The sequence below is a fragment of the Acinetobacter gyllenbergii CIP 110306 = MTCC 11365 genome, from assembly GCF_000413855.1.
Classification (GTDB): domain Bacteria; phylum Pseudomonadota; class Gammaproteobacteria; order Pseudomonadales; family Moraxellaceae; genus Acinetobacter; species Acinetobacter gyllenbergii.
Genome location: NZ_ATGG01000051.1, coordinates 1 through 43,699, shown reverse-complemented (window position 1 = coordinate 43,699; position 43,699 = coordinate 1). Strand labels below are relative to the sequence as shown.

Below are 43,699 nucleotides of genomic sequence, written 5' to 3'. Positions count from 1 at the left end.
CACGCCAGATTGCCTTGTGGCACCAATTCCAGTTCGATCTTGCCCGCACGGTACAGTTCATCGAAGACCCATGAATCCGACTGACGTGGGAAGGAACAGATGATTTTACGTACTGCACCTGTTTTAAGCAGTTTGGCCAAACCATAGTCGCCATTACCAGCATTATTATTGACGATGACCAAGTCCTTGATACCAAGTTCAATCAGTCCATCAATCAGTTCAGCAGGTTGTCCTGCGGTGCCAAAGCCACCAATCATGATGGTTGCGCCATCCTTGATCTGTGACAGTGCCTCGGTGAATGAGGTGCTACTCTTATCAATCATCTGACTACTTCCTGTACGATGCATCACTCGTATTTTCATCCTGAAAACCGATGAAATTAAGTCGAGTGTTTTGTTCGGATTTCTTCTATTTATTCTTGATAAATTCTGTGCTGAGTTCTAGGTTTAAAAGTGCATTTTGTTCGATGATTAATTTTTATGTTCGATGATCGAACATTATCCAAGTAAAATAGTCATCTTTCGCTTAGAATGTTTTATACAGAACCCGTTTTAGCAAGGATGTCTAAATTATGGAAAATGATCAGGAAAAGAATCCACGTTTGATTCATCATAACGAAAGTAAAAAGACCATTCGGCATGAAGACTTTATTGCAGGAATCGCTAAAGGCTTAGCAATTTTGGAATGCTTTGGGCCTGACCGTCATCGTCTCAACATGAGTACCGCAGCAGAAAAAACAGGCATGACGCGTGCTGCTGCGCGACGGCATTTATTGACGTTAGAATACTTAGGCTATTTGGATTTCGACGGACATTATTATTATTTATCGCCCAAGATTCTTAAATTCTCTGGGGCTTATTTAGATGGCTCCCCACTTCCTAAAATCTGTCAGCCTTTATTAAACCTTTTAACCAATCAAACTTCGCTGATTTATTCGGTGATGGTTTTAGATGGTTATGAAGCGATTACCATTGCCCGTAGTGCCGCTCATCAACAAACCGATCGGGTCAATCCGTACGGTTTACACTTAGGCAATCGCCTTCCTGCCCATGCAACCTCTGCCGGAAAGATTTTACTGGCTCATTTAACCCCTGAAGCACAAAAGCGATGGTTAGCAAAATACCCGTTAAAACGTCTCACCAAATATACCCATACCGAAACTGATCTATTTTTAGAATTACTGCATGAAATCAAAGAGCAAGACTGGTGCTATTCCTGTGAAGAACACGAATTGGGTGTGCATGCTGTGGCCGTACCGATTTATGATTCCAATGCAGCCGTTGTTGCTGCCTTAAATATCGTATCCCCCACTATGCGCACCACCAAAGATTATTTAATTGCCCATATTTTACCTTTACTACAAGAAACAGCTCGTGACTTACGTCAAGTGATTTAATCAAACAAAAAAAAGCCACATCTGGAAATGTGGCGAAAGGTGTATTGCTGCTACGGCTTATGTCCGTATCTTTAAATTAATCACCTTTGCTTAAATGAACATTAATTTAGTGAACATTCATTATATTTTTTACTAGTACATCGATATTTCAATTTTTCAGTACAAGCTTATGTCAGCAAAATATTAAATTCAGAAATGAAGCGACACACGTTTTAAACTAAATAATTTTTAGAAAAAACGTTTAGATCCAACCAATATTTAACACTATTCACCTTATTTGATATGTATTTCACAAAATATAAAGTTTGGCCTTAAATGTTATTTTTTGTATAAAAAAACAACATCATGTAACAAACACATTAAATTTGAAGTTTATGCATCACGCATATCCTCTTATAACAAAACAACTCATTGATATATAAATAATTTAATAAAAACAATACTTTGAAAACCTATCCATTTGTATTCGCTAGAGAAGCATAGTATTTTAAAAAAACATGAAAAATAAATAAATTCAAACCTAAAGAAAGATAGATCGAATAATAAAAGTGAGATCGAAAAATGATTGAATGGTTACAAGGCGAATTAAAACATAGTCCAGAGATTTTATTGTTCTTATCTTTGGCAATCGGTTTCTGGATTGGTCAATTTCAATTCGGAAAATTTCAGTTCGGTGGTGTAGCAGGTTCCCTACTTGTTGCAGTCGTGTTAAGTCTAATCGGTGTCCCTGTTGATAATGGGGTTAAGGCCATTCTATTTGCATTATTCATTTATGCAGTTGGTTTTGAAAGCGGTCCCCAGTTTTTTAAATCTCTCGGTCCCCAATCAATTAAAGAAATTCTGTTAGCTGTCTTTATGGCAGTCAGTGGCTTAATTACGGTATTGGTGATGGCAAAGCTGTTCCACCTTGATAAAGGCTTAGCAGCTGGGCTGGCCGCAGGTGGCATGACCCAATCTGCAATTATCGGTACTGCGGGTGATGCGATTTCCCGTCTCGACCTCCCTTTAGCTGAGATTCAAAAGCTGCAAGCCAATGTCGCCATCGGCTATGCCGTGACTTATATTTTTGGTTCACTGGGTGCCATTATTGTCTGTGTGAATATCCTGCCTAAATTTATGGGCAAAGAAATTCACGATGATGCTTTAAAAGCACAGTCTGAACGTCTCAAGGGTGCTTTTGAATTAGCGCCTGGTCAAGAACTTGCAATGCCTGAAATTGTTGGTCGCATCTATAAAGTCAAACAAGCCAATGGGCAAACAGTGGCAGAGCTTGAAGCTCAACAAAGCAGCATCACCATAGAAAGACTAAAACGTAAAGATCAGTTTGTGGATGTTGCACCCGAAGTTATTTTGCAAACCGATGATGTACTGTTATTGGTCGGACGTCGTGCCAGTGTGGTGGCTGTTTCAGACCAAATTGGTCCTGAGTTACAGTCCTCACAAGGCATGGAAATGATTATGGACACCACCGATGTGATCCTGCGAAATTCCAAATATATCAATCGTAGTTTGGGTGATATCAAAGCCAATACGCCTGCCTATTTAAAGCATGGGATTTACGTACTGGCGATTAAACGTAACGATGAAACCCAAAGCTTGAGTGATGATACCGTGCTGCAACAAGGTGATGTCATCACCGTTTATGGCACCAAAAGTGACCTTGATCGTTTAGTCAAAGAAGCAGGTACAGCACTGCCAGAAAGCTTAAAAACCGACTGGATTTTCCATGGTGCAGGTCTGGTTGTCGGCTTACTGATCGGTCTGTTTGTAATGCGTATTGGCGATGTCCCTCTAACACTGGGTGCAGGTGGCGGTGCGCTACTCTCAGGTCTTTTATTTGGTTGGTTGCGCAGTCGCAATCAGGTTCATGGCAACATGCCTTTAGCCGCATCACAACTGCTTAAAGATTTGGGTTTGGCAGGATTCGTGGCTGCGGTTGGCTTGCAATCAGGTTTACAAGCCATTCAAACCATTAAAGATAGTGGTCTGTCCCTATTTATGATTGGTGTTGTGGTTACCTTAGTTCCACTGATTCTGTCCATGCTTTTCGCACGCTACGTGCTGCGTTATGACAACGTTGCGGTTATGGCAGGTGCATTATCAGGTTCACGCAGTGCCAACCCAGCCTTTGGTGCGATTTTAGATAAAGCAGGAAATTCCATTCCCACGGTTCCATTCGCCATTACTTATGCACTGGCAAACGTATTCTTGACCTTGCTTGGCCCCCTCATCGTCGGCCTTGCCTAAAGATAATTTGTATTCAATCACTTATTGCGTCAACTATAATTAAGGAGACTTCCCATGGGGAACGTTGATTATTCAAAATACTCAAAACTCAGTCCATTCGAACTCAAGGATAATTTAATCGAACTTGCCCAAAGCAAAACAGACAGAATGATGCTGAATGCAGGACGCGGCAATCCGAACTTTTTAGCCACCATTCCACGTCGGGCATTCTTCCAATTGGGGCTATTTTCAACCACCGAATCAGAGTTTTCGTTCTCTTATATGCCAGAAGGCTTAGGCGGCTTCCCTCGCCCAGTTGGTCTGCAATCTCGCTTCGATAACTTCATTATGCACAATCGGGATAAACCTGGTGTGGTCTTTCTCGGCAAAGCCATTTCCTATGTCCGAGATCAGCTTGGCTTAGACCCAGATGCTTTTCTACTGGAAATGGTCGAGGGAATTTTAGGTTGTAACTACCCTGTTCCAGACCGAATGTTGCGCATCAGCGAATCAATTATCAAAGAATATATATTGCGTGAAATGGGCGTCCAAGGGATGCCTAAAGAGGGTTTGGACTTGTTTGCGGTCGAAGGTGGAACGGCGGCAATGGCCTATATTTTTAACTCTTTAAAAGAGAATAAAATTATTGCCAATGGCGATCGGATTGCAATTGGCAGCCCCATTTTCACGCCCTATCTAGAAATTCCAAAACTGAACGACTATCAGCTAGAAGAAGTCCTCATTGAAGCCGATCCAAACCTTGGTTGGCAATATCCTGAATCTGAACTACGAAAACTGGAAGACCCATCGATTAAAGCCTTCTTCCTTGTCAATCCAAGTAACCCTCCTTCAGTAAAGCTGAGTGATGAAGGCTTGGCAATCTTGGCTGATATCGTGAAAAAACGACCTGACCTGATTATTTTAACGGATGATGTGTACGGTACTTTTGCAGACAATTTCAAATCACTGTTTGCGATCTGCCCAGACAATACCATTTTGGTCTATTCATTCTCGAAATATTTTGGGGCAACCGGTTGGAGATTGGGCGTGATTGCGCTCTCAAACAATAATATTCTGGATCAAAAGCTAGCGGCACTGTCGAAAAAAGACAAGAAAGAACTGGAAGAACGCTATTCATCTTTAACTACCGATCCAGCCAAGATCAAATTTATTGATCGTCTGGTCGCGGATAGCCGCAATGTGGCACTCAACCACACGGCGGGTCTTTCTACACCACAGCAAGTACAAATGGTCCTGTTTGCGCTGTTCAATATGATGGATTCACAACAGAACTATAAAAAAGCAGTCAAATCCGTGGTGCGTGAACGTGATGCAGCTCTATATCGTCAATTGGGGGTTGCAGTCCCATCTGATCCAAACTCAGTCGATTACTATACTTTGGTGAATTTAGAAAATACCTCTCGAACCCTCTATGGCGATGAGTTTGCAGATTGGGTCATGAAAAATAAGAATCCGACCGAATTATTATTCCGCGTGGCTGATGAAACAGGTGTGGTGCTCTTACCTGGTTCTGGCTTTGGGGTACAGCATCCTTCTGCCCGTGCGTCATTGGCCAATCTGAATGAATACCAATATGCTGCCATTGGAGACTCGTTAAGACGTTTTGCCGAAGAAGCCTATCAAGAGTACTTAAAAACCAAGAAAGGCAAAAAATAAATCCGAATCAATGTTCATGATCAATAAAAAAAGCAGCTTCAGCTGCTTTTTTTATACTTTCAGAATCAAAATTTTAAATTAAAGATCAAGTACCAGCTTTTTACCTTTAGCCCGCGATACACAGATCATCATCGATTGCTGTGAGGCTTTTTCATCATCGCTCAGATATTGGTCAAAATGCTCAGCTTCACCTTCCAGAATCGTCGTTTCACACGTGCCACAGACTCCTTCACGGCATAAACATTCCACATCAATATTGAGCAATTCAATCGCTTGTAAAATGGTTTGATTGCCTTGCACTTCGACTTGCTGATTGGATTTTGCCAGCACCACTGTAAATGCTTCACCCTCTTCAGGCACCGTAGATGCAAACTGTTCCCAATGGATATATTCATCGCGGTAACGATGATAATTACAACGATCGATCACCGCATCAATCATTGGCTTAGGCCCACATACATAGACATGCGTACCTTTCGGTTGAGACCCAATCAGTTGGTCCAGATCCAGACATTTTCCTTCTGAGTCAACATAGCTAATAATATGTTCACTATGTTTTTGTTTGAGTTCTTCCAACAGTGCCGCATGCTCTGGTGAACGGTAGGCATAATGCAATTCATAGTCGACACCACGCGCAGCCAACTCATCCATTTGTGGTACAAACGGGGTAATCCCTATACCACCCGCAATCAGAATATGTTTCTCACCATCTGCCGCCAATGGAAACAAATTCTTCGGTTCAGAAATCAGAATTTCACAGCCTTCATTGCATTGATCATGCATATAGACTGAACCACCTTTACCTTCAATATCTTTACGGACACAGACTTGATAAGTTGATAGATCTTGAGCACAGCTCATCAGTGAATAGGCATTGGACAGCTGATCATTCATTTTCACAATGATATGACTACCACCATCGAATTGAGGGAAATTTTGTCCGTCCTGACGTTTAAATGTAAATCGTTTGATCAGTGGAGTCAGTTGCTCTACCCGTGTGACCACCGATGCAAACATTTCATAATGACTAGCCATGTCTAAATCCTCTTTACCGCATGCTGCTCATCTAAGCATTTTCTAATTTTAAGCGCATATTGCCTGTTGACCCTCGGTGAAGAGAGTCCTCACAGGCATTGTTGCTATAACCCTAAACACATATATTTAATAGTCATAAACTCTTCCAAACCATATTTAGAACCTTCCCGGCCCACACCTGATTGTTTCACCCCACCAAATGGCACCACTTCATTGGAAATCGCGGTTGAGTTCATCCCGACCATGCCATATTCCAGCTGTTCAGCGACACGCCAAATCCGTGAAATGTTTTCGCTATACACATAAGCGGCCAAACCAAAAATGGTATCGTTGGCTTGTGCAATAACATCAGCTTCCTCAGTAAAGCGGATTAACGGCGCGACTGGCCCAAAAATCTCTTCCTGAACAATCTCCATCTCACGAGACACATCAGTTAAAACTGTCGGTTCAAAGAAGGTCTGACCCAAAGAATGCTGTTGACCACCACACGCCACTTGAGCACCTTTGCCACAGGCATCATCAATCAACTGTTTTGCTTTCAACACCGCCTTGTCATTGATTAACGGCCCGATCTGTACATTCGGTTCCAAACCATTGCCGATTTTGAATTTCTGTACCTCTTGTACAAATTTCTCAGTAAAGGTCTGATAAACCTTGTCATGGACATAGATTCGATTAGCACAGACACAGGTTTGTCCTGCATTACGGAACTTGGCAAAGATCGCGCCTTGAACCGCTTTATCCAGATCCGCATCATCAAAGACAATTAGTGGTGCATTGCCACCCAGTTCCAGCGCCAACTTTTTAATGGTGCCGGAGCATTGCTGCATCAATAAACGCCCCACTGGTGTAGAACCGGTAAAGGTCAATTTTTTGACTTTTTCATGGCTGCTAAAGACCGAACCAATGTCTTGTGATTTGCCTGTCACCACATTAATGACACCCGCTGGGATACCCGCCATTTCCGCCAGTTTGGCAAGCGCAAGTGCGCAATACGGGGTTTCATTGGCAGGCTTAATTACGATGGTACAGCCCGCAGCTAACGCAGGTGCTGCTTTACGGGTAATCATCGCAATCGGGAAATTCCACGGCGTAATCGCTGCCACCACACCCACAGGTTCTTTGGTAATAATAAAACGCTGTTGGCTATTGGTGGTTGGAATCACATCGCCATAAACACGCTTGCCTTCTTCGGCAAACCATTGAATAAATGAAGCCGCATATTTCACTTCACCCAAAGCTTCCGCTAAGGGTTTACCTTGTTCAATGGTCATCATTCGCGCCAGTTCATCGGCATGTGACAAAACCAATTGATACCAAGCCAATAACAGGTCTGCACGTTTTTGTGCAGTCAAGCCTTTCCATGCAGCTAAAGCCTGATACGCCACTTCGACTGCTTCGGTGGCTTCGTCTGCCCCCATATTGGGAATGACGCCAATTTCCTCACCTGTTGCAGGGTTGGTCACAGCAATGGTGGCATCGGATTGTGCACTCACCCATTGACCATTGATCAGTCCGCGTTGTTGAAATAACGGACTTGCTTGCAAACTTGACATGTCATGTTCCTATCGATTGAAAGCAAGGTACGGCCTGATCACCGCACCTTAAATTATCTGATGCCTGAGACAGAATTACTTGTGATGTTGCGCAACCAGATTCTGGAAATAAGCAATACCGTGTTCACTGATTCCCGAACGTTGCTTGTCGGTCATGATACGCCCCTGACCACGATAACCCCGTGATTTTAAACCACGTTGTACACTTTCAACCAGTTCAAGATCTTCAGGGCGGAAGACATTGCGATACCATTCAATCAAATCTTTCTGATCTTGGGTCAACTCTTCATTGGTAAAGAAAATGTCATAGTGCTGCAAAGTAGTTTCCGCATCCATCGGGAACTCATAAATCACGGTCATGAAGTTTGCACCCGGTGGTACGTTAAACATGGTGCACGGCCACGTCCAGAAACCACTAAAGGTCGGGTCTTTAACCGATGGATCAAGCTTGAATGATTTTTCTGAAGAACGTGCATAACCATATTGCAGCGTCCAGTTTTGATGGGTGGTGTGCCAGTATTTATCCACCTGTACTGAATCAGCAAAACCCGGATGTGCTGGACCACAGTGATAACATTCTAAATAGTTATCCACGATTACTTTCCAGTTGGCAGGTGTTTCCGTGACGAAACGTGCAGCCAGTTTCAAGTCTTTGATGACTGCACAAGCTTCATTCAGTTTTTGTGCAAACTCAGGCAACTGATCTTCAACACAAGTGGCATTTTCATCCATATTAATAAAGACAAAACCGCCATATTCTTCCACTTTTAATGGCACCATGCTGGAGTTTTGCTTGTCAAAAGACTCAACATGATCACAGTTACGCGCCAATGCCAAGCTACCATCTAACTTAAAGGTCCATGCATGATACGGACAGGTAATCACGTTTTTCGCTTTACCACTACCACTTAACAACTCATGACCACGATGCGGGCAAACATTATAAAAGGCACGTAATACGCTGTCTTTACCGCGAATCACGATGATATTTTCCCCAATCACCTTACGGGTAATATAGTCATTCGCTTGGGCAACTTCACTGCCATGTGCCACGCAAATCCAGCTTTTCGCAAAAATTTCTTCTTTTTCGCGCTCAAATACCTGAGATGAGGTATAGAACACTTTTGGAAAGGTCCATGCCACATCTGGGTTTGAACAGAAATCTTCTGGTAATTTTTCAACTGCATTCATGGTTTTACTCCATTAAACTCTTTTGTCCTAACGACCGTTTTATCAAAATTGGCTGATGTTCAAATCACTTGAACATTTGCTTTAACGAACTCAGCATGTGCTGATATAAATCCTGCACCACAGGACAGTCCCGTACTAAACGTAAACTGCCATGTAGTAATCCTTTGCCGAGATAAAACTCGGCAGCAATATTGGCTTGCTTTAACTTGTCCACAAAAATACGTCCGTCATCACTTAGTGGATCGTATTCAGCCACCGCAACAAAGCTACGTGGCATATCACTGAAATCTTCTGCCAACAGTGGTGCTAAACGTGTGTCCTGCCAATCGCTTGTATTCGGTGCATATTCCTTCAGGTAATAATGCATTTCCTCGAGTGTCAATAACGGCGCATATGCATACTGCTGGCAAGACGCAGTATCAAAACTGCTGCCCAAACATGGATAAATCAAGGCCAAACCACAGGCCTGCGCACCGGTATGTTGCAACTGAACGGCCAGTGCTGCGGCTAAATTGCCACCTGCACTATCTCCTGCTAAGGCAATCTGCGTTGGATCAATGTTCCAGTCTGCGCCATGCTCACGTAACCAGTGGTAGACCGTTTCACAGTCTTTATAAGCAGCTGGAAAATGATGTTCTGGCACCAACCGATAATCCACACTCAGTACTGCAACATTCAGATCACGACATAAATAGCGAGTGATAAATTCATGTGAATCCAGATTTCCCAGCATCCAGCCACCACCGTGAATAAACAGTACGCAAGTCCAACCAGCAACAGGTGCCTCACCCAAGGGTGAATACAATCGAACATTGACGGGATGGGTGGCATGCACAACGGTTTTATCTTCAATCTTCACCGTACCATCGCGTGGCAAGGTGTAGTGCAGGCACATCGCATCATAGGCCGCACGAATTGAATCAATATCGTTATCCGCTGCTGAATAAATGCTGCTCCAATACACCAGACTTTGCATTTCTTCACTTAACGCATCGCGTGTGTTCGATTGTGCTGTCATGACAATTCCTTTTGACTGCTTTTATGTGCCAGTGCGGTTGCCGCAATATCAATCTGCATCTGTTGATTTGGGTCAGTATGCTCTAGCGCTTCCAAATCACTAAAGCTGCGCTGTTCAATCAAATGCGATGGCACTTTGGAATAATCTTCAATCAACCATTTCACCAAGCCATAGGTCTGTACCAGAATAATCACAATAAACGGTAAGGCAGTCACAATGGTGGCAGTTTTCATGGTGTCTAAAGGTGCCTTCGAAAAAATCATCGCAATCGGCACTAGGGTTAACATCAGACACCAAAACAAACGCGCATTCGGAGATGGATCTTGCCCTTCGCTTAGGCCACGGGTACAGGTTGCAGAAACCGCATAGCCCACCGCATCCATATGTGCTGCAAGGAAAATCACCATAATGCCAAGGAACAACCACATCATCAGCTTACCTGCTGGCAATAAACCGAGTAGTTGACCAATCGCAACTTCACCACCTTGCTGGCTCAAGATTTGCGGCACATTGACTATGCCGTGAATGAAGCTGTGAACGCTATAATTTTCAAATACCCCAAAGATGAACCATAAACCAACGCTACCGCCGATGACCATGGCAAGAATCACTTCTTTGATGGTGCGTCCTTTAGATACACGGGTCACAAATAAGGCCACACCGGGTGCATAAGAAATCCACCATAACCAATAGAATACAGTCCATTCACGGGTGAACTTTCCATCGCCCATCGGATCGGTAAACAGACTCATATCGACAAAGTTGGTCGCCATCAGGCCAAAGCTCATCAATGAATTATTCATAATGAATTGGGTTGGTCCAAAGCACAGCACATAGATCGCAAACAGCACCACGCCCAAACACACCATATGACTCAAACGCTGCATGCCTTTATCCATACCAACATAAGAGCTGAGTGCGAATAGTACCGACACCGCCAAGATAATGATGACTTTGGTCATGAAGGTATTGGGAATACCCGTGAGCTGCGACAGAATGTTGGTAAAAGTCACCGCAGTCAGTACCAGTGAAATGGTCAAGGCGCCAAACATACACAGCAAGAACATCAGATCAACCACACGACCAACTGGACCTGTTGCTTTAAAGCCCGTTACTGCTTCAATCACAGATGCCAGACTCAGCCCTTTATTCTTTCTGACATGGTAGCTATAGCACAGTGAAATCGACGCCAAAGCATAGATCGACCACGCACTTAGACCAGAGTGAAAGAAGGAATAAGCCACGCTGTATTTCAGTGCTTCCGCCGACTCAGGGGCTAAATTTAACCCGGGAGTTTGATAATAATAGGCCCAGTCTAAAAAGCCCCAGTACAAGGTTGAAGATCCAATCCCCGACAAAATGAACATGAAAATCCATGACATGGTGCTGTATTGGGGCTTACCTTCACCGAGCTTGATTTTGCCGTATTTACTGAAGGCCAAACCGAAGGTAAAAATAATTGATAAAAAAGCAAATAACAGGACTGGCGTGGTAAACACCGACGTAGTCCACTGCATCCATTTTGCAGCCAGTTGTATTGATTCAGATGAGTAGATTGCCAGCCCAGCCACCGAAGTAAATACAACGGCAAGGCTGGTGATCGCAAGCGTCTTATCTGTATAAGGCTTTGTAATTTGATTATCCATATCTATTCAATCCATCTCGGATAGTGACTATTCCCTCAGGGGTACTTACTCCATCGCGAATAAATCCATTTTTTGCTGAGTCACACAGGATGCAATCGCATCACCCACTTCATAAGTTTTTGCAGTTCCACCGACATCAGGCGTTTTCGGGCCATGTACCAACACATGCTCAATCGCCTGCATAATCTCTTGTCCTGCCTGAATCACCTGCTCATCTCCATCTGCCAAGAAATCCAGCATCATGGCACCCGACCAGATCGCCGCAATTGGGTTGGCAATTTGTTGTCCGTAAATATCTGGTGCTGAACCGTGTACGGGTTCAAATAGCGAAGGAAACTTACGTTCAGGGTTGAGGTTGGCTGAAGCCGCCAAACCAATGGTGCCTGTACAGGCTGGTCCTAAATCTGACAAGATATCCCCAAATAAATTCGATGCCACCACCACATCAAAACGCTCAGGCTGTAAGACAAAACGTGCCGCTAAAATATCAACATGTTGCTTATCTGCCTTGATCTGTGGATATTGTTTTGCCATTGCATCGACACGTTCATCCCAGTACGGCATGCTGACGGCAATGCCATTGGATTTGGTCGCAGCCGTGATTTTTTTAGCCTCACGCTGATCAGCAAATTCAAAGGCATATTTTAAGATGCGATCAACACCATGACGGGTAAAAACAGCTTCCTGCAACACAAACTCACGATCAGTACCTTCAAAGGCTTTACCGCCAATGGCTGAATACTCACCTTCACTGTTTTCACGCACTACATAAAAATCGATATCGCCCGGTTGTTTGCCAGCCAGTGGACATTTCACCCCAGGCATTAACCGAACAGGGCGTAAATTCACATACTGATCAAAACGACGACGGAACTGCAGCAATGATCCCCATAGTGAAATGTGATCAGGCACCTTTTCAGGCCATCCCACCGCACCAAAGAAGATTGCATCATATTCCTGCAGGACCTCAAACCAGTTATCCGGCATCATTTTGCCGTGTTCAAGGTAGTAATCACAGCTGGCCCAATCGAAGCTATCCATTTGAACTTGAATGCCATATTTGTCTGCCGCTGCCTTTACAACCTTGATGCCTTCTGGTAGAACTTCTAAACCAATCCCATCACCCGCAATCGTGGCAACTTTATACTTTTTTGCCATAACGCTCCCTTACACCTTTGGTTAATATCCTTAGCTGTAAACATGCTGTTTTCAGCAACAATGATCAATAAGAAAACTATCACCCCAATGGACACGGATCGTGAATAATCTACCTAACCTATCGGATTTAAAGGTTTTTTGCACAGTCGCCAAACGCAAGAGTTTTGTCGATTCAGCTGAGGAGCTGGGTGCTTCACCTGCATTTATCAGTAAACGCATTAATATTTTAGAAACCAACCTAAACTGCAAACTGTTCCATCGCAGCACCCGCCATGTCAGTTTGACCGAAGATGGCAAACTGATTCTGGATCGAGTCTCCAATATTTTGGATGAGTTTGATGAAATCAGTGAGCTGGTGAATAACCCCTTAAGCACGCCCACAGGTCATCTCGACATTGTCAGCAGCTTTGGTTTTGGCCGTAAACATGTTGCGCCCATCTTGTCTAAATTGATGACCATGTACCCCAAACTGGAAATTCAGTTCGATACCATCGATAACACCAAAGACCTGATTCAGCACAGCATTGATCTGGATATTCGGATTGGTAATGACATTGCCCCTAATATGATTGCGAAAAAATTGATGTCTAATTTTCGGATATTTTGCGCAGCGCCCAGTTATTTGCTCAAACACGGCATGCCTGAAAGTCTGGAAGATTTACGCAATCACGATTGCCTCACCATCAGTGAACGAGATCAATCCTCAGTATTGTGGAAATTACGTCATCCTTCGGAAGATCGGTCGGTACATGTCACGCCGCGCTTTATCTCCAATAATGGCGAGATTATTCACCAGTTGGCGATTGAGGGACATGGCATTATCTTACGTTCAATCTGGGATGTCGCCGATGAACTAATTAGCGGTGAATTGCAGCATATCTTGCCTGAATACTGGCAAGATGCTGATGTTTGGGCGGTCTATCCTTCACGTTTAAAAAGCTCATCTAAATTACAGACCTGTATCCTGTTTATTCAAAATGAATTGATCAACCGCTTACAACATGTTCAGAATCTGACTCGAGGTCAGTTGATCCAGCCGATTGAGCCAATCAATCCGAATACGGAAAAAGTCTTTTTATAATCGCAATCAGCTGCCTGCTTTCTTTTTTCAGCAACATCATGCACATTAGCGAAATCATGAATCAGCAGGCAGCCTATGAGCACGGCAATATTTGTCCTTATTTTAATCGCAGCGGTATGCCATGCCACATGGAATGCCATTGTAAAAGCAGGCACAAATAAGTTTTTAACCACGGTATTGGTCACTGCATCAGCAGCAGTTTTAGCAGCGCTACTGCTGCCCTTTTTCCCCATGCCGCATCGCGAGAGCTGGCCTTATATTCTGGCTTCAACGGCAATACAAATTCTGTATTTTGGCATGGTGGCTAAAATCTATCGCGTTGCCGATATGGGCCTGACCTATCCCTTGATGCGTGGTACAGCGCCGCTGATTGTGGCCGTTTTAGGCACCTTATTACTGCATGAACAACTACATTTCAATGCATGGCTTGGCATCATCACTATTTCCATCGGCATTTTATCGATGATTCTGGCTGCTCCCCAAACGGGACGTAAAGGTATTGGTCTGGCTTTGCTGAATGCCGTCTTGATTGCAGGATATACCTTGCTGGATGGTCATGGGATTCGCCTGTCTGGTTCGCCAATTGCTTATATCCTGTGGAGTTTCGTGCTGTCTGGTCTGATCTTTTTTATGTTTGCATTGAGAATGCAATATCGTCAGATGGGTGCATATTTCCGTCGTAATTGGCATTTGGGCTTAATTGGTGGCATCGGTTCATTTTTCTCTTATGGTTTGGCGCTATGGGCAATGACGCTTGCACCTATTGCGATTGTTGCCGCACTAAGAGAAACCTCAATTTTATTTGCGACATTGATTTCGATCTTTATTCTAAAAGAACGCATCAATGCGGTACGGATTATCTCCTCATGTCTCATTTTAATTGGTGCTTTGATCTTAAGAACCGCCTAAACGAAAAAAGCCAGTCTATCGCAAACAGACTGACTCATTTTCAACGCTGAGTTTAGAAGTAATAACCCAACGATAAATAGAACAATTTATTCCATTGATTGCTGTCACCTTGAGCAAGGCCATCCGCACCACTGCCCGTCATTGGGTCATTGCGACTCCAGATATATTCACCCTGTATGCCGACTTTTTTATAATTAAAATACAAGCCTGCAATTAAACGATCCGAATCTTGATAGCCTGACTCGTCTTTATAAAAACGGCTATACGACACATAAGGTTTAATATTTTCCAACTGATGGAAAGGCTTGGCAAAGGTGTAGTTAATTTCATTGGCCATATATTTGCCTTTGTTGGCCACCTGATAAGGATAATCAAATGCACCAATGGTCGAACTTTTTGGCAAAAGATCATCTGCATTTTTAATGTCCTGCTCTCCTGCCAAGAACAACCATTGCCATGCCTGATAGTTGGTGGTACTAAAAATGCTCCATGTACTACGGTGCCCGTCTTTATTGGTACGATTATTTTCCAATTCCGAATACCAGTAAGAGCCGCCAATTTCCGTGGAGAAATTCTGAGATTGATCGAGCTCAAACTTTCGAGATAAGCGCGTCACCCACATATTCTTTTCATCAATATCGGTACCTTGGGTCAAATCATCGGCTCGAACAAAGTTACCGCTATAACGACTTGAATCTTTGGAGGTGCCTTTGTAATTACCACCATCAGTCGGGTAAAAACCGAGAATGAAGTTATACAGATTGTCCTTAAACTGATACTTCACTCCAAGGTTTTGGATATCTTCCAGTCCAACGGTATTCAGCAAAGTTTCATAATAGCTATTACCCCAGAGTCGCCCGAAGCCAAAATCAACCGACTGAAAACCGACTGTCAGTCGTTGCTGATCTGAAAACTTATAGCCTGCCCAAGCATCTTTTAAAAAGAGTGCATCACATAAGCGGTCATACTGGTAGCAACGCACATCCATTGAGGCAATCCAGTTTGGGTTTTCATAACTGAGCACCGCTTTGATATCTGCCAGTCGCCAGTCATCGTTTTTGGAACCTTCATTGGCTTCGACAATATAGTCTTTATGGATATAGCGGGTACGGATGGCGCCCGTCAGTTTCAGTTCACCCGCTTGTGTTTTCGGATCACCGATACTGAAATCGGCAGCCAAGACTGGCGTATTTGCCAAGATACCCATTGAACCCAAGAGAAATAGTGCTTTTTTCATTGTTGTACGTCCTTGTTTAACCTCATAAGAAAATGAAGAAATTCATGCAGACAAACAACGCTTAAACTATAAAGTCGGTCTTTACGGAGTGTGTTTAATGAAACAGGATTAGAAATGCTGAAGCTATCTACACGTAAATTTAAAGGTTTAATTCATGCAATAGATAGCTTTAGCTCTTTTTTATGGTTTAGAAATTTACAGTAGAAATCTCTTCTACAACCTTTAATCCTTGCTGCGTTTTTTTAACCGAGTACATATTCAAATCCATTGATGAGGCTAAGCCAAATTGAAGCCGCGTGCTCAAAAGAATTGAAATGTTACTGCTGTCATTTATTAACTGTGGCTCGAGTATCTGTAGATGATCTGCGAACTCTTGTGCGAAAAATGAATTATTAAGCTTTGTTAGATCATTGATCTGCACATCGAATAAAATGAGTTGAGCCTCTGATTCTTCTTCCGTTTCTGAAATCCGTTTTACATGGATAATTTCTGGTTGACTGTTCTTAAGCTTTTTAATTTCAACAGTATTATTACGGTCAAACAAATTGAAAGACGAAATTCCAATACCTAAACCCACCAACGTAATCAATGCTGCAAAAATCTTATGCTTAGGCCACATCTCAGGAACTTGCTGTTCTTGATCATCTTTTTTTAAATTAATCACCATTGAACCCGCAACGAAGTCATGAATGGAACGGCGGTTTTGTCGGTTAAAAATATAAAAATAAATAAGCAAAATTTGTAAGCAGGCCAACAACAGATTGAATAATTCAGATAATAGTAAAATCGGAAAATAACCACTTAATGATATAAGGCATGATGGTGCAAACAAGATGGCTGAACGAAGCAATGATGGGATTACCGCAAGATCTTTCCCATGTGTGTCAGCCACTCTGATTTTTAAAAGCTGTTTGCCAAAAGTTTGTCCAGAGTGTAAATGACTGTTTAACAAACCAAAATATAAAACAACAAAGAAATATCCAATAAAAATAGATATAACTGGGAATTGATGCAAAAAATTAGATAAAAGTCGAATCGTACTCCAGCAGAAACCTCCTACCAGTAATAAATCAATAAGAAAAGCGAATGATCGACGCCAAAAACCAGCAATATAAGAAAATTTTACAGAAGACAAAACATACCCTTTATATTTAATTAAAAATTTATAACTTTAGCTATCAAACTAAAATTTCAAGATTATATAATAAATCCGAATAAAATACATTAATGAAGCATCTTACCCAAGGCTTTTATATTCAAAAACTCTTCATCTGTATATTTCATTTTAGCCAATAAATTTTGATCACTGATTTTTCGTTTATACTGTTTATATATATTAATATTATTTTTATTCAAAAATTCAACATACTCACCGCCATTTTCATTGCGATGGAATTCAGCAAAAAATAAAACTGTATAAAAATCTTGTTTTTGAGTATCATTCAAATCCTCTAGTAACACATCTACGTGATTATAGAACTCAGTATAAGTTAGGTTTCCACAAAAAATATTCTGATCAATACGACGGATTGCTTGCTGTACTTTTATATCATGGCTGAGTTCCACCACTCGCTTATTAAAATTATGGATGCATGATTTTTCCTCTAATAAAGAACAACTTGACAGAGGAACAAACATTAGAACAATGAGTAATATCTTCATGTGCTTTGGCATTTCTTTCTCTAACAGAAAATTAAACATAAAATACAACAACTTATAAAATTAATTTTCATCATTTAGCTCATCAAACTTAGTTTTTGCTTCAATATTTCCAAGAAGATGAGCTTTCCATAACTAAGCTTTAGCTTCTGCTAACACTTCAATTTTATCTCTATTTAATAAAATAGTAGATAAAGAAAATACTAGAAAAATTAAAAGAAAATTCAAAACAATCAATCCTTAAATATTTATAATTATAGGATAGCTTTCTTAATCAACTTTTGTACAGGCTATATTACTCTGGCATTTTTTATCCCAATATTCATAGCCAGTAAGATCATCGGCCGCTTTGTAATAGAGTCTAATATTGTAGATTGCATTGGTGTCGCCATTTTCTGCCATTTTCTGAATAATATCTATAGCTTTCCCAACATCTCTTTTAACACCATAGCCTTTGTAATATAAGGTAGCTAACTGAATTTTAGCAAAATCATAATCTTGTTTTGCAGAAGCATCGTACCAGTAAAAAGATGTTTTATAATTCTGCTTCACTCCCTCACCATAAAAGTACATTTGCCCCAAATTGAATTGAGCATCTGGATTTCCTAAACTAGCAGCTTTACTATAGTAAGAAAGTGCTTTATTTAAATCTTTCGCAACATATTCTCCATTGTTATACATAACACCTATAAGATTGATTGCTGGGGCATAATCGTTAGATGCTGCTTTTTTTAAGATTGAAAAAGCTTCAGCCCCATGATTACTTTCGAGTCTTAATCTACCTATATTATATACAGCAGGAGTGTAATCATTATTGCCCGCTTCAGCATATAAGCTAATTGCTTTTTTCATATCCTTGTTGACATGTAGACCATTTTCATAAAAATAGCCCATTTCATTTTTTGCAAAATCACTTTTATAATGAACCAAATTGTTAAGCGTATTATATGCTTCTTTATAATTTGATTGACTCATTTCTTTTTCATATTTTGAAATGAGTTTATTTTCTTCTACTTTAGAAATACTTCTCTCATTGTTCGAGCTACAAGCACCAGCTACAACAATAATTAAAATAAAACAAAATTGATATTTCATAAGTTTAACCGTATAAAATTTAAAGAAAAAACATCATGAATGAGCTTACAACTATCACAAAGCCAAAAAACATTGATAACTTAACATAAGACCATAATTTTTTATGTTGCTCTATCACCACCATTGCGGATTTAAAATCTAAGCCATAGAATAACCTCCTTTCTTCAAAAAAATTTTTAAATTTTTATATGAAAACCAGAAAATAGTATTAACAAAAATAATAGCTAAAATTATCGTTTCAATATTAGCAATATTAATTTTTTTGTTTTTATACAAGTCACCATAAAAAATATTTTTTAAATCTTCATTTTTATTCACATATCTCGATGCTAATTGATGGAATATAGCCCATAGTACAATAGATATTATTAAATAAATCATTAATAATTTTTTAATGAGCATAGCATCAACTATCCAAAATATTTATAAAAGTCTAATTAAAAGGTCGCACTCAAGACAACTTATAAAAAAAATTAAACCATTTTTAAAAAGATAATAAAATTAATTATTTAAATTCAAAAAATCATTAACTCCCACAATCCCTCCATTATGATTAGAGTCATCTACAGCAATTTTAATATCCTCATCAGTTCTTAAAACTCTAATATTCCCATTTAAAACTTTACTATCTAGTTCCAGTAATTTTTTTTGAGCTGCACCCAATCCAAACTCTTTTGCTAAAGTATAATAAGCATATGCAAGATCAAAATCTTGCTTTACCCCATCACCTTTTTCATATAATGATGCCAAATTATAAGCAGCACGAGGTTCACTGTTTTCTATTGCTTTTTTATACCAATACACAGATTTCTCAATTGACTTATCAATAACTTCCCCCTTCTTGTACATCGCTGCAACATTAAATTGTGATGGGGCATATCCCTGCTCTGCTGCTTTTAGAGAATATTCAAAATACTTATTGAGGCTTTTTGTTCCACCTGAACCATTGTAGTAGCAGTTCGCTACATTTGCCTGAGCAAGTAGATGCCCTAGATCTGCAGCTTTTTGATAATATTCACATGCTTTCTTTAAATCCTGTTTGAGATAGAATCCATTGAAATACATAAAACCAATCGAGTTTATTGCTTCAGGTATATTTTTCTCCATAGCATTTTTATAGTATTCATATGCTTTTCTATAATCTTGCTCCACACCGATACCATGTGCATATAAACTCCCTAAATTATTTTCGGCAAAACCATTATTATTTTTAACTGCTTGCGTATACCAGTAAATTGCTTTGTTCATATCTTTTTTTTGATCTAAATATCCATTCTCATATATCACGCCCATCAAGTTTTGAGCGATAGCATCGTCTTTTCCAGCTGTAATGACTAATCCGCTAAAGAATTGTTTCTTTTCCTTTTCATCATTACGCTTCATTACCTCATTTATTTTAGATAAATCTATACTTATTTTTTTATCATGAGCTTGACCAGCCTTTACATCACACCCTGTCAAACTTAACATTAATACAAATACAGAAAACAAAAATTTCATTCTTAGTCCTATAGCCCAAGACATATTTTATGAAAAACATTAGCGAACAATTATTATATCTTTTAATTATTGTTAATTATATAAATTAACAATAAAATAAGAAACCATATGTTATAGCAATACTTTCAATTTTGATGAAAAATATTTTCGCTCTTTCTTTTCTTATCTTTTTAGCTTCTTGTGGCAATACCACCAAAGACCCTAGTTCAAATTCAGAAAAAGTATATATCTATGACGAAGAAACCAATAAAAAACTAAAACAAGCAGAATACTTTATTGATAATGATCAATATGATAAGGCCTTTCCAATACTCTTGAAGCTTGCCAATCAAGGAAATCCCACTGCACAAAATGATATTGGCGCAAGCTATCAATATGGATTTAATGGTGAAACCAATGAAGAAAAAGCGATCTCTTGGTACACTTTAGCTGCTAAGCAAAATCATGCTGCATCTATACATAACTTAGGATTAATAGAATTTAATAAAGCAAAAAATGAGGAAGATTATCGAAAAGCATTGAATTTTTTCGAAAAGGCAGCAAAATTTGATTCTTATGAGGCTGTTAATTTTATTGGCATATATTATGCTAATGGTATTCTTTTTCCACAAGATTCAGTCAAAGCAGTACGAAAATTTAGGATAGCAGCGGACCATGGCAATGCCTCTGGACAATTTAATTTAGGTCAAGCTTATTATTATGGCCATGGTGTAAAAAAAGATTATAAAAAAGCCTTTGAATGGTACACAAAGTCTTCAGATCAAAACTATGAAACAGCATCAATACAGTTAGCAAATTTATACGCAAATGCTAAAGGCACATCAAAAGATTTGAACAAAGCGATTGGCTTACTCAAACCAATAGCTGAAGATGGTAATGCCACTGCTCAGTATAATTTAGCTATAGCCTATAAAGAACAAAAAAATGAAAAGGAGTTTTTACTCTGGAAAAAAAAGTACGATAGAAATCCAGATAAAACAGAATAAATTTTATCATCAGAAGAATTAAAGTATATAAAATATAATTTACGACAATAAAAGTGTGATTTCATACTTTTATTTTATTCACAATTCATTGTAATACTTTAATTTATTGGTTTAATCTCTAAACGATCTAATCCTTTGCAAATATCTAACATCACTTGAAAATTATCTAAATTAGCTACAAATGGAATATATTCGAATAGATTTGCTTTTTTCATATTCTCAAGCATTTTCTGCCCACCTAATACTGCAGGTGGTTCGAACGCATAGATTTCATGGTCTTTTAGCTCACCTAAATTCGCTAAGCAACGTTCAAAAAGAAAATTTTCGTTATTATCATAAATATCAATATCTTCATTTTTCGCTCTAGTAACGATCGTTGCAAGGAAAGTCTTAACATGATCCATTTCATCGAATGAACTATGCATATCAATATTTGGATAAATTCTCAAATTTACGATATCTATTGTCAATTTTGAACTCGTTTTTTTATTCATAACGTACAAATTTCCATATGCTGACCTACCAAATACATAAAAGTCATCATGATTAGTAAAATCAGTATGTTTCAAACACAAATTCAAAATGTCAATATAGTCAGCTGGATTGACCAACCAGAAACCACCATCTTCAAAACAAGCAAAACCTAGATTATCCCAAATATAAAATAAATAGTTAGGATAAGTTTGTTGATATTGAGCTATAAATTCAGTGGTTGGTTTTCTAGCTACTTTAATATTCCTAAAGCGTATATTAAAAAAAACTAGATGATCATTAATTAACTTGAGCATCTCATCAGATAACATTATGTATATCTCTCTAATTCCATAGTAATTTTAGTTAAGCATGCAACACTTCAACCGAGGCTTTACTATTCATCATATTGCATTATTATCTGGATGATTGATTCTATCCCATGTTTTTCCATTAAACCGAACCAAATACTTATGACTAAGAATCCAAAGTGCTCCTTCTTTTTCCTCCACAGCAATAATTCCTTGTAGGTCACTTAATTCAGGAACAATTGAGTACTCTGAATTTTCGTATTTATATAGCCCCTGCTCTGAGGCTATGTATATAATTTCTTGATAAAATGCTGTACCATAAAAAGTCGAATTTATATGTATATCCTTTAAGTTCTTGAATCCCTCATACATATTTCCTTTCAGAAGCGTACCGAATTGTCCTGAAATTAAAACATTGGTCTCGTCTGGACACAATGTTATTCCATATAAGAATGATGTAGTAAGTGTTTGAGCCTCTACCCATTCATGTCCATTAAAAAATGCAATAAATCCTTCATCACTCTTCACTCCACATATGTATATACTATTATTATCAAATCCATTGATATCATATATACATCTATCGAATGATAGATCATATTTATCTTCTAAGAATGATCTATCTATTTTTTTTACTTCAAGTGGAGCTTCTATAAACTCTAACCCAATAGGCTTCCATTGATTCTGATTATTTTTATACACTTGGCTGCCATCACCACAAGCATATAAATCACCGTTAATTATACGTATACGATTAAATTGTCCATAAATTTTATCTTCTATTTTATGTCTAATCTCTTGATGTTCATTATTATTCTTTTGAAATATGCCAACATCACCCACTTGATCAAGTGATATAATGGAAGGATGACCATCTCTGTCCTGATAAGCAACTGAAATAACTTTCCACCCCTCCAAGTCCAAACATGACCATTTTTGTTGTTCTAAATTTTTATAAATAATTATTTTACTAAAGTAATCCCATGTATCTAATTCATCAATATTTGCCGATAAACAGAAATTATTGGCACTAATTGCACTCCCTGTAGTAAAAGTAATAGATCTTTTTTTCATCTCATAATACTCAGATACAACTCTTTGATTCCTGATCGAAGGATATTTATAGATTGAATTCTTACATTCTACCACTGGCTTTTGTAGCTACATTCCTAGTTAGGTAATTTTAGCCAATGATAAATTCTCAATGACAAAAGTAATTTCTACATACAAAATTTCTTAATTAGGTCTGCTAATTTTTCTGGAAAATTTATTTTAGGTCAAGCTTATAATTATGGTAATGGTGTAAAATAAGATTAAAAAAAATTAGTTAGCTTAAATAAAGCTATCCAACCTATCTCTCACAACTATTCACACCATTTTTGTTATAGTACAACCCTATATTCCAAGAGTTTATATCCTCATAAGTAATTTCCTCACCTTTCTTGTTTCTCTCAATCAAATCATTAGGATACAAAATCCCAATAAGCTGATAATGACTGAGACAATACAGCGAATAGTTCTCCGAATTCTCTATTTCACCCCACCCATCTGATTTTATTTTATTTTTTATATCATTCATTTCTATCTTTGATAGTTTTTTCTTATCAATTAAAATTGTTCCGGCATGATTTCCAGAGTGCCTAATAGATGATTCAAAAACAGGACCATAAGATTTAAAATATTTAGATATGATATCTTCAAAATCCACAATTTTAGAGTTATCGCGTTCGCTTGTACAAGATAAAGCAAACAAAACAAGAACCAATAAAAGATTTATTTTAATAAATTTCTTCACTCAAGTAACCATTATACTAAAAAACAAAACATACATTTAGAATATTAAAACACATTTAGTCCAACTTAATTACTGGAATTTCATCTTTAATACAATGCTTAATCCCTGCTTCGCTATATGACAATCCAACTGACCACTCATCTATATTTTCATATTTTATTTCCTCACCATCATAACCATAGTGTTTTGGATTTATTGGATACAACACACCCATGTATATTTTTTTATCAAAACAATATTCAAAAAAACTATCATGACTTGATATTAGCACCCAACCATCATCTTGCAATTTTTTTTGTATACTTTCAAAATCACCAAATGACATTTTTGATTTTTCCACCTCTGCCGTTGCATACTTATTCACAGGCTTATCAATCCAAAATTTCTCTTTCGGGCTGTACTTCCCAAAGTATTTATTAACTACATTATAAAAATATTGATTTTGCTGTTTTTCCTCAGTACTAGAACATGCAGTCAGTAAAACAGATAAAAACAATATTGAAATAACTTTCATAAATTTACTCTTAATATTTAATCTATATTTAAAAATAAAACACTAATCGAAGCACCAGCATCTATTTCTCAGCCAAAATCTATTTCTATTGTTTTATATATGCTGATATTATCTCTAAGAAAATATTAGAATATATCTAAAGACAGAATTTAAAAACTTGTTCAAATTATCTTTTTAAATTAATCTAATTTAATTACGGGTATCTCATCTTTTCTACATTGATTCACTCCACTTTCTCCATAAGATAACCCTACTAACCAGTCATTAATATCTGTATATTTAACTTCACGCCCTTCAGAGTTGTAATGATGTGGTCGTACTGGATAAAGTATACCTATATGCATTTTTTACCCAAACAATACTCATAATAACTATCTTGATCAGAAATAAGTTTCCAACCATCAACTTCCAATTTCTTACGAATATTAGAAAAATCATTTAAAGAAAGATTTGATTTCTTTATTTTAGTAATTGAATATTTACTTTCTGGCTTATCAACCCAATTTTTTTCATTTGGTTGATATTCCCCAAAGTATTGATTAATGACATGTGTAAAATACCTACCTTGTTGAGTTTCGTCAACGCTAGTGCAAGAACAAAGATATACTATAAAAACTAAAAAAATAGTTTTCCTTAATGCTTTTTTATTTATAAAGCAACCTAAAAATAAAATATTCGACATACCTACTTCTATTTATAATTATGACATATATATGAGGTTGTATTGTTAGCTTTATAAAATATTACATGCCAATCATCATTTAATTGCATTGCAACAGAACCTTCGACCAGTTCCTTATTACCCACAACAACTCGTGGTGCAATAATTTCAAGTTGTCTTTTATCTCTACAAAATATATAACTTTCATTATATTTTTTATGATACTTCCATCCCATTTCTTTTAGTTGCTTATCTTTCTTGTTTAAAAATATATTGATCTTAAATTCATCTGCTTTAATTTTATATGAAACCGTATTCGAGCTATAAGATGAGTAACCTTTTAGATCGCCAGCTTTACCATCAAAAAGGACACTAGCCTCATTTACAAAGTCTTGATTTACTTTATCTATATAGGCTTTTTGTTCTACATCCTTATCACACCCGACTAACAAAAACGAGAGGATTATAACAATTTTTTTCATACAAGCCGAATCAAAGTAAAGAACAATCACTTACTATAATACTTCATACAATTATTAACGCCTAGTTTATTATAATAAAGTGCAAAATACCAATAATCTTTGTTTTTAAAATTAACTTCTTCACCGTCTCGTGTATAATGCTTATCATAAATCGGATTCAATATATCTACCGAATAATAATTATTTTTACAAAAATTATAATAACTATTATAAGAGTCTATCAAATCCCACCTCCTCTTTATTAGATCATTTTTTACACCCTCATAATCTTTGCTAGAAAAATCTTGTTTTTTTATTTTCACTACTAAAAGTTGAGTCGAGCTCTTTCCTCTGTCAGTATCATATTCATATTTATATCCCTCAAATATTTCATTGTAAAATTCTTTTAAGCCAATTTTCTCAGGTACATCATTCTCACTTACAGAATTGCAGCTTACAAGAAGACAAGAGAGAAATATATTATATAATGCTTTTTTCATCCTACATCCTTTAATCTTACTTACGCACAAACTAAATTAAGTAGAATTTCCATAAAATCATTCGCACAGATCATCCCCCCATTTATAATAACGAAATAAGACCGTATCAACATTATAATTAGTTAATTTCAATTTCCCACCTTTATAGTCTAAAATTTCTCCAAAGGTTGGACTAACTATATTAACTTTATTATTCGAGTCTAGACAATAAGTAACAACTCCTTGACCTTTTCCTTTAAAAATCCACCCATCTTTCTCTAAATGCTCTACTATTTTATCTATTTTATTAGGATCCTTAATAAATTCGAAATAAGAAATTTGTGCTTCATGCTTATTTATTGAATCTATAATTTCAATATCACTTCCCAAAAGTTTTACCATTTGGCTTTTAAATGGATATTTATCAGTAGGTTGCTCATAGAGCCCTCTACTACATCCAGCTAACCACAAAGACAAAGCTATACAGAAGCTCGTACCTAACATCCTAAACATCATATTTAGTTCCTAATTTTTCGTGTAATTGTCCGACCTTGTGCTTCAACATCATATCTAATTGAAAAAATAAAATTACTCTATACTCGCTTTTTTACTACATCTAATTTCTAACTCTTAAATAACATTCATTTAAGGTACCATTAGCAGTATGTCTAAGAAAAATATTCCAATTTTTTTTAACTGTTTGCCAATATCTCCCCGCCCTAGTTCATTGTTACCGACAAGAAGTTGCGGAGGAATTATTTCTAATTGGCGAGAACCTTGGCAAAATATATAGCCTTCATTAACTTTTGATCTAAAAATCCATTTCTTTTTAGATAATATCTGATCTTTATAAGTTATAAATTCTTCCATACTAAAATTTTTAGCACTAATTTTATATACGATATCACTTGAATAAAATGATTGATAACCTCTCTCATTTTCTAGCTTATCTCCAAAAATATCTTTAGCCTCTCTTTTCAACTCTAGATTAATTGGATGATTACTCCCTCCAATCTCTACATTTCCATCTTATTCACAAGAGGTAAAAAATAAAATTAAAAAACAGCCTATCATTAAATATTTCATCATTTTTCAATCAAAAAACAAGCTAAAATAGACACATAAATCAATAAAGCTAATTAAATTTTTCATCCTTACAATAAGAGGTACCTTGTTTTCTATACAAAATACTAACATTCCATTTATCTAGCTCACTCGATTTTATATACAACTTCTGTCCAAATTTATCAAAATAATCCATTTTCCTTGGATATAATACCGTCATATCATTATACTTATCATAACAAAATACATATTGATCTTCTGAAATATAAACCAACTTCCATTTCTTTTCTATTTCCACCTTAACTTTCTCAAATTCATCTAGTGATAAATCTTGCTTTGAAACAAAAACATTGTAATAACTAACAGAGCCCCTCTTCATTCCTTCTCTGAAATCGTAATTATAATTTTTAAAAATTCGCTCGATCTCCATTTTAACATCAATCTCATTACTGTCATTATTACATCCAAATAAACCGATGCTAAAAGCAAAGATAGACATCAGTTTTATAAATTTTATCATCAAATTACAACCATATTAAAACAATACAAACTATCAATACTCTGGATTTGAAATATTAACCTATCTGCATTATAAGATAAGAATGAATGTCTATCTAAGATCCGATCACCAAAAAAATGTTTCTCCTACTCTACAGTACCGCCTCTTAAAAAATTATCAAATTTGTCTTCAGCACTTGATCCACTGACATTATAAATAACCCCTAAACTACATTGCCAACCAAGTAACTGAGATATTCTCTTAATATCTACAATGGCATTTCTTATTCCTTTGTATATCTACTTAGGCACATATATGTGCCATCTACACCTATATCTAGCAGTGAGATTAAAAATACTACACCAAATTAATATTTATCTCTATTTACAAACTTATGACTTGTCAAAAGAATGGATTATTCCTATGGTAAAAAAAGGAGAATATTTATAAAAATAAATTCATCTTACTATATTAAGAATAAACTACTTACCTTCTAACTCCTTCAGCTTATCCTTTGCCTCAGTATTCCCTTGTAAGCTAGCCTTTTCTAACCATTCTTTAGCTTCCTTTACTCCCCCATCTTTTTTATTATTTAATAGAATGAGAGCTAATTGCAATTGTGCACTTTCATGATTTTTACTTGCCGCTAATCTGTAATAATATTCTGATTTACTTAGATTTTTATCACCGCCTAGTCCCCTTAAATAAATAATACCTAAAGCATTTTGCGCAGAAGCATCACCTTGTTCAGAAGCCATTTCAAGCCATCGCTTAGCTTGATCATAATCTTTTGGGTAACCTTCATCACCATTTAAAAAATTCATTGCAACATTATATTGCGCATCAACATTACCAGTTTCTGCTAATTTAAATTCATGACTATTTTCGTATGGTGCACTATTTGTGCAAGCACAAAAAAGTAGACTTAAACCAAACAACTGACTACATTTAAGAAAATCAAACATAAAAACCACTAAAACCTATAGAGTTAATTAAATTCTTCATCTTTACAATAATCTGTTCCATCCTCATCATATGTAAATAGAATCACCCAATTTCCAACATCCTCCCTAGTAAGATATAATTTCTCTGAAAATTTATTGTAATAATTCAAATGCTTTGGATTTACTATTGCCATTTCATTGTATCTATTATAACAGTAAACATACTGATCTTGTGATGAATAAACCAACCTCCAAGTCTTATCTATTTTCAGCTTAACCTTTTCAAAATCAGAATTTAAAAATTTATCACCTCTAATAAAAACATTACTTGTCACAATATTACTTTTATTTAAACGGCTTTCAAAATCAAAATCATATTTTGAAAAAAACTCATTAGAAAGCTTCTCAAAATCCAAAGATCTTTCATCAATAGGTTTATATACACATGAACTACAACCTGTTAAAACTACTAATAGCATTGAAACCATTTTTTTCATAAATTATTACTCACCCCTTACTCCAGTCAGTTACAAAAAATATTGTATAAAAATTAGTTAAAACAATGCAAAACAACATTTCTCTCTGATTAAATTTTTAAAAACCTCAAATTATTTTTGAAGCTTATACCCACAATTCGTACAATTTTTAGTATAAATACTAAACCCAAGATTAGATAAACCACCTTCTTTTTTAAAAAAACTTTTATTACAATTCGGGCAAATATTTTCATCAAAAATTAATATTTTTAATATATAAATACCACATATAGCCACAATAAAAAAACCTAGAAACACTAAAATGTTGAGATCAAACTCACTACCAACTACTGTAAAAAGTATAAGTATTATTATAGAAAAAAACTGGTAAGCAACAACTTTTTTGGCTACACTTCTTAGTCCCTCATTAACATTTTCACTCATTATTTTCGCTCCCAGTATTAATTAATTTAATAGGAGCATAATTATGGACCGTATTTTCTCCTATGATTATTCCCACATTGTCTCTTGTACAACAATATTTATCATATGAATACTTACTGTTTTATCTTTTCTTTAGCATTTGATATGCCTTGCTCATATGCTTTATTAAAGTAAAACTGAGATAAGCTTTCATTTAACTTATTGTAATTTGGAGATGAATATATAACCCCTAAGTTGTAAGATGCTTGTCCTTTACTCAATTCACTAGCTATTTCAAAATACTTAATAGCCCTATCCACATCTTTAGGGACACCCTTACCATTCATTACGTTAATACCTAAATTTAGAGCAGCTTCAGCATTATTTAATAATGCAGATTTTCCCCAATAATCATTACAAAGTTTATAGTCTTTTTTTACAACCACACCATCGCAATATATCAACCCTAACTCAAACAGGGAAAGTGCATCATTCTTTTCAGCAGCCCTCTTTAAATAAATCAACCCTTCTTCAGTATTTCCTTCTTCAATATAAACAGAACCTATAGAGCCCATTGCATCAACATCATTCAATTTAGCAGCTTTAAGATAATATTTTTTTGCATTTTCTATATTTTTTTGGACTCCAACCCCAGTATAGTATTTAAAACCCGTATTATACATAGCAGAAATATTTCCATTATCTGCCGATTTTTTTGTCCACTCAAATGATTTTTCAGCATCATAAGTTCCACTCATCGCTTTAAAATAAATATCAGCCAATATGAGTTGAGCATCACTATTCCCTTCTTTTGCTAAATTTTCATAAATAGTTTCGAGTCTTTTATAATATTTTTTCTTTTCATCTGAATTTGATGGAGCTGCTTCTGCTTGTGACCTTAATTCTTCTGCTTGTTCAAATGTCATATTTAAATCAGATGATGTATTTGAAGCATTACATGCAGTAATAAAAATACTTACCGTTAGACTCAACAATAATTTATTTTTCAGCACCTTATAAAAACCTCTTGAAAATTCAGCCGAAATAAACATTTTTTAGAATTCATTAAATCTTCTTGCAAATAGTATAAATGACCTAGTGACTAATAAGTTGGATAAAATAATTAGACCCCTATTTAAATAAAAATTAGCAAGGTCACAATTTCTGACTCTATTTTGCAATCAAATATGAACCCCACAATAACAACCCACATAATAGCTATTTTCCACATTTCTACCTTTTTATTCCAAACCATCAAAACTTAACACATTAAATATTTAAAAAACAGACTAAATTAAAAAAATAAATATTAAATCTCATAAATCATCTCAACATTAAGAAAAATGAAAAAACAAATAAACAATCTGTATAAAATAGAAAAACCTTATTCTCTTTGCATAAAAATCACAATTGTCAAAATTTTTAAATACTATCCTATAAAGATATTTAGTATGTTTATAACTTTTCAAGTTAAAACCTAAATAATCGTTCACAATGCTTTTATTAACAAAATATTTAAACAAATAAAATCTAACTATGCAAAAAAAAACAACATATAAAATTAATGACAACAAAAATAAAAATAAAACAAACCCATCCGACATTTATCTTAACCCCTCAAAAGCAATATAACTATTAAGAAAGCATTTGTTAATTTTTTTCAAAGAGCATTTATCCTAGAGTCGCTCATCAATCTTATCAGAGCAACCGACTTGTAAAAACAAAGAAAATAAGACTATGGGTTCAAATAGATTTATCATAAAATTACTCACACATATCATCGCCCCATTTATTATAACTATAAGATACCGCATCAGAATTATAATCTGTTATATTTAGCTTTCCTCCTTGAAAATCATAAACACCTATTATATTAGGACTAACAATATTAATACTATTATTAGCTTCCAAACAGTAGGTATCTACTCCTTGCCCATGTCCTTTTAATACCCAGCCATCTTTTTCCAACTGACTAATTACTTTTTTTAATTTTTCAGGGTCTTTTTCAAATCTAAAAGCGGAAATTTGAACTTCAGTTTTGTGTAATGAGTCTATAATTTCTATATCACTACCTAACAATTCTTTCATTTTATTTTCAAATGGATATTTATCAGAAGGTTGCTCATAAATAGCATCAGTGCAGCCAACTTGCAAAAATAAAATAAATAAGACTATGGATTTAAGTAGAATTTTCATAAAATCATTCGCACAGATCATCGCCCCACTTATCATAAGAATATAAAACAGCATTAACACTATAATCAGTTCTACTTAATTTCCCACCTTTAAAATCATACAGTCCGCCAAAGACAGGAACAACAATATTAACTCTATTATTTAAACCTAAACAATAAGTATCAACTCCTTGACCTTTTCCTTTTAAAACCCATCCATCCTGTTTTAGCAGATTTACCACGCTTTCTATTTTATTCGAGTTCTTTGGTAGTTCAAAATAAGAAATCTGAACTTCAGCTTTGTGTAATGAATCTATAATTTCAATATCACTTTCCAAAAGTTTTACCATTTGGCTTTTAAATGGATATTTATCAGAGGGTTGCTCATAAATAGCATCAGTGCAACCGACTTGTAAAAACAAAGCAAATAAGACTATAGGTTTAAATAGGTTTATCATAAAATCACTCACACATATCTAATCCCCATTTATTATAGCTATAAGAAATACCATCAATACTATAGTCTGTTATATTCAACTGTCCTCCTTTGTAATCATAAACACCTTTTGATATTGGAACGACAATATTTATTTTATTATTCCGACCTAAACAGTAGGTATCAACCCCTATTCCTTTCCCCTTTAATACCCAACCATCCCTTTGTAATTGCTTAAGTACTCTATCTATTTCATTAGTTTTTTTTGGTAAATCAAAAGAAGAAATTTCTACTTCTGATTTACTCAACGAGTTTACAATTTGAAGGTCATCCCCTAATAGTTCTTTCATTTTCGCTTCAAATGGATACTTATCTGAAGGTTGCTCATAAACACGATGACTACAACCTATTAATAGTGATATAATAGCAATACTTAGACCGAATTTACTTACACACATATTTAGTCCTTGATAGTTCTGGTAATTGTACGACCCTGTGCTTCAACATTATATCTAATTGAAAAAATTAAAATTACTCTACACTCACTTTTTACAACATCTAATTTCTAATTCTTAAATAACATTCATTTAAGGTACCATTAGCAGTATGTCTAAAAAAAATATTCCAATTATTTTTAAGCTGTTTACCAATATCTCCCCCGGCCTAGTTCATTGTTACCGACAAGAACTTGTGGAGGAATTATTTCTAATTGGCGAGTACCTTGGCAAAATATATAACCTTCATTAACTTTTGATCTAAAAACCCATTTTTTTTAGGTAATATCTGATCTTTATAATTTTCAAACTCTTCCATACTCAAATTTTTAACATTAATTTTATAAACAACATCATTTGAAGAAAATGATTGATAACTTCTCTCATTTTCTAGCTTATTTCCAAAAATATCTTTAGCCTCTCGTTTCAATTCCATATTAATTGGATGATTACTTCTTCCGATCTCAACATTTTCATCTTGTGAACAGGAAGTTAATAATACGAGAATTAAAAAAGATTTATATATATTTTTCATTATATAAAAACACACACCTTGATCAAAAAATAAAATTTAAAATATAAAAATTATTTCTTGTAATCATAACAAACATAGCGGTTAGTATTATTTGGCGACATAAATATAACATGCCAAAAGTCATCTAACTGCATACCAGCAGAACCTTTAACTAAAACTTCATTTTTAGAAACAATTCTAGGTGATATTATCTCTAATTGTCTTTTCCCATCACAAAAAATATAACTTTCATTATACTTCTTAAAGAAAAACCAGCCCATTTTTTTTAAATCTTTACTCTCTTCTTTCATAAAAACATTAATATCAAATTTATCTGCTTTAATTTTATATGCCACAGTGTTATCAGTATATGAAGAATAAGCACTTAAGTCTTCAACAGTACCATTAAATAGAACTTCGGCCTCATCAACAAATCTTTGATTAACCTGATCTAAATAAGGCTTTTTTACTGTTTCATTATCACATCCGGCTAACAAAAATGAGCTGATTAAAATAATTTTTTTCACACAAACCAAATTAAAAAACATACAAAATAATCACTTACTATAATAATCCATACAATTATTAACACCTAGTTTATTATAATAAAGTGCAAAATACCAATAATCTTTGCTTTTAAAATTAACTTCTTCACCGTCTCGTGTATAATGCTTATCATAAATCGGATTCAATATATCTACCGAATAATAATTAGTTTTACAAAAATTATAATAACTTTTATAAGAGTCTATCAAATCCCACTTTCTCTTTAACAGATCATTTTTTACGCCCTCATAATCTTTGCTAGAAAAATCTTGTTTTTTTATTTTCAATACTAAAAGTTGAGTCGAGCTCTTTTCCCTATCAGTATCATATTCATATTCATATCCCTTAAATATTTCATTAGAAAGTTCTTTTAAGTCGATTTTCTCAGGTACATTATTCTCACTTACAGAATTACAGCTTATAATAAGACAAGAGAGAAATATATAATATAATGATTTTTTCATTCTATAACCTTTAATCTTGTGTACGAACTAAAGTCGGTTTACTATCACTTACGCTAATATCAACTCCAGGCGTACCAATACCGACTTCCACACCTACGGGGCCATTTCGATCAAAAAAGGATCCAGCAGGAGTTGTTACTCCAAACCTAGCTCCCCACCACCCAACACTTTGGGTAACCTTCATCACCATTTAAAAAATTCATTGCAACATTATATTGTGCATCAACATTACCAATTTCTGCTAATTTAAATTCATAAGCATTTTCGTATGGAGCACTATTTACACAAGCACAAAAAAGTAGACTCAAACCAAATAATTGTAAAAATTTAAAAATATTAACCATAAAACCTATTACAATATAAAACGACACTCTACTTAATATCTAAAACCACATTAAAATAAATAGATTTTTAAAAAAAGATCTCTTCATATTTAATACAAAGCTATTAATTATCAATTTTTCTTAAATAAGAAATAGCCTCTTCATTTCCTGAATTTTTTGCCTTCTGAAACCATTCTTTTGCAGTTTCAAGATTTTTTTCTACACCTTCACCATTGAGATACCTGATTCCCAATTGTAGTTGACTATCAGCATCTCCTTGCAAAGCTGATTTTCTATAATATTCGACGGACTTTGGCAAATCTTTTTTTACACCATATCCATTTAAATACATTATTGCTAAGTTATATTGCGATTTTGCATCATTTTGTTCAGCTGCTTTTTGATACCACTCAAAGGCTTTTTTATAATCAACATCAAAATTATACTCACCAAATAAATATACGTCTCCCATCTGTGATTGAGCGCGAATATCCCCTTGCTCTGCTGCACTTTTTAAACTTTCAAATTCAGGATTTGCTGCACTATCAGGACTATTACAGCCAACTAAAAATAAGATCACAAAAATATTTAAATATTTAATCATAATAGTCTCAAGTTAATTTGAAGGAAAAGCATTACTAATTAGTGGTAAAATAACAGGTGGCTGGGTAACTGGTTTATATTTTTTAGCCTGATTAATATCATATTTCATAGTAGGAATATCTTTTTTAAAGCATCCACCTGGCCCACATTTGGGTACTTCACTAATCTGACATGAGCTAGTTCTATAATCAAAGCCAACTACCTTACCCATTGAAATTCCCGCACCTAAAGAATGTCCATTACTATAATCATTAGACCACCCATCACTTGTAGCCTCTCCAACAGCCGTCATTCCAACTCCTTTTCCACCACGCCAAGTAGCTCCAGCACTCATATCTCCCCAAGCACCATTAAAAGCTTTAGGATTTAAAGTTTTATAATTATCGACCATTGTCACTTCTGAAACATTATTAATAGTGTAAGGAAACCCTTTTCCAGCAATCCCAGCACCTATTACTTTAAATTTAACACTATTTTGGACACCATTAATACATTGTGAAGTTAAATCGTAAGATAACCCTGTTACAGCAAATACTGTATAACTTTTTTCGGTACCCTTCCATTCAATTAGGCCTAACATATCTACTAGTTGTATAGGATTATTGACATATTTTGCACTATTTAATCCACCAAATAACCCAATCGGATCTTTACTCATATACCTTGCACTATACGGTTCATAATAACGATAACGGTTATAATGCAGTCCTGTTTCACTATCGTAATATTGACCTTGGAATCTAAGATTACTCTGCTCAAATGGATTGTCTTTATTTAGCATTTGAATCTCGAGTGCAGTTCCCCACGTATCCTGAGTAATTTCCCATACGCACGCACCTTCTGCATTACTCAGTGTTTGCGGTGTTCCCACCTGATCACAATGATAAAAAGCAGTTTGCTCTAAAGCCACACGATTTTTACGAGTATCTGTACTCCAGATCGGATCTTTATAAACCGAATAAGGCTTGTTGAGATATTCACTATAATCAGGGGTTTCTATCAGTTGAATAAAACCCTGATACCCCGCCTGCATTAAGGGTACAAAGCTATCAGACTCATAAACATAATGTTTGGTATAGCTATTCTCAGGATGGTTCGAATTTTGGCTAGATTCCCAAATCATCAAATCACCATCCCAACCAAATAAGGTAAAGTCTTGATTTGATGATTTCTTATATAAACGACGTCCAAAGACATCATAACCATACTGAGTCACTTTTCCATTCAAGTTACTTTGCATCAAACGGTTATGATTGTCCCAAGTCAGCTTTAACTTTATTAAGTTTAAGAATAATTAATTGAATCTTTGTTTATGTTATTTTTATGTTGTAAATAGAGAAAATAATGCTCATATATAGTAAATTAGCTCAAGCTATGTTATCTGAGATAAGAAGATGTTATTAAAAAGAATTTTTTTGGCTATTTGTCTATTAAATGTCTTGAATTCAGGATGTGCAAAAACAACTACGCCTGCACCTGAGACTAGTGAAAAACAACACTCTAATAACAGTAACATAAATAATCTTGATATCAAAGATATACGCTCTAAAGCTGAAAAAGGTGATCCTGAATCACAATACAATATGGGTGTCATATATGCCGATGGTTATAAAGAAATTCAGCCAGATATTGTAGAAGCTATTAAATGGTACACTTTAGCAGCAGATCAAGGAAATGTTAATGCCCAATATAATTTAGGTCTTTTATATATAGAGGGTGAACATCTTAAACCTGATTATACAACAGCTATACTTTGGTTTAAGAAAGCAGCTACACAAGGTGATATAGCTTCATTAAATAATCTAGGAACTATATATAAGGATGGATTGGGTATTACAGCAGACAATCAAAAAGCTCTTTCATATTTCTTAAAATCTGCGCAAGCAGGATATCCTATAGCCCAGTACAATTTAAGTAATATGTATTTTGATGGACAAGGGACTAAAAAAAACCCAATTGAAGGCTTAAAATGGCTAACAGAAGCAGCTAAACAAGGGGAAATTGATGCTCAATATAACCTAGGCCTCATGTATTTATTGGGTGATGGAGTAACTCAAAATTATCAACAAGCACAAAAATGGTTCTTAGCGGCAGCAGAACAAGGCGAAAGTGGCGCACAATATCATCTTGGTCGCATTTATAAAGAGGGATTGGGCGTTAAAAAGGATCCTTCTTTAGCCCATATGTGGTTTAAAAAATCAGCTGAGGCGGGAAATCCTCTAGCCTCTCAAGAATTATCTCATATAGAAAAATAATTGTTGAGATAATTTGGTTTCCCTTTAATAGGTAGAAGGGAAACCATGCGCGCCTAAATCCCAAGTATGCCCAGGCCCATGAATAATAGATGGGCCATTTGGATTACCCACCATTTCTTTACCTTGGCTAATAGTAATACCCTTTGCTGTTCCCAATTTAGTTTTGTCTTTTCTTAGATAAGGATCCCATTTATCTGTATGTGAACCTGCACAATATTTTGATTTACCTTTAGCAGCACATGCTTCAACATATTCTCTATTAACCTGTTTTTGTCCGGTTTTGAATTTCCATTTTTTATCTTCCTCAAATACACCATAGTCATATCCCACTCCCACTTTTCGTTCCATTGTTAAGGTACTTTCTCCATTTCCTTTATATTTTGCGTAAATACCAACGCCTACCCCCGCTGTAACTGAGCCTCCTACCGATTTCCCTGTCGCATATTTTTCAATTTGGGATGTCAATATCTTATCTACTGGAATACTATTATCAGGTAAATGTGGAGCACTTCGATTATAGGTTTCTAAAGCTATATTTGTTCCAGCTCGTTCAGAGGCTAAGCCTAATGGATCAACCCACTGACTTGGATTTTTGACATAATCACGAAGATTAAGCCCACCTTCGAGTCCAATCGGATCTTTACTCATATACCTTGCACTATACGGTTCATAATAACGATAACGGTTATAATGCAGTCCTGTTTCATTATCGTAATACTGACCTTGGAATCTAAGATTGCTCTGCTCAAATGGATTGTCCTTATTTAGCATTTGAATCTCGAGCGCAGTCCCCCATGTATCCTGAGTAATTTCCCATACACGCGCACCTTCTGCATTACTCAGTGTTTGCGGTGTTCCCACCTGATCACAATGATAAAAAACCGTCTGTTCTAAAGCCACACGGTTTTTACGTGTATCGCTGCTCCAGATCGGATCTTTATAAACCGAATAAGGCTTGTTGAGATATTCACTATAATCAGGGGTTTCTATCAGTTGAATAAAACCCTGATACCCTGCCTGCATTAACGGTACAAAGCTGTCAGGCTCATAGACATAATGTTTGGTATAGCTGTTCTCGGGATGGTTCGAATTTTGGCTAGATTCCCAAATCATCAAATCACCATCCCAACCAAATAAGGTGAAGTCTTGATTTGATGATTTCTTATATAAACGACGTCCAAAGACATCATAACCATATTGAGTCACTTGCCCATTCAAGTTACTTTGCATCAAACGGTTATGATTATCCCAAGTCAGCTTTAAGACCTTGCCATTTTGGGTGGTTTCAATCACATTGCCCTGTACATCATATTGATAATGCTTGCCTTGATACTGCTTGATTAAATTGTTTTTGGCATGTGTTGTCTGTTTGATTGGGTCAACCAGATTCCCCGCTGGATCAAACTTAAAACTCTCGTTTTTATGCTGACTTTGCGTTGAAATCAAACGTCCAATCGGATCATATTGATAATTAAGCTGTCCTAAACGACTGTCTTCAACTTGGGTGAGCAAATAGTTTTTATCATATTGATAATGTCTATGCGCTTGATAACGGAGTCGATCTGTGGTTTCTTGCTCAGGCTCAATCTGTTGAGAAATCAGTAATCCCACATCATTATAATGCTTGGTTTGTACCAAACCATTTGCCAAGAAACGTACCGTTTCACGATGCAAATCATCACGTTGGAAAGAAACAACATCCTGTTGGTTAAACGCAATTCCGTAGATATGTCCTGAACCATAGCTCAGATTGGTCTGTTGCTGTCCATCTGGACGAATAGTTTTAACCAGATGACCCAGTTCATCATATTCATAACGCAGTACAGCCGTTAAATTCAACATTTTATAATGCTGGTGTTCACGCACCAATTGTCCAAGCTGATTACGATACAGTTGAACTTGGCTCTCAGCATTACTGGCTGAGCTTAATTGTTGATTTAAATTATATTCAAAGTGCTCTGTCTGGCTTTGATGAGTATGCAGATGCGTATATGTTTTAGACGCAATCTGTCCATCATCATAATAGCTAAATTCGGTCAGAATATTGGGTTGTCGAATCTGGAACAATAGACCATTTTCACTATAACTATAGTGCTTTTCTTCACCATCAAATGCTTGTTCACGAACTAATTGACCAAACTTATTATAGCTAAACTGGTATTCAGCCCGATTCTGGTTAATAAGCTTTTGGATACGACCCTGTTTATCCCATTGATAGCCCACACGATGCTGATTGGCATCAATGCGTTGTTCTAACAGGCCAACAGTATTGTATTGATATTGAGTGGTTAAGCCGTTGGTATCGGTGTGATTAAGCAGACGACCTTCTTGATCATGCTCAAATAGCTCTTTCAAGCCATCTGGATATACGATGGCTTGAAGCTGACCTTTATCTTTGCCTTGCATACTATACAGATATTGAACTTTCTGTTCATTCGCCGCTTGTTGGGCACTTAGATCACCTTCTTCATCATATTCCCATGTACTGCTCTTGCCTGAACAATCGGTATAAGACAGCATTTGCCCTTGATCATTGTATTGGATTTTCTTGATACCTCCTTTGGCATCAACCACTTCCACCACTTGATTATTGCTGTTGTATTTATATTGAGTGACATGACCTAAAGGATTAATCTCTTTGCTGACATTGCCTTGTGCATCATATTCACGTTTCCAGATATTGCCTTCTGGATCTTTGGTCTCGGTTAAATTGCCTTGTTGATCATAAGCAAAGCGAATCACACCACCATTCGGCTGTACAATTTTCGCTAGTTGGCCCTGATCATTATATTCTTGCTGAGTTTCCCGACCTTCAAAGTCAATTTGTCGGGTAATACGTTTTTCACCATCACGGGAATACCAAGACTCACGACCATCGGCTAAACGAGTCCGATAGGTAAAACCATCCAAATCAAAATAATAATAGGTTGCTACATCATAAGCATCGTAAACCGCAACTTGGCGTAAACGTGGATGCCATTTCAGTTTGGTATGGAAACTGCCGTCATCCGCCCATTCTTCAATGGCTTTGGCTTTTGGCAACGTCGATTCATAACGGATATTTTGTCCACGGCCTGTACGATCGGTATAGCGCGTTAGCTGATGCGCCTGATTATATTCGTATTGACGTGCGTGGCCATTTTGATCAAAAGCTGTGATCAGGTTACCTTGTGCATCATAGTGATAGCGCGCCCAAGGCTCAACTTGATCATCCACAAATACCGCAATAATCTTAACTTGCTCATTAAAGGCAAATTTTAGTTGATGCTGAGCCTGTTCAAATTGAAAATCAATGGCTTGCAGATAAGCAACACCATCTGCCAAAAGGTAACTTAGGCTAATTTTGTCCTTGGTGTTTTCATTGAATTGTTGAATTAAATGATAGGGCTGACCAAAACTAAATTGATGAAAATGAAAACTCCAGTCACCACCAAAATTTAATAGCAAATCCCCATTTCCAATTGGATGAACCGTCATTCCTTCATATGGAACAGTGTAAGCCTGTTGCAAAATCGTGGACGGTAAGGCATGTTTACGCCCTTTCGCATCAATAAAAATATAGCCTTGTTCTTTTGGCAGAATCACATTGGAAAAAGGCATCATCCAACGAGCACCCATCATCCCCTGATCAAACTCATCCATTTGCGAGTTATATTGGCGGCTAAATACAAAACCAACTTTCGGTAAATAGAAATCAGCATGCTGAACCCGCTCTGCACCAATTGAATAACTGATACTCTTACTAGTCTCTGAACCATCACCTTCACAAGGTGGTGCATTCAACGCATCCGCCTGTAAGCTCACAAACTCCAAGGTATCCCCTTTGGTATGGCGCTCATATTCTCCCGTCTGATTAATTGGCACACTGGCATTGCCTTTATTTTCGCTGGCCTGAATCGCAGTTAAAGTTTGTTGTAATAACCAAGCCAAGCTGTATTTCTGCCCTGCATTGGCTTGCTGCTGTAAAGTCTGGCTTAAAGTTGCAATTGCTTGTGTTGCTTTCTGTTGCAGGCGTGTTTGAATATCGGGTTGTAGTTTAGGGGTTAAATCTGCCTGACTCGGTTTACCGATTAAATCAATGAGAGGTGCAGCCCAATTGCTAAATTTGAGTTTGGGGTCTCTTTTCTCTGCTGTTGCAGCTGCCGACGTTGCAGCCATGTTCGCACTTATTGGTGTCGTAGGCACAGACAAGCTCGTAAGAATACTGCTTCCTAAGATCGTTGCCTGTGAGAGTAAGGTCGCTAATTTGGCTTGTGTTTCTTGTAAAAACTTTTCTAAATCACCTGCGACCATCGCATTCAGATGCAGGCCCAAGCGTTTAATATCCGCGTCTTTAATCTTTCCATTTTCTGGATATAAACATTGCGACATTAGACCAAACATCGGACGTAATGCCATACGCGCATGTGCTTCATTGTTTGGTTCTGCAAATAACCCAATTAAATTTGCAGCGAGCAATGCACCCTGTTGTACCGCAGCATCCTCTGTCTTACTGTCAATCGCGTATAAAATTAAATCCAGCACACTGCCTGTTAAAGCAAAAATATTGGCTACCGTTGCCGTATTCGCACTGCCTTGTAATTGTTCTAAACTGGTATTCCCACACACCTGTAAATAAAGCTGGATTTGCTTGGCAATCATTTGCAGGTCAGTTACCGTGTGTACGCTGTCCAAATTAAAAACAGCAAGTTCAACCTTCGACGCTTTTTGATCTGTTGCCTGTTGTGTTTTTTCCGTAGCCATCAATCTCAAACCCTTAATTTATTTCAATACATCTATTTTTTAAATTGCTGCGCGTGAATTAGAATCTATCCTAGCCCTTGTTTTGACCATGAAAACGATCAACGATGCCTTGTTGAAGGATCGAATCCATTTGGGTGGCCTCCGCCAATTTTGCAGTTGCTTGATCTTTTACAAAACCCACACCCTGTGCTTTGACCATGTCAACCGACTGGCTCGGATTCATGGCGAGTTGTGCCAGACTTTTCATTTGATCTGGAGAAATATTCAGGTTCAGTTGCTTTGAAACAGCACTTAAAGCGGTATTGCTAACTTGATCCTTGATTTGTCCAACCGTCTGCTCAACCAAACCATTTAAGGTGTTTTTACCAATGTTTTTAAGACTATTTTTATCCATCGAAAGCAAACTGCTGCTTAGCTGTTGCTTCATGTTCTGTCCCAATGCACTGCTTAATGAGGCGGCAACTTTTTCTACCGGCTCTGCCCAAGTATAATCACGTTTAAAGTCACTACTTGCTGCCCATGCACTGGTCTCATCTTTTTCAAAAATAACCTTAGCTGCGCCTGGTGCAATGCCTGTCACTTGAGCAAAACCATTTCCATCCAGTTTGCCAGTCAGTTGCTTACCTAAAGAGTCAATCACTTTATAGCTGTTCTGCTTAAAGAAATTATCTCCCCCATAACTTCTTAATAACTGTAGCGCGCCTTTCAGTGATTTTGCTTGTGGTAACTGGGGCGAATTGCGACTTGCACTCGCGCCTGAGGCCAGTAAATGCTGCCCTGCTTTTGCTTCAAACTTGCCACTGGTCACAGGGAAAATCCCTGAACCATTCACTTTGATCTGAGAACCACCCGCAGTAATCACAATCTCTTTTGGGCTACTGATCTCAATGCGATCTTCAGTCGAAATAATCTGGATGCCTTGCTTGGCAAGTAAATCCATGCCATCCGACTGCGCTTGGACTTCAAACTTACCTTTGGCAGCCACCTGTTTAATGCCATTCTGCGCAGCAAACACACTGATTCTGTTTTGGGCATGCGTAATCAGGTTCTTCTGTGTACTTAGATTGATACTATCGCCTGCAAACTGGTTGATCTGGCCATCGGCAGAGAGATAAATATCTTCATTGCTACTTAAACCAATACCCGCAGGTGAGTTCAGCAATAATAATGATTTTTTAAATTGTGCGATTTTCTCTTGGATCTGCTCCGCAAACTCTTTAAGTTGATCCAGCGATTCTATTTCATCGGTCTGTTGGTTCTTGGCAACTTCACTTAAGGCTTTGGCATTGTTTTGATTGCCCTCAAGCTGCTGTTTAGCAACTTGTGCGTCCAGATGTTCACCTTGGGCTTGATCCTGTTTATGCGTGGAAACGAGAAGACCTTCACCTGCCCGCACTGCACCCCATTGGTCGGTGCGTAACTCGAAACCTTCGCCGCGGTCTTCACTTTCAGCCTTGTCTTTGGGATGACTGAGTTTACCCAGATTCAGTTGGCTGGCGGCATGACTGCTTTGTAGTTGAGCACTGATCTGTCCTGTGGTGTCATCAAAGCGTAGTTGGTTAAAACCTTCGCCCTGATACTCTTTAGACTTAATTCCTGCCAGTTTCTTGGTGTCTGGCAGCTTACCTACTTGATCAAACTTGGTCGGGCTACGCTGGCCTTCATGAATTCTTCCCAC

Annotated in this window: 44 protein-coding genes and 1 pseudogene; 7 read left to right on the top strand and 38 right to left on the bottom strand. The window is 36.7% G+C overall.

The genetic code is table 11. The features are described 5' to 3' along the window. Positions 1-323 (bottom strand): 3-oxoacid CoA-transferase subunit A (locus F957_RS01705; RefSeq protein ID WP_016660645.1); only part of this gene is annotated, 323 nt, incomplete at its 3' end. A 248-nt stretch (positions 324-571) separates the two neighbouring features. Between F957_RS01705 and pcaU the strand changes: the two genes are divergently transcribed. From pcaU to F957_RS01720, 3 genes are all read left to right on the top strand, one after another. Beyond that, positions 572-1,396, top strand: coding sequence for an IclR family transcriptional regulator PcaU (pcaU, locus tag F957_RS01710; RefSeq protein WP_016542899.1), 825 nt, complete (start codon positions 572-574; stop codon positions 1,394-1,396). 561 nt (positions 1,397-1,957) lie between these two features. Continuing rightward, positions 1,958-3,643 carry an aspartate-alanine antiporter gene (gene aspT, locus F957_RS01715; RefSeq protein ID WP_016542898.1) on the top strand — a complete coding sequence of 562 codons (1,686 nt, stop codon included), beginning with the start codon at positions 1,958-1,960 and terminating at the stop codon, positions 3,641-3,643. 54 nt (positions 3,644-3,697) lie between these two features. Beyond that, a complete protein-coding gene (locus tag F957_RS01720; protein WP_016542897.1) occupies positions 3,698-5,299 on the top strand; it encodes a bifunctional aspartate transaminase/aspartate 4-decarboxylase in 1,602 nt (533 codons plus the stop codon). 78 nt (positions 5,300-5,377) lie between these two features. Here F957_RS01720 and cntB read toward each other — a convergent pair whose 3' ends face one another. The 6 genes from cntB to F957_RS01750 all read right to left on the bottom strand — a co-directional run bounded on the left by cntB (position 5,378) and on the right by F957_RS01750 (position 12,903). Further along, a complete protein-coding gene (gene cntB, locus F957_RS01725) occupies positions 5,378-6,334 on the bottom strand; it encodes a carnitine monooxygenase, reductase subunit CntB (RefSeq protein ID WP_016542896.1) in 957 nt (318 codons plus the stop codon). 104 nt (positions 6,335-6,438) lie between these two features. Beyond that, complete coding sequence (locus tag F957_RS01730) at positions 6,439-7,890, bottom strand: NAD-dependent succinate-semialdehyde dehydrogenase (protein WP_016542895.1); 1,452 nt, start codon at positions 7,888-7,890, stop codon at positions 6,439-6,441. Between the two features lie 75 nt (positions 7,891-7,965). Further along, positions 7,966-9,081, bottom strand: coding sequence for a carnitine monooxygenase subunit alpha (cntA, locus tag F957_RS01735; protein WP_005274384.1), 1,116 nt, complete (start codon positions 9,079-9,081; stop codon positions 7,966-7,968). A gap of 64 nt (positions 9,082-9,145) precedes the next feature. Next, a complete protein-coding gene (locus F957_RS01740; RefSeq protein WP_016542894.1) occupies positions 9,146-10,099 on the bottom strand; it encodes an alpha/beta hydrolase in 954 nt (317 codons plus the stop codon). After that, positions 10,096-11,751: a BCCT family transporter gene (locus F957_RS01745; protein ID WP_167539950.1), complete on the bottom strand. Its 1,656-nt coding sequence runs from the start codon at positions 11,749-11,751 to the stop codon at positions 10,096-10,098. The genes F957_RS01740 and F957_RS01745 overlap by 4 nt, the downstream gene beginning before the upstream one ends. 39 nt (positions 11,752-11,790) lie before the next feature. Then, positions 11,791-12,903, bottom strand: a complete 1,113-nt coding sequence (locus F957_RS01750; protein ID WP_016542892.1) for a tartrate dehydrogenase — start codon at positions 12,901-12,903, stop codon at positions 11,791-11,793. A gap of 100 nt (positions 12,904-13,003) precedes the next feature. Between F957_RS01750 and F957_RS01755 the strand changes: the two genes are divergently transcribed. Both F957_RS01755 and F957_RS01760 read left to right on the top strand, forming a co-directional pair. After that, positions 13,004-13,984 (top strand): LysR family transcriptional regulator, encoded by a 981-nt coding sequence (locus tag F957_RS01755; RefSeq protein WP_016542891.1) that lies wholly within the window; start codon positions 13,004-13,006, stop codon positions 13,982-13,984. A 75-nt stretch (positions 13,985-14,059) separates the two neighbouring features. After that, positions 14,060-14,893 (top strand): EamA family transporter, encoded by an 834-nt coding sequence (locus F957_RS01760; RefSeq protein WP_016542890.1) that lies wholly within the window; start codon positions 14,060-14,062, stop codon positions 14,891-14,893. 52 nt (positions 14,894-14,945) lie between these two features. Here F957_RS01760 and F957_RS01765 read toward each other — a convergent pair whose 3' ends face one another. From F957_RS01765 to F957_RS01785, 6 genes are all read right to left on the bottom strand, one after another. After that, the gene (locus F957_RS01765) at positions 14,946-16,130 is read right to left on the bottom strand and encodes a porin (RefSeq protein ID WP_016542889.1); all 1,185 of its coding nucleotides are present in this window, start codon (positions 16,128-16,130) and stop codon (positions 14,946-14,948) included. Positions 16,131-16,317: 187 nt separating this feature from the next. Beyond that, positions 16,318-17,265, bottom strand: coding sequence for an RDD family protein (locus F957_RS01770; protein WP_016542887.1), 948 nt, complete (start codon positions 17,263-17,265; stop codon positions 16,318-16,320). A gap of 89 nt (positions 17,266-17,354) precedes the next feature. Next, positions 17,355-17,804 carry a hypothetical protein gene (locus tag F957_RS01775; RefSeq protein ID WP_032861182.1) on the bottom strand — a complete coding sequence of 150 codons (450 nt, stop codon included), beginning with the start codon at positions 17,802-17,804 and terminating at the stop codon, positions 17,355-17,357. A gap of 255 nt (positions 17,805-18,059) precedes the next feature. Next, positions 18,060-18,884 (bottom strand): tetratricopeptide repeat protein, encoded by an 825-nt coding sequence (locus tag F957_RS01780; RefSeq protein ID WP_016542885.1) that lies wholly within the window; start codon positions 18,882-18,884, stop codon positions 18,060-18,062. Positions 18,885-19,022: 138 nt separating this feature from the next. Next, the gene (locus F957_RS20925) at positions 19,023-19,286 is read right to left on the bottom strand and encodes a hypothetical protein (protein ID WP_016660643.1); all 264 of its coding nucleotides are present in this window, start codon (positions 19,284-19,286) and stop codon (positions 19,023-19,025) included. A 99-nt stretch (positions 19,287-19,385) separates the two neighbouring features. After that, positions 19,386-20,384, bottom strand: a complete 999-nt coding sequence (locus F957_RS01785) for a tetratricopeptide repeat protein (protein ID WP_016660642.1) — start codon at positions 20,382-20,384, stop codon at positions 19,386-19,388. 134 nt (positions 20,385-20,518) lie between these two features. Here F957_RS01785 and F957_RS01790 point away from each other — a divergent pair, with 134 nt between their 5' ends. Next, positions 20,519-21,370: a tetratricopeptide repeat protein gene (locus F957_RS01790; RefSeq protein WP_016542882.1), complete on the top strand. Its 852-nt coding sequence runs from the start codon at positions 20,519-20,521 to the stop codon at positions 21,368-21,370. A gap of 98 nt (positions 21,371-21,468) precedes the next feature. Here F957_RS01790 and F957_RS01795 read toward each other — a convergent pair whose 3' ends face one another. From F957_RS01795 to F957_RS01890, 23 genes and pseudogenes are all read right to left on the bottom strand, one after another. Beyond that, on the bottom strand, positions 21,469-22,173 hold the full coding sequence (locus tag F957_RS01795) for a GAD-like domain-containing protein (RefSeq protein ID WP_016542881.1): 705 nt from the start codon (positions 22,171-22,173) through the stop codon (positions 21,469-21,471). 72 nt (positions 22,174-22,245) lie between these two features. Continuing rightward, a complete protein-coding gene (locus F957_RS01800; protein WP_016542880.1) occupies positions 22,246-23,226 on the bottom strand; it encodes a hypothetical protein in 981 nt (326 codons plus the stop codon). Positions 23,227-23,503: 277 nt separating this feature from the next. Beyond that, the gene (locus tag F957_RS01805; protein WP_016660641.1) at positions 23,504-23,947 is read right to left on the bottom strand and encodes a hypothetical protein; all 444 of its coding nucleotides are present in this window, start codon (positions 23,945-23,947) and stop codon (positions 23,504-23,506) included. 55 nt (positions 23,948-24,002) lie between these two features. Next, positions 24,003-24,461 (bottom strand): hypothetical protein, encoded by a 459-nt coding sequence (locus F957_RS01810; protein WP_016542879.1) that lies wholly within the window; start codon positions 24,459-24,461, stop codon positions 24,003-24,005. Positions 24,462-24,795: 334 nt separating this feature from the next. Beyond that, a complete protein-coding gene (locus F957_RS21540) occupies positions 24,796-25,143 on the bottom strand; it encodes a hypothetical protein (protein WP_016660640.1) in 348 nt (115 codons plus the stop codon). Between the two features lie 8 nt (positions 25,144-25,151). Beyond that, complete coding sequence (locus F957_RS01815; RefSeq protein WP_016660639.1) at positions 25,152-25,604, bottom strand: hypothetical protein; 453 nt, start codon at positions 25,602-25,604, stop codon at positions 25,152-25,154. A gap of 26 nt (positions 25,605-25,630) precedes the next feature. Beyond that, entirely contained in the window at positions 25,631-26,083 is a 453-nt protein-coding gene (locus F957_RS01820; protein ID WP_016660638.1) for a hypothetical protein, read from the bottom strand. Between the two features lie 57 nt (positions 26,084-26,140). Further along, the gene (locus F957_RS01825) at positions 26,141-26,566 is read right to left on the bottom strand and encodes a hypothetical protein (RefSeq protein WP_155762632.1); all 426 of its coding nucleotides are present in this window, start codon (positions 26,564-26,566) and stop codon (positions 26,141-26,143) included. A gap of 141 nt (positions 26,567-26,707) precedes the next feature. After that, a complete protein-coding gene (locus F957_RS20915) occupies positions 26,708-27,043 on the bottom strand; it encodes a hypothetical protein (RefSeq protein ID WP_228129659.1) in 336 nt (111 codons plus the stop codon). Between the two features lie 154 nt (positions 27,044-27,197). Continuing rightward, entirely contained in the window at positions 27,198-27,647 is a 450-nt protein-coding gene (locus F957_RS01830) for a hypothetical protein (protein WP_228129658.1), read from the bottom strand. A 461-nt stretch (positions 27,648-28,108) separates the two neighbouring features. Further along, a complete protein-coding gene (locus F957_RS01835) occupies positions 28,109-28,591 on the bottom strand; it encodes a tetratricopeptide repeat protein (protein WP_016542878.1) in 483 nt (160 codons plus the stop codon). Between the two features lie 23 nt (positions 28,592-28,614). Then, positions 28,615-29,067, bottom strand: a complete 453-nt coding sequence (locus F957_RS01840; protein ID WP_016660635.1) for a hypothetical protein — start codon at positions 29,065-29,067, stop codon at positions 28,615-28,617. A gap of 111 nt (positions 29,068-29,178) precedes the next feature. Further along, a complete protein-coding gene (locus F957_RS01845) occupies positions 29,179-29,490 on the bottom strand; it encodes a hypothetical protein (protein ID WP_016660634.1) in 312 nt (103 codons plus the stop codon). Positions 29,491-29,603: 113 nt separating this feature from the next. Next, entirely contained in the window at positions 29,604-30,521 is a 918-nt protein-coding gene (locus F957_RS01850) for a tetratricopeptide repeat protein (RefSeq protein WP_016542877.1), read from the bottom strand. Positions 30,522-31,233: 712 nt separating this feature from the next. Beyond that, on the bottom strand, positions 31,234-31,665 hold the full coding sequence (locus F957_RS01855; protein WP_032861174.1) for a hypothetical protein: 432 nt from the start codon (positions 31,663-31,665) through the stop codon (positions 31,234-31,236). Between the two features lie 4 nt (positions 31,666-31,669). Continuing rightward, complete coding sequence (locus F957_RS01860; RefSeq protein WP_016542875.1) at positions 31,670-32,101, bottom strand: hypothetical protein; 432 nt, start codon at positions 32,099-32,101, stop codon at positions 31,670-31,672. Between the two features lie 4 nt (positions 32,102-32,105). Further along, positions 32,106-32,537: a hypothetical protein gene (locus tag F957_RS01865; protein ID WP_016542874.1), complete on the bottom strand. Its 432-nt coding sequence runs from the start codon at positions 32,535-32,537 to the stop codon at positions 32,106-32,108. 247 nt (positions 32,538-32,784) lie between these two features. Further along, the gene (locus F957_RS20910) at positions 32,785-33,108 is read right to left on the bottom strand and encodes a hypothetical protein (RefSeq protein ID WP_016660632.1); all 324 of its coding nucleotides are present in this window, start codon (positions 33,106-33,108) and stop codon (positions 32,785-32,787) included. A gap of 50 nt (positions 33,109-33,158) precedes the next feature. Continuing rightward, complete coding sequence (locus tag F957_RS01870) at positions 33,159-33,614, bottom strand: hypothetical protein (RefSeq protein WP_228129657.1); 456 nt, start codon at positions 33,612-33,614, stop codon at positions 33,159-33,161. A 30-nt stretch (positions 33,615-33,644) separates the two neighbouring features. After that, complete coding sequence (locus F957_RS01875; protein ID WP_016660631.1) at positions 33,645-34,097, bottom strand: hypothetical protein; 453 nt, start codon at positions 34,095-34,097, stop codon at positions 33,645-33,647. 146 nt (positions 34,098-34,243) lie between these two features. Beyond that, positions 34,244-34,441: a hypothetical protein gene (locus tag F957_RS01880; RefSeq protein ID WP_016542871.1), complete on the bottom strand. Its 198-nt coding sequence runs from the start codon at positions 34,439-34,441 to the stop codon at positions 34,244-34,246. Positions 34,442-34,544: 103 nt separating this feature from the next. Continuing rightward, positions 34,545-35,024 carry a tetratricopeptide repeat protein gene (locus F957_RS01885; protein WP_016542870.1) on the bottom strand — a complete coding sequence of 160 codons (480 nt, stop codon included), beginning with the start codon at positions 35,022-35,024 and terminating at the stop codon, positions 34,545-34,547. Positions 35,025-35,036: 12 nt separating this feature from the next. After that, a pseudogene (locus F957_RS01890) lies at positions 35,037-36,296 on the bottom strand (RHS repeat-associated core domain-containing protein); the annotation flags it as partial. A 121-nt stretch (positions 36,297-36,417) separates the two neighbouring features. On the opposite strand from F957_RS01890, the gene F957_RS01895 reads away from it, so the two are divergent. After that, positions 36,418-37,278, top strand: coding sequence for a tetratricopeptide repeat protein (locus F957_RS01895; RefSeq protein ID WP_016542868.1), 861 nt, complete (start codon positions 36,418-36,420; stop codon positions 37,276-37,278). Positions 37,279-37,302: 24 nt separating this feature from the next. Here F957_RS01895 and F957_RS01900 read toward each other — a convergent pair whose 3' ends face one another. After that, positions 37,303-42,021: an RHS repeat-associated core domain-containing protein gene (locus F957_RS01900; RefSeq protein WP_016542867.1), complete on the bottom strand. Its 4,719-nt coding sequence runs from the start codon at positions 42,019-42,021 to the stop codon at positions 37,303-37,305. A 70-nt stretch (positions 42,022-42,091) separates the two neighbouring features. Next, positions 42,092-43,699, bottom strand: a 1,608-nt coding sequence (locus tag F957_RS01905) for a DUF2345 domain-containing protein (RefSeq protein ID WP_032864709.1), incomplete at its 5' end; no start/stop codon positions are given.

Coding starts and splice junctions, on each gene's coding strand:
- pcaU (WP_016542899.1), top strand. CDS start 572: ATGGAAAATGATCAGGAAAAGAATCCACGTTTGATTCATCATAACGAA.
- aspT (WP_016542898.1), top strand. CDS start 1,958: ATGATTGAATGGTTACAAGGCGAATTAAAACATAGTCCAGAGATTTTA.
- F957_RS01720 (WP_016542897.1), top strand. CDS start 3,698: ATGGGGAACGTTGATTATTCAAAATACTCAAAACTCAGTCCATTCGAA.
- cntB (WP_016542896.1), bottom strand. CDS start 6,334: ATGGCTAGTCATTATGAAATGTTTGCATCGGTGGTCACACGGGTAGAG.
- F957_RS01730 (WP_016542895.1), bottom strand. CDS start 7,890: ATGTCAAGTTTGCAAGCAAGTCCGTTATTTCAACAACGCGGACTGATC.
- cntA (WP_005274384.1), bottom strand. CDS start 9,081: ATGAATGCAGTTGAAAAATTACCAGAAGATTTCTGTTCAAACCCAGAT.
- F957_RS01740 (WP_016542894.1), bottom strand. CDS start 10,099: ATGACAGCACAATCGAACACACGCGATGCGTTAAGTGAAGAAATGCAA.
- F957_RS01750 (WP_016542892.1), bottom strand. CDS start 12,903: ATGGCAAAAAAGTATAAAGTTGCCACGATTGCGGGTGATGGGATTGGT.
- F957_RS01760 (WP_016542890.1), top strand. CDS start 14,060: ATGAGCACGGCAATATTTGTCCTTATTTTAATCGCAGCGGTATGCCAT.
- F957_RS01765 (WP_016542889.1), bottom strand. CDS start 16,130: ATGAAAAAAGCACTATTTCTCTTGGGTTCAATGGGTATCTTGGCAAAT.
- F957_RS01775 (WP_032861182.1), bottom strand. CDS start 17,804: ATGCCAAAGCACATGAAGATATTACTCATTGTTCTAATGTTTGTTCCT.
- F957_RS01780 (WP_016542885.1), bottom strand. CDS start 18,884: ATGAAATATCAATTTTGTTTTATTTTAATTATTGTTGTAGCTGGTGCT.
- F957_RS20925 (WP_016660643.1), bottom strand. CDS start 19,286: ATGCTCATTAAAAAATTATTAATGATTTATTTAATAATATCTATTGTA.
- F957_RS01785 (WP_016660642.1), bottom strand. CDS start 20,384: ATGAAATTTTTGTTTTCTGTATTTGTATTAATGTTAAGTTTGACAGGG.
- F957_RS01790 (WP_016542882.1), top strand. CDS start 20,519: ATGAAAAATATTTTCGCTCTTTCTTTTCTTATCTTTTTAGCTTCTTGT.
- F957_RS01795 (WP_016542881.1), bottom strand. CDS start 22,173: ATGTTATCTGATGAGATGCTCAAGTTAATTAATGATCATCTAGTTTTT.
- F957_RS01800 (WP_016542880.1), bottom strand. CDS start 23,226: ATGAAAAAAAGATCTATTACTTTTACTACAGGGAGTGCAATTAGTGCC.
- F957_RS01810 (WP_016542879.1), bottom strand. CDS start 24,461: ATGAAAGTTATTTCAATATTGTTTTTATCTGTTTTACTGACTGCATGT.
- F957_RS21540 (WP_016660640.1), bottom strand. CDS start 25,143: ATGTCGAATATTTTATTTTTAGGTTGCTTTATAAATAAAAAAGCATTA.
- F957_RS01815 (WP_016660639.1), bottom strand. CDS start 25,604: ATGAAAAAAATTGTTATAATCCTCTCGTTTTTGTTAGTCGGGTGTGAT.
- F957_RS01820 (WP_016660638.1), bottom strand. CDS start 26,083: ATGAAAAAAGCATTATATAATATATTTCTCTCTTGTCTTCTTGTAAGC.
- F957_RS01825 (WP_155762632.1), bottom strand. CDS start 26,566: ATGTTAGGTACGAGCTTCTGTATAGCTTTGTCTTTGTGGTTAGCTGGA.
- F957_RS01830 (WP_228129658.1), bottom strand. CDS start 27,647: ATGATAAAATTTATAAAACTGATGTCTATCTTTGCTTTTAGCATCGGT.
- F957_RS01835 (WP_016542878.1), bottom strand. CDS start 28,591: ATGTTTGATTTTCTTAAATGTAGTCAGTTGTTTGGTTTAAGTCTACTT.
- F957_RS01840 (WP_016660635.1), bottom strand. CDS start 29,067: ATGAAAAAAATGGTTTCAATGCTATTAGTAGTTTTAACAGGTTGTAGT.
- F957_RS01845 (WP_016660634.1), bottom strand. CDS start 29,490: ATGAGTGAAAATGTTAATGAGGGACTAAGAAGTGTAGCCAAAAAAGTT.
- F957_RS01850 (WP_016542877.1), bottom strand. CDS start 30,521: ATGTTTATTTCGGCTGAATTTTCAAGAGGTTTTTATAAGGTGCTGAAA.
- F957_RS01855 (WP_032861174.1), bottom strand. CDS start 31,665: ATGAAAATTCTACTTAAATCCATAGTCTTATTTATTTTATTTTTGCAA.
- F957_RS01860 (WP_016542875.1), bottom strand. CDS start 32,101: ATGATAAACCTATTTAAACCTATAGTCTTATTTGCTTTGTTTTTACAA.
- F957_RS01865 (WP_016542874.1), bottom strand. CDS start 32,537: ATGTGTGTAAGTAAATTCGGTCTAAGTATTGCTATTATATCACTATTA.
- F957_RS20910 (WP_016660632.1), bottom strand. CDS start 33,108: ATGAAAAATATATATAAATCTTTTTTAATTCTCGTATTATTAACTTCC.
- F957_RS01875 (WP_016660631.1), bottom strand. CDS start 34,097: ATGAAAAAATCATTATATTATATATTTCTCTCTTGTCTTATTATAAGC.
- F957_RS01880 (WP_016542871.1), bottom strand. CDS start 34,441: ATGGTTAATATTTTTAAATTTTTACAATTATTTGGTTTGAGTCTACTT.
- F957_RS01885 (WP_016542870.1), bottom strand. CDS start 35,024: ATGATTAAATATTTAAATATTTTTGTGATCTTATTTTTAGTTGGCTGT.
- F957_RS01895 (WP_016542868.1), top strand. CDS start 36,418: ATGTTATTAAAAAGAATTTTTTTGGCTATTTGTCTATTAAATGTCTTG.
- F957_RS01900 (WP_016542867.1), bottom strand. CDS start 42,021: ATGGCTACGGAAAAAACACAACAGGCAACAGATCAAAAAGCGTCGAAG.